53 protein-coding genes (1 of these 53 running past the window's edge) are annotated in these 57,671 nt (G+C 59.5%); 37 read left to right on the top strand and 16 right to left on the bottom strand.

Features of this window, described 5'->3' with window-relative positions:
• The first annotated feature begins 263 nt into the window (after positions 1-263).
• The 4 genes from M516_RS0121160 (at position 264) to M516_RS25045 (ending at position 4,200) form a co-directional block, all read left to right on the top strand.
• Complete coding sequence (locus M516_RS0121160; RefSeq protein WP_238551025.1) at positions 264-1,172, top strand: hypothetical protein; 909 nt, start codon at positions 264-266, stop codon at positions 1,170-1,172.
• Positions 1,173-1,504: 332 nt separating this feature from the next.
• On the top strand, positions 1,505-2,200 hold the full coding sequence (locus M516_RS0121165) for a response regulator transcription factor (RefSeq protein WP_029100883.1): 696 nt from the start codon (positions 1,505-1,507) through the stop codon (positions 2,198-2,200).
• A complete protein-coding gene (locus tag M516_RS0121170) occupies positions 2,200-3,651 on the top strand; it encodes a sensor histidine kinase (protein ID WP_029100884.1) in 1,452 nt (483 codons plus the stop codon). The genes M516_RS0121165 and M516_RS0121170 overlap by 1 nt, the downstream gene beginning before the upstream one ends.
• Before the next feature lie 153 nt (positions 3,652-3,804).
• Positions 3,805-4,200: a hypothetical protein gene (locus tag M516_RS25045; protein WP_081656638.1), complete on the top strand. Its 396-nt coding sequence runs from the start codon at positions 3,805-3,807 to the stop codon at positions 4,198-4,200.
• 198 nt (positions 4,201-4,398) lie between these two features.
• On the opposite strand, the gene M516_RS0121180 is transcribed toward M516_RS25045, so the two are convergent.
• On the bottom strand, positions 4,399-5,601 hold the full coding sequence (locus M516_RS0121180; RefSeq protein ID WP_029100885.1) for a hypothetical protein: 1,203 nt from the start codon (positions 5,599-5,601) through the stop codon (positions 4,399-4,401).
• A gap of 156 nt (positions 5,602-5,757) precedes the next feature.
• On the opposite strand from M516_RS0121180, the gene M516_RS24145 reads away from it, so the two are divergent.
• The 3 genes from M516_RS24145 (at position 5,758) to M516_RS0121195 (ending at position 9,854) form a co-directional block, all read left to right on the top strand.
• Positions 5,758-7,230, top strand: a complete 1,473-nt coding sequence (locus M516_RS24145; RefSeq protein WP_152523458.1) for an alanine/glycine:cation symporter family protein — start codon at positions 5,758-5,760, stop codon at positions 7,228-7,230.
• Positions 7,231-7,397: 167 nt separating this feature from the next.
• On the top strand, positions 7,398-8,069 hold the full coding sequence (locus M516_RS0121190) for a LytTR family DNA-binding domain-containing protein (RefSeq protein ID WP_029100886.1): 672 nt from the start codon (positions 7,398-7,400) through the stop codon (positions 8,067-8,069).
• A gap of 267 nt (positions 8,070-8,336) precedes the next feature.
• Positions 8,337-9,854 (top strand): acetyl-CoA hydrolase/transferase family protein, encoded by a 1,518-nt coding sequence (locus M516_RS0121195; protein ID WP_029100887.1) that lies wholly within the window; start codon positions 8,337-8,339, stop codon positions 9,852-9,854.
• A gap of 505 nt (positions 9,855-10,359) precedes the next feature.
• Here the strand turns inward: M516_RS0121195 and M516_RS0121205 are convergent.
• From M516_RS0121205 to M516_RS24150, 6 genes are all read right to left on the bottom strand, one after another.
• Positions 10,360-11,142: a pirin family protein gene (locus M516_RS0121205; protein WP_029100888.1), complete on the bottom strand. Its 783-nt coding sequence runs from the start codon at positions 11,140-11,142 to the stop codon at positions 10,360-10,362.
• A gap of 57 nt (positions 11,143-11,199) precedes the next feature.
• Positions 11,200-11,586 (bottom strand): DoxX family protein, encoded by a 387-nt coding sequence (locus M516_RS0121210; protein WP_029100889.1) that lies wholly within the window; start codon positions 11,584-11,586, stop codon positions 11,200-11,202.
• 78 nt (positions 11,587-11,664) lie between these two features.
• Positions 11,665-12,291 carry an FMN-dependent NADH-azoreductase gene (locus M516_RS0121215; RefSeq protein ID WP_029100890.1) on the bottom strand — a complete coding sequence of 209 codons (627 nt, stop codon included), beginning with the start codon at positions 12,289-12,291 and terminating at the stop codon, positions 11,665-11,667.
• Positions 12,292-12,414: 123 nt separating this feature from the next.
• Positions 12,415-12,861: a MarR family winged helix-turn-helix transcriptional regulator gene (locus tag M516_RS0121220; RefSeq protein WP_029100891.1), complete on the bottom strand. Its 447-nt coding sequence runs from the start codon at positions 12,859-12,861 to the stop codon at positions 12,415-12,417.
• Between the two features lie 174 nt (positions 12,862-13,035).
• Entirely contained in the window at positions 13,036-13,191 is a 156-nt protein-coding gene (locus M516_RS25785) for a hypothetical protein (protein ID WP_156110488.1), read from the bottom strand.
• A 75-nt stretch (positions 13,192-13,266) separates the two neighbouring features.
• A complete protein-coding gene (locus M516_RS24150) occupies positions 13,267-13,614 on the bottom strand; it encodes a GNAT family N-acetyltransferase (RefSeq protein ID WP_051188330.1) in 348 nt (115 codons plus the stop codon).
• Between the two features lie 190 nt (positions 13,615-13,804).
• Between M516_RS24150 and M516_RS0121235 the strand changes: the two genes are divergently transcribed.
• The 15 genes from M516_RS0121235 to M516_RS0121300 all read left to right on the top strand — a co-directional run bounded on the left by M516_RS0121235 (position 13,805) and on the right by M516_RS0121300 (position 30,793).
• A complete protein-coding gene (locus M516_RS0121235) occupies positions 13,805-14,929 on the top strand; it encodes a carbohydrate kinase (protein WP_420796333.1) in 1,125 nt (374 codons plus the stop codon).
• Positions 14,930-14,932: 3 nt separating this feature from the next.
• On the top strand, positions 14,933-15,850 hold the full coding sequence (locus tag M516_RS0121240; protein WP_029100893.1) for a pseudouridine-5'-phosphate glycosidase: 918 nt from the start codon (positions 14,933-14,935) through the stop codon (positions 15,848-15,850).
• A 204-nt stretch (positions 15,851-16,054) separates the two neighbouring features.
• Positions 16,055-18,499 (top strand): heavy metal translocating P-type ATPase, encoded by a 2,445-nt coding sequence (locus M516_RS0121245; protein ID WP_029100894.1) that lies wholly within the window; start codon positions 16,055-16,057, stop codon positions 18,497-18,499.
• A gap of 1 nt (position 18,500) precedes the next feature.
• Positions 18,501-18,662 (top strand): hypothetical protein, encoded by a 162-nt coding sequence (locus M516_RS25790; RefSeq protein WP_193747013.1) that lies wholly within the window; start codon positions 18,501-18,503, stop codon positions 18,660-18,662.
• A 168-nt stretch (positions 18,663-18,830) separates the two neighbouring features.
• Positions 18,831-19,031: a copper chaperone CopZ gene (gene copZ, locus M516_RS0121255; protein WP_029100895.1), complete on the top strand. Its 201-nt coding sequence runs from the start codon at positions 18,831-18,833 to the stop codon at positions 19,029-19,031.
• A 12-nt stretch (positions 19,032-19,043) separates the two neighbouring features.
• Complete coding sequence (locus M516_RS26205) at positions 19,044-19,178, top strand: hypothetical protein (protein ID WP_271140305.1); 135 nt, start codon at positions 19,044-19,046, stop codon at positions 19,176-19,178.
• Positions 19,179-19,212: 34 nt separating this feature from the next.
• Entirely contained in the window at positions 19,213-20,097 is an 885-nt protein-coding gene (locus tag M516_RS24155; protein WP_035290524.1) for an arginase family protein, read from the top strand.
• A 30-nt stretch (positions 20,098-20,127) separates the two neighbouring features.
• Positions 20,128-21,093 carry a sporulation protein gene (locus M516_RS0121265; protein ID WP_029100896.1) on the top strand — a complete coding sequence of 322 codons (966 nt, stop codon included), beginning with the start codon at positions 20,128-20,130 and terminating at the stop codon, positions 21,091-21,093.
• 241 nt (positions 21,094-21,334) lie between these two features.
• The gene (locus tag M516_RS0121270; protein ID WP_029100897.1) at positions 21,335-22,990 is read left to right on the top strand and encodes a response regulator; all 1,656 of its coding nucleotides are present in this window, start codon (positions 21,335-21,337) and stop codon (positions 22,988-22,990) included.
• On the top strand, positions 22,987-24,744 hold the full coding sequence (locus tag M516_RS0121275) for a cache domain-containing sensor histidine kinase (protein WP_029100898.1): 1,758 nt from the start codon (positions 22,987-22,989) through the stop codon (positions 24,742-24,744). Before M516_RS0121270 ends, M516_RS0121275 begins: the two co-directional genes overlap by 4 nt.
• Before the next feature lie 6 nt (positions 24,745-24,750).
• Positions 24,751-25,713, top strand: a complete 963-nt coding sequence (locus tag M516_RS0121280) for a substrate-binding domain-containing protein (RefSeq protein ID WP_029100899.1) — start codon at positions 24,751-24,753, stop codon at positions 25,711-25,713.
• A gap of 160 nt (positions 25,714-25,873) precedes the next feature.
• Positions 25,874-26,584, top strand: coding sequence for a trehalose operon repressor (gene treR / locus M516_RS0121285; RefSeq protein WP_029100900.1), 711 nt, complete (start codon positions 25,874-25,876; stop codon positions 26,582-26,584).
• Positions 26,585-26,688: 104 nt separating this feature from the next.
• On the top strand, positions 26,689-28,101 hold the full coding sequence (treP, locus tag M516_RS0121290) for a PTS system trehalose-specific EIIBC component (RefSeq protein ID WP_029100901.1): 1,413 nt from the start codon (positions 26,689-26,691) through the stop codon (positions 28,099-28,101).
• 90 nt (positions 28,102-28,191) lie between these two features.
• Positions 28,192-29,874 carry an alpha,alpha-phosphotrehalase gene (gene treC, locus M516_RS0121295; RefSeq protein ID WP_029100902.1) on the top strand — a complete coding sequence of 561 codons (1,683 nt, stop codon included), beginning with the start codon at positions 28,192-28,194 and terminating at the stop codon, positions 29,872-29,874.
• Positions 29,875-29,887: 13 nt separating this feature from the next.
• On the top strand, positions 29,888-30,793 hold the full coding sequence (locus M516_RS0121300) for a Cof-type HAD-IIB family hydrolase (RefSeq protein WP_029100903.1): 906 nt from the start codon (positions 29,888-29,890) through the stop codon (positions 30,791-30,793).
• A 561-nt stretch (positions 30,794-31,354) separates the two neighbouring features.
• Here the strand turns inward: M516_RS0121300 and M516_RS0121310 are convergent.
• On the bottom strand, positions 31,355-31,687 hold the full coding sequence (locus M516_RS0121310; protein ID WP_029100904.1) for a hypothetical protein: 333 nt from the start codon (positions 31,685-31,687) through the stop codon (positions 31,355-31,357).
• Between the two features lie 450 nt (positions 31,688-32,137).
• Between M516_RS0121310 and M516_RS0121315 the strand changes: the two genes are divergently transcribed.
• The 13 genes from M516_RS0121315 (at position 32,138) to M516_RS0121375 (ending at position 47,249) form a co-directional block, all read left to right on the top strand.
• Entirely contained in the window at positions 32,138-33,187 is a 1,050-nt protein-coding gene (locus M516_RS0121315) for a galactose ABC transporter substrate-binding protein (protein ID WP_029100905.1), read from the top strand.
• Positions 33,188-33,269: 82 nt separating this feature from the next.
• On the top strand, positions 33,270-34,790 hold the full coding sequence (locus tag M516_RS0121320; RefSeq protein WP_029100906.1) for a sugar ABC transporter ATP-binding protein: 1,521 nt from the start codon (positions 33,270-33,272) through the stop codon (positions 34,788-34,790).
• 13 nt (positions 34,791-34,803) lie between these two features.
• A complete protein-coding gene (gene mglC / locus M516_RS0121325; protein ID WP_029100907.1) occupies positions 34,804-35,823 on the top strand; it encodes a galactose/methyl galactoside ABC transporter permease MglC in 1,020 nt (339 codons plus the stop codon).
• A 100-nt stretch (positions 35,824-35,923) separates the two neighbouring features.
• Positions 35,924-36,586 carry a sporulation membrane protein YtaF gene (gene ytaF, locus M516_RS0121330; protein ID WP_029100908.1) on the top strand — a complete coding sequence of 221 codons (663 nt, stop codon included), beginning with the start codon at positions 35,924-35,926 and terminating at the stop codon, positions 36,584-36,586.
• A 214-nt stretch (positions 36,587-36,800) separates the two neighbouring features.
• Positions 36,801-39,599 carry a calcium-translocating P-type ATPase, SERCA-type gene (locus tag M516_RS0121335; protein ID WP_029100909.1) on the top strand — a complete coding sequence of 933 codons (2,799 nt, stop codon included), beginning with the start codon at positions 36,801-36,803 and terminating at the stop codon, positions 39,597-39,599.
• A 30-nt stretch (positions 39,600-39,629) separates the two neighbouring features.
• Positions 39,630-40,334: a sporulation protein YunB gene (gene yunB / locus M516_RS0121340; protein WP_029100910.1), complete on the top strand. Its 705-nt coding sequence runs from the start codon at positions 39,630-39,632 to the stop codon at positions 40,332-40,334.
• Between the two features lie 69 nt (positions 40,335-40,403).
• Entirely contained in the window at positions 40,404-41,396 is a 993-nt protein-coding gene (locus tag M516_RS0121345; protein WP_029100911.1) for a copper amine oxidase N-terminal domain-containing protein, read from the top strand.
• A 209-nt stretch (positions 41,397-41,605) separates the two neighbouring features.
• Positions 41,606-42,883: an outer membrane protein assembly factor BamB family protein gene (locus M516_RS0121350; RefSeq protein ID WP_029100912.1), complete on the top strand. Its 1,278-nt coding sequence runs from the start codon at positions 41,606-41,608 to the stop codon at positions 42,881-42,883.
• 132 nt (positions 42,884-43,015) lie between these two features.
• Positions 43,016-44,107: a PAS domain-containing sensor histidine kinase gene (locus M516_RS0121355; protein WP_029100913.1), complete on the top strand. Its 1,092-nt coding sequence runs from the start codon at positions 43,016-43,018 to the stop codon at positions 44,105-44,107.
• Positions 44,082-44,738: a response regulator gene (locus M516_RS0121360; protein ID WP_029100914.1), complete on the top strand. Its 657-nt coding sequence runs from the start codon at positions 44,082-44,084 to the stop codon at positions 44,736-44,738. The genes M516_RS0121355 and M516_RS0121360 overlap by 26 nt, the downstream gene beginning before the upstream one ends.
• A 185-nt stretch (positions 44,739-44,923) precedes the next feature.
• Positions 44,924-45,076, top strand: a complete 153-nt coding sequence (locus M516_RS0121365; protein WP_029100915.1) for a cytochrome c oxidase subunit 2A — start codon at positions 44,924-44,926, stop codon at positions 45,074-45,076.
• 30 nt (positions 45,077-45,106) lie between these two features.
• On the top strand, positions 45,107-45,574 hold the full coding sequence (locus M516_RS0121370; RefSeq protein ID WP_029100916.1) for a cytochrome c oxidase subunit II: 468 nt from the start codon (positions 45,107-45,109) through the stop codon (positions 45,572-45,574).
• Positions 45,575-45,590: 16 nt separating this feature from the next.
• Positions 45,591-47,249, top strand: coding sequence for a b(o/a)3-type cytochrome-c oxidase subunit 1 (locus M516_RS0121375; protein WP_029100917.1), 1,659 nt, complete (start codon positions 45,591-45,593; stop codon positions 47,247-47,249).
• Between the two features lie 106 nt (positions 47,250-47,355).
• Here M516_RS0121375 and M516_RS0121380 read toward each other — a convergent pair whose 3' ends face one another.
• Positions 47,356-48,102, bottom strand: coding sequence for an SDR family NAD(P)-dependent oxidoreductase (locus tag M516_RS0121380; RefSeq protein WP_029100918.1), 747 nt, complete (start codon positions 48,100-48,102; stop codon positions 47,356-47,358).
• A 175-nt stretch (positions 48,103-48,277) separates the two neighbouring features.
• Here M516_RS0121380 and M516_RS0121385 point away from each other — a divergent pair, with 175 nt between their 5' ends.
• Positions 48,278-48,910 (top strand): nitroreductase family protein, encoded by a 633-nt coding sequence (locus tag M516_RS0121385; protein WP_029100919.1) that lies wholly within the window; start codon positions 48,278-48,280, stop codon positions 48,908-48,910.
• A 122-nt stretch (positions 48,911-49,032) separates the two neighbouring features.
• Here M516_RS0121385 and M516_RS0121390 read toward each other — a convergent pair whose 3' ends face one another.
• From M516_RS0121390 to M516_RS0121400, 3 genes are read right to left on the bottom strand one after another with little or no spacing between them, the layout of a single operon-like run.
• Positions 49,033-50,424 (bottom strand): sensor histidine kinase, encoded by a 1,392-nt coding sequence (locus M516_RS0121390; protein ID WP_029100920.1) that lies wholly within the window; start codon positions 50,422-50,424, stop codon positions 49,033-49,035.
• Entirely contained in the window at positions 50,411-51,121 is a 711-nt protein-coding gene (locus M516_RS0121395) for a response regulator transcription factor (RefSeq protein WP_029100921.1), read from the bottom strand. The genes M516_RS0121390 and M516_RS0121395 overlap by 14 nt, the downstream gene beginning before the upstream one ends.
• A 36-nt stretch (positions 51,122-51,157) precedes the next feature.
• Complete coding sequence (locus M516_RS0121400; protein WP_029100922.1) at positions 51,158-52,519, bottom strand: hypothetical protein; 1,362 nt, start codon at positions 52,517-52,519, stop codon at positions 51,158-51,160.
• Positions 52,520-52,801: 282 nt separating this feature from the next.
• Between M516_RS0121400 and M516_RS0121405 the strand changes: the two genes are divergently transcribed.
• Complete coding sequence (locus M516_RS0121405; RefSeq protein ID WP_029100923.1) at positions 52,802-53,770, top strand: hypothetical protein; 969 nt, start codon at positions 52,802-52,804, stop codon at positions 53,768-53,770.
• 85 nt (positions 53,771-53,855) lie between these two features.
• Here the strand turns inward: M516_RS0121405 and M516_RS0121410 are convergent, their stop codons facing one another.
• The 4 genes from M516_RS0121410 to M516_RS0121425 form a co-directional block, all read right to left on the bottom strand.
• The gene (locus M516_RS0121410; RefSeq protein ID WP_197058247.1) at positions 53,856-55,283 is read right to left on the bottom strand and encodes a GntP family permease; all 1,428 of its coding nucleotides are present in this window, start codon (positions 55,281-55,283) and stop codon (positions 53,856-53,858) included.
• 26 nt (positions 55,284-55,309) lie between these two features.
• Entirely contained in the window at positions 55,310-56,452 is a 1,143-nt protein-coding gene (locus M516_RS0121415) for a glycerate kinase (protein ID WP_029100925.1), read from the bottom strand.
• Positions 56,449-57,312, bottom strand: a complete 864-nt coding sequence (locus tag M516_RS26210; RefSeq protein WP_051188331.1) for a sugar diacid recognition domain-containing protein — start codon at positions 57,310-57,312, stop codon at positions 56,449-56,451. Before M516_RS26210 ends, M516_RS0121415 begins: the two co-directional genes overlap by 4 nt.
• A 116-nt stretch (positions 57,313-57,428) precedes the next feature.
• A protein-coding gene (locus M516_RS0121425; RefSeq protein ID WP_029100926.1) for a CdaR family transcriptional regulator crosses the window boundary here: on the bottom strand, positions 57,429-57,671 show its 3' end. The gene runs 918 nt beyond the window's last position; 243 of the gene's 1,161 nt are visible here — the last part of the coding sequence; its start codon lies beyond the right edge, outside the window — the gene reads right to left on this strand; the stop codon is at positions 57,429-57,431.

The following is a 57,671-nucleotide window of genomic DNA, read 5'->3' on the forward strand; positions in this document are numbered from 1 at the left end:
GAAGCGCGGCAACGCGTGGAGCTGACGAATACTAATCGGTCGAGGACTTATCCACTCCATAATCCTTTGCCCACCATGCGTATCCAGTTTTCAGGGAATGAATGTAAAAGAGGACCTCGTTTCTTTTCCATAGCGGGAAAGAGGCGGGGTTTTTTATTTGATCGGGAAAATAGCATGGGCGCGGTCGTGTAAGGTATTCATTTTTATACTTTAAAAACTAAAAAGTTTATAATATAATGAATCCAATAACAGGAAAATGGGGGATGAATATGCGGTTGTTGGATTCGTATGTGGAGCTGGGGGTTGCAGGCATGGCCCGTGCCGGGAAAACGTCATGGTTTTACGGTCACGTTGGCGCCGCGCTGCTGGCCGGGTACTTCATGAATCAGGAGCACGACCTGCCGGAGCATGTGAAAGAGGGGATCGAGCGGACGTGTGAATCGTTTCGCCGCCAGCATCCGGAGTGGTTTGCGCCGCCGGAGCCGGAAGAAGCCGATCCGGTACTGCTGAAGCGGGTCATCAAAGGCCTTGAGAACAATGTGAAACAGCTTCGAACCTCCGGCCACGGCCTGGCCTTGGGCGTGCTGGCGCTGAAGGCGCTGCGCCAGCGGCCGGATCTGATCACGCCTCAAATTGTGGACGGGCTGGCCGCAATGTTGGAGGGAACGACACAAGACAGACCGAACCGGTACTGGGGAATCGACAATTATTTTGAAGTGACGGCAGCAGACGTCCCGGACATTCCGGCATACCAGGACACGCTGGACATGACGAGGCGGACGTACGGCGAGCTGCATACGGTGGTACCGGGGCGCGTCATCGACGGAGTCATGTACCATCTGGCCGGCGAGACCATTCACAGCATCACCCACGCGCAGGCATTGACCGATCTGGAGCGCTTCGGATACGACGATCTGGTTTCAGCCGGCATGGCCAACCATCGCATCCAGATGCACCTGAACCGCCAAATCCCAGACTTCGTGCTGGAGGATGAGGTGAAGGAGCCGGCCTTCGTCTCCCTCTACGATCCGCAGTATTGGGCGAAAACGTATTCTGACCCGCATGCGCTGAAATTTCCCTACGCTGCGCTCGACCTCCTGAAACGTCTCCCGGAAGCGGAACGGGCTGAAGCGGAGCGGAATGCCTGCAAACTGCTGACGATCATACCATAACGGGAATGGCTGTCTCTCGGTACAGGGAGGCAGCTTTCTTTTGCCCCTTAACGGTGAAACGACAGAGACACGGCAAGAGCGCCGCCTCAAGGCGCGGCCCCGCAAATGACAATGATTCCCCCGTCTTTACAGGTCCACATTCATCCCCATCTGTGTTACCATAAGAAAAGCTTTTACTGCAGGCTTCTCGAAGAAGCAGGTTCTTCTGCAGCGGAAGCTTGTTCTTGTTGTTTCCGATTATGATCACCACACGGTTATGTTCGCTGAAACACATGTGACACCTTGGGGCTGCCTCCAAAAAAGTACCGATGAGAGAAGGGGGGTTGTTGGCTATGAGCCATACAAAGGTTTTGGTAGCCGATGACGATCCAAACGTATGCGAAATCATTCGCCTGTACTTTGCGAAGCAGCAGATTGACCTGGTGGTCGCCAGCGACGGCAGGCAAGCGCTGGAGCTGGTGGAAAAAGAATCTCCGGACATGATTATTCTCGACGTGATGATGCCGCAGATGGACGGCTTTGAGGCGTGCCGCGAAATCCGCAAAAGATGGGACACGCCGATCATCATGCTTACGGCGAAGGACGAAGAGTTTGACCGCGTGCTCGGTTTGGAGCTTGGGGCCGACGATTATGTGACGAAACCGTTCAGTCCGCGTGAACTGGTGGCCCGGATTCGGGCCATCCTCAGGAGAATGCAGCCAAGGGAAAAGGCGGAGGAGGACGCGGCGCGCCTGCTCACGTTTGATCAGCTGTCCATCGATTTGGACAAACGGGAAGTGATCGCAGCCGGCGAAAAAATCAGCTTTCGCCCGAAGGAGTTTGACCTGCTTGTCCATCTGGCGAAATCGCCGGGCAGCGTCTTTTCGCGTGAGCAATTGCTGGAACAAATCTGGGGTTTTGACTATTTTGGCGACATCCGCACGATCGACGTGCACATCAAGAAGATCAGGCAGCGGCTGAACAAGCTCCCCTACGAGTGCATTCACACGGTGTGGGGAATCGGCTACAAATTCGAGGTGGGCGAGTAATGCTGGGGATGTCGAAAAGCATCTTCCGCCGCCTGTTGTTCAGCTTTCTGGCCACCGTGCTGATCGGATTGGGCATCTCCGGTCTGCTGATCTCCTTTTTCGCCAAGGAATACTTTTACGATGCCAAGGAACAGGAACTGCTGCGCCAGGCGAAAAAAGTAAACGCGCAGATTCACGACAGCAGCCGGATCAATGGACGTCTGCTGGAAAAGCTGCGCAATCTGGACGAAACGTACGACGTGCGCATCTGGCTGTTTGACCGCGACGGCAAGATTGTCGCCACCTCGATGAAAGACGAAGTGTTTACCGGAAAATCGGTGGCGATGTCGATCGCCAACAAGGTGCTGAACGGGCAGAACGCGGTGACGGAGTTGAAGATCGATGGCATGGAGGACCCAATGCTCTCCGTCGCCATTCCCTGGGGAGAGGGAGAGGAGATCTACGGGGGAATCATTCTGCACGCCCCGATCGAAGGCATCGAGCGCACCTTTGCCCAGATGCGGGAAACCATCCTCTGGGCCACCCTGTTCGGCGTCGTGCTGTCCACAGCGATGGTCTCCTATCTCTCGTGGTCGATCTCCCGGCCGCTGCAAAAAATCGAGCGCACGGCGACGGAAATTGGCCGGGGCAACTACGCCGAGCGGGTCAAGGTGGACACGGCAGACGAAATCAGCGACCTCGCGCAGACGATTAACACGCTGGCGGAAAAACTGGAGCGGGTGGAGCAGGAACGGCACCACCTGGAGCAGGTGCGCAACGATTTTCTCGCCAACGTGTCGCATGAGCTGCGGACGCCGCTGACGGCGATCCAGGGCTTTTTGGAAGCGCTGCAGGACGGCCTGGTGGAAGAGGAGGAAGCGCGGCAAAAGTACTACGCCGTGATGTACTCGGAGACGATGCAGATCAACCGCCTGGTGGACGACCTGATGGATTTGATGAAGCTGGAGAACAACGAGGTGACCCTGGCCAGATTCCCGGTGGACGTCGCCGAGGTGATCAACAAGACGGCGTTCGCCTTCCGCCCCGAAGCGGCGGAGAAAGGGCTGGAGATCGTGGTGGAACTGGCGGACGCCCTGCCGAAGATTTACGCCGATAAGGACCGTGTCGCCCAAATCGTCAAAAACCTGGTCAAAAACGCAGTGAAGTTTACCGACGAGGGGACCATCCGCATCACGGCGGAAGCGGAGGGAGAGTGGGTGAGGATGTCCGTCGCGGACACGGGCATCGGCATCGCCGCTGACGACCTCCCGCGCATTTGGGAACGGTTTTTCAAGGTGGATCGCGGACGTTCCAAGAAAAACAAAGGAACGGGGTTGGGGCTGGCGATCGTCAAAGAGCTGGTCGAACTGCACGACGGAAACATCACCGTGGAAAGCGAGCCGGGCTTGGGTACCACGTTTACCGTCTGGCTGCCGACCGTGGAAAAGTACCGTCAGGCACAAGCGCAGTAACGGCGTCGAAGCGGTTCGGGACGGTCATCATTTTTTCATAGTTTGTTCATGGTTTTTTCCCACTTCGCTCACGGAATGGCTATCTTTTCCCGTTACGCTATGAGTGTGACGGCGAGATCGTCATGAACCTTGAAACGAAAGGGGAGAATGAACATGAAGAAAACATGGGTATCCCTGGCCGCTGTTGCCGTACTGCTGTCCGGCAGCCTGGTAGCATGCTCCAACGGATCGGGCACGCCGGAACCGGCAACGCAGCAGGACGGCGGAAGCGCCACGACTCCGGGGACCTCTACACCGACGGAAAACCAATCGACCGACAGCTCGGTTTCTCAAGATCAATCGAACGCGAATGCAGGTGCAGCTGACTCGAATGCCGGTACGTCCGACGCCTCGACGGGTGCTTCTGACTCTACCGGCAAGGCAGGTCAAAGCACGGACGCCTCTTCCGGCAGCGGAAGCACCGGCTCCACCGATTCGAGTTCGACAGGTTCCGCCGGAACGAACAACGGCGGCACCGATCAATCTACTTCCGATTCCGCCAAGAACTAACGGCGAGACATTCGGTCATAGGCGAGCAACACCACTCTTTCCCCGCATCCCTCCATGTATCAATAAATTTCAGGACGGTTTTTACCGTCCTTTTTTGTTTTGGTGTCGAAACGCATCCCCTTCCGGCCCGGGACAACGGCCGGAACGCGGCTGAACAGCGAATGGGAGCGAGCGGCTGGGCAGGCTGGAGCCGATGGTTTACTTGACGTGATCCAGCACGCTTTTGATCACGGCCGGGGAGTCCTGCCGCACATTCAGGTTGTAATGCGTGCGGACGGCTTGATAAACGGCGTTGACCGCCCGGCTGCTGCGCGTTTTCCGGTAATCGGCCACAAGTTGGGCGAATCGGGGGTGGTGGATCAGGTCGCGGCTCCAGTCCCACACCCGGGGCTTCAGGGCGTCCGCGCGAGCGGCTTTCAACATCTGTTCAAAGCGCGGCGTGACGTACCGGGCAATCTTTATACTGGCGTCGTAATAGGCGGGATGGTCGTACACCGTGTACGGGGACATCGGCTGGCCGTTGACGTACATCAAATCGCTCATGCGAACCGGCACCATGCCGGGCTTCAGCTTCACCTGGTAATACTCCCAGCCGTTCGCCGTCTTTTTGCCCGGCAGGATCAGCGTCAGAAAATCAAACAAACGCTTGTACGGATACTCTTCAAACACGTCTTTCGGCCCCGGCGTCATCTGCAGGCGGTTCTGGGGGTAGACGTATCCATCGGGGGCAACGTCAAAACCAGGCAGTCCGATCTCGACGGCCCAGCGAACGGGGATGTCCTGGGAATCCTTCAGATCGATGCCTCCGTGATACGGCCGAACGTCCTTGAACATCCGGTACAAGACCGTCGCCACAAAATACTTGCTGGCGGCGCCGTCGTCGATTTCCTCCGGTTTGACGTACCCGGCGTTGATCAGGGCCTGCAGCCGTGCCTGCAGGTTGATTTCCCCGCGCTCCCTGTGTAGACGCATGCCTTCTTCCGTAAACAGTTCCGTGGCGGCGACGCGCCGGTCCATCTCGGCCGGGTCGTATCCTGCGGGGTAGACGGGCGGGAGAACGCCGATCCAGTTGTACACATCCAGGAGAAAGCCCTTTTTGGACGTGAGGAACGTGAGGTTTTCCCAATAGATCGCCTTTTCGCTGATGTAGCCGCCCGCCTGATCGGACAGGTAGCTGTCCAGCCGGTGTTTGGCCACCAGTTCCGCAGGCTGCGGATTTTCGATCGTCACCATCTCCGTATTGAGAAACAGCACCTTCTCCGGATGGGGCGGCAGTTGGTAGGTAAGCCGGAAGCCGGCCGATTGGGAGGCCGCCTTCGCTTCGCCCGGGGCGATTCCCTGGACGGCGCCGAACACGAGGCTGCATGCGAGGAGAGCGGTTGAGAGGGAGGATCTGTTCATCCGATATTCAGTCCTTTCGTCATCGTCGTATCCGTTATGACGATTCAGTGGCTGGAAAGGTTTCGGATGGCGCCGCAAAGGATTCCGAGTTGTATGAACAGACAAAATATTTTATAATTGCACAAAATTGGATGATTCCGGAAGGGGGGCATTTTGTTGGAAGCATTCATCCGTTGGGTAAACGACATCATTTGGAGTCCTGCGCTGATTTACCTGTGTCTGGGGACAGGGTTGTTTTACTCGTTGGCGACCCGGTTCCTGCAGGTGAGGCACCTGAAAGACATGGTCAAGCACATGTTTGAAGGGAAGCGTTCCGAGGCAGGGGTATCTTCTTTCCAAGCCTTGTCGCTCGCGCTGTCCGGCCGTGTCGGGACGGGCAACATCGCCGGCGTGGCGACCGCGATCGCCGCAGGAGGACCGGGTTCGGTCTTCTGGATGTGGCTGATCGCCTTTTTGGGGGCCGGTTCGGCGTTCGTCGAAGCAGCCTTGGGGCAGGTGTACAAAACCAAACAAGACGGCCAGTTTCGCGGCGGCCCTGCCTATTACATCGAAAAAGGGCTGAAGCTGAAATGGTACGCCGTCTTGTTTGCGGTTGTGACCGTCATTGCGACGGGAGTGCTGCTACCGGGCGTACAGGCCAACAGCATCGCGGCGGGGATCGAAAACGCCTTTGGAATCCATCCCGCCATTACCGGAATTGCCTTGGCGGTGATTTTGGCCTCGATCATCTTCGGCGGTGTCAAGCGGATTGCCAATGTTGCGCAGGTGGTCGTGCCGTTCATGGCGCTGGGCTATATTTTGGTGGCCCTGATTATCGTCTTTTTGAACATTTCCCAGTTGCCCGGCGTACTGGCGCTGATTTTTACAAGCGCATTTGGTCTGGACGCAGCCTTCGGGGGCATTCTCGGCGCCGCCATCTCCTGGGGCGTGAAGCGGGGGATTTATTCCAACGAAGCGGGGCAGGGGACCGCGCCGCATGCCGCCTCCGCGGCGGAAGTGTCCCATCCCGCCAAGCAGGGGCTGGTTCAGGCGTTCTCCATCTACGTGGATACCTTGTTTGTCTGTTCCGCGACCGCTTTCATGATTTTGATCACCGGCATGTACAACGTAAAGCCGGACGGAGCGGCCCCCATTGTGAACAACCTGGGCGACGTCGAACCGGGGCCGATTTTTACCCAGCAGGCCGTCGAGTCGGTGTTTCCCGGCTTTGGCGCTCCGTTTGTCGCCATCGCGCTCCTGTTCTTCGCCTTTACCACGATCATGGCCTACTACTACATGGCGGAGACCAATCTGGCCTATCTGAATCGCTACGTGAAGCGGCCCTGGTCGGAGTATGCCTTGAAGATCGTCATCCTGGGGGTGGTCTTCTACGGGAGCGTGAGGACGGCAAGTCTGGCCTGGACCTTGGGGGACATCGGCGTCGGCAGCATGGCGTGGCTCAACATCATCGCCATGTTGCTGCTCACCAAGCCGGCGTTGGCCGTGTTAAAGGACTATGAACGCCAGAAGAAAGAGGGAAAAGACCCGGTATTCGATCCGGTCAAGCTGGGCATAGCCGACGCCGATTTCTGGGAGAAGGAATACCAGTACCCGGGCGTGCCGGAACCGTCCAGAAGAAAAACGTCGTAATCGCGGAAAGACCTCGGACTGCACAAGCAACGCCGAGGTCTTTTTCCGTTGTCTCCCCAACGCGGGATCGGCGCCGCAGGTGGAAAAGAGCGGGGATTTGTCCGAAGCGGGCGAAAATGTGTTTTAATAAAAGTGTACTTCCATTTTTCATGGCAGAGGGATGAAACATGGAGAAAACACTGGTTCCCGAAGTGCTGCAGATGATCGGTGAAGTGATCCCGGAGGGCGTGTCGATCGCCATTTCGGATGATTCCCGCTACATTTACTATCAGCCCAGCGCCAGCATCGACCTGAAAATCAAACCGGGCGACGCGGTGCGGGAAGGATCGGCGACGTACAGAGCGCTGACCGCTCGCCGGAAGGTAGCGCAATACGTGGAAAGCCGGGTGTTCGGCGTCCCCTATTACGGGGTCTCCCTGCCGCTTGTGCGCGGCGGCCGGCTCGAGGGCTGCGTCACCGCGATATACCCCCGGGTGTTGATGCCGCATATGGCTCCGCAGCCGGCGCCGACCGTGCTGACCGGCAAGACGGAAGACGGCTGGCTGCCTGTCCACGTGTCCGAGATCGTGTTTATTCGTTCACACGAGGGTAAAACGCTGCTGCACACGGCAAACGGCTCGTACGTCAACCGGTACAGCCTGACCGAGCTGGAGCGGATGCTGCCGCCCGAGCGGTTCGTGCGCTGCCATCGGGCCTATCTGGTCAATATCGAAGCGGTTGGCTTCATCCACCCGCATTTTCATTCCACGTTTATGCTGGAGATGAAAGACAAGCAGCGGACCCGCGTCCCGGTCAGCCAGTCGTACGCCAGCCATTTCCGTCAAAGGCTCGGTTTTTGAGGGACGTGCGGTCCCGTCTGTGCGGCTGCTGGCCGAGCGGTCTCGCGTCTTTGCCTGTTTTCGGTTTTGGCCCGGCGTCGTCGCGTCCCTGCCTGCCCGGCTTCTGATCGGTTGAGCCTTGGGCCCGGTTTTGGCGGCTCCGACGTTCAGGGGTGGTTTTTCTGGCCTGCCGCCAAATTTTCTGGCTTGTGGGAAATCGAGTGCTCGCTCAGTTTGAATGTGCTACTGTGGTACCAAACAGACGAACGAAAATGGCAGGTGGGTAACATGGTATGGGAGCGCTTACGCGACAATCGCCTTCGGGGCAAAATCGTGCAGGCAGAGGAAGCGGCAAGCTGGATTGAGGACGGCATGACCCTCGGGCTGAGCGGGTTTACGCGGGCCGGCGACGCCAAAGTCGTTCCGGTCGCCTTGGCAGAACGGGCCAAGCGGGATGGACGGCCGTTTACCGTCAACGTCTACACGGGGGCATCCCTGGGCTCCGGCGTGGACGCGGTGATGGCGGAAGCGGGAATTGTTGGCAAGCGGCTGCCGTTTCAGGTGGATCCGGTGATGCGCCAAAAGATCAACGAGGGAGAACTGCTGTTTGTCGATCAGCATTTGTCCCATACGGCGGAATTGATACGCGCGGGAGTGCTGGACCCGATTGACTACGCGATTGTGGAAGCGGTTGCAGTGACGGAAGACGGGATGATCATTCCGTCGACCTCTGTGGGCAACTCCAACGTCTTCGTGGAGCATGCCAAGCACGTCATCATCGAGCTGAACATGGCACAGCCGCTCGCGCTGGAAGGCATCCACGACATCTACACGCCAGGCCGGCAGGGGGAACGCTCGCCGATCCCGCTGACCTCGGTCGAACAGCGGATCGGGCAAAAGGGCATTCCGGTCGACCCGGACAAAGTGAAGGGCATCGTCATCACCGAACAGTGGGATTCCCCGTCCACGATCGTCGAGCCGGATGAGGAAACGGCGGTGATGGCCGGCCACTTGATCGAGTTTTTGCGTCATGAAGTGAAAAAAGGGCGGATGCCGCGAAACCTGATGCCGCTGCAGTCCGGCATCGGCTCGGTCGCCAACGCGGTGTTCAACGGATTTTTAGAGTCGGAGTTTTCCGATTTGACTGTGTATTCCGAGGTGCTGCAGGACGCTGTGTTTGATCTGATCGACGCGGGCAAGGTGTCGTTTGCGTCCGGCTGTTCGATCACCCTGACGGCGGAGAAAATGAAGCAGGTGGTGGCCAACTTCCCCGCATACCGCGACAAGCTGGTGCTGCGGCCGCAGGAGATCAGCAACCATCCCGAGGTGATCCGCCGTCTGGGGCTCATTTCCATCAACACCGCCCTGGAGTTTGACATCTACGGCAACGTCAACTCGACCAACGTCCTGGGGACGCGCATGATGAACGGCATCGGCGGTTCCGGCGACTTTGCCCGCAATGCCCGCCTGGGGATTTTCGTCACCAAGTCGGTGGCCAAGGGCGGCAAGATCTCCAGCATCGTCCCGTTTGTGTCCCACGTGGACCACACAGAGCACGACGTCGATATCGTCGTCACGGAGCAGGGCTTGGCCGACCTGCGCGGTCTGGCGCCGCGCGAACGGGCCCGGCTGATCATCGAGAACTGCGCTCACCCGCTCTATCGCGACCAACTGCGCGACTACTTCCGGGAAGCGCTGACGCGCGGCGGCCATACGCCGCATGTGCTGGAAAAAGCGTTCTCCTGGCACACGCGGCTCGCCCAGGAAGGCACGATGCTCGAAAAGAAAACGGTCTCCTCCCGCTGACGGGAGAGACCGTTTTTTCGTTTCGAGCTTGGCCCATTCAGCAGGGCCCAAGCGGTGGTTACGCCCGTTTGGCCGCTGCCACGGCGCGGTCGCTGAACGCTTTCAGGTAATCGAGTATGTTCTTTCGCGGGAAAACGGGGAAATTCCTGCCGGACAACCGGGATGAATGAGGGGGAAAACCGTAAAGAGGAGGAGGAAACGCGTCACTTTTTCTTATCAAACAAACGTTTAACGAGGATGGGGGCAAACATGAGAAGAACCGGAACCCAAACCAGGACGTTGTCGAAGATGACCTTCCATACGTTCAGCAAGCTGCGGCCCCTTTCTGCGGTCGGTGATTTCCGAAGAGACGGCGACAGCACAGAAGTGTCGGCACCCATTTCTTCATTCGAGCCCCTTCTGGAAAATCCTTCTGAAACGACGGCCGATCAGCCAGCGGAGGAGGCGCGGACATGAAAACGAGGCCGTCACTTTCTGCGTGACGGCCTCGCTTTTGCCGCTGCGATTATTTGCGATACAGCGGGTACTCCACCTCGGCAGGGACGCGGATGGCGACGAGGCGCAGCGATTCACCCGGATCGGCATGGAATTCGACCGATTCCGTCCCGTCCGTCGTGACGACAGCGAAGTCGCCTGTCTCCAGGGAGGCGTTGGACAACGGGCCGCCGTCCACCTGCCGCTGCGGCCGGGCGGTACCCCGGCCGCTCACCACCACGGCCGCCAGAGCGTATCCGTCCGGAAGCGGCTGCGTCCAGGATTGACCTTCTGCGATGACAATGTCGCTCATCTCCGCGTCGGTCACGAGGCGGATGGGCGCTTGCGGGCCGACCACCCGTTTGACCTGGGCGCCGCCCGCCTCCTCCACGGGAAACTGTTCATGGTCGTACTGGTTGTAAGTGGGCGCTTCCTTGACGGCGCGGGCCAGGTGGGGTTCAAACCAGATCTGAAACATCTCGGTGCCCGCCGCCAGCTCTTCCGCGTGATAGACACCCGATCCGGTCTGCATCACCTGTGCGCCCCCGGTCGAGACCTGCTGCAGGTTGCCGAGCGTATCGCGATGCCCCACCGTGCCCGTCAAGACGTACGAGATGATTTCAAAACCGGAGTGGGGGTGCAGCGGAATCTCAAAGGTGGTCAGCGATTTGGCCCAGGCCCAGTAAAAGAGCGGTCCGACGCGTTTGACGGCCGAGTGCTCGTGCGGAAAGGCGATCGGTTTGTTCTCCACGATCTCGCCGCTGCCGAAATGGCCTTTGCCTTGTTCGTTCTGCGTATAAACAGCGATGTGCATGTGCGATTCCTCCTTCAACTCAGGGAAGCTGTCCGGGCGCGCCCATTCTCCGTGCGATCAGAACAGGACGTAAGCGCCGGGGCCGATCAGGGCCACGCCGATTGCCACCGCAATCAGCACCAGGTTGTATTCGAAGCCGTTTTGCGTCGCCCAGTAGCCGTTGGCGCCGTGGACTTTGACGATCGCCACCAGCATGGTCAGGGCGATCAACAGCGCGCCGACCCACGTGCCGACACCGGCGGCAAACAGCAGGCCGCCCACCAGCTCACCCAGGCCGGCCAACAGCGCCATGGTAACGCCCGGCTTCAAGCCGATGGACTCCAACCATCCGCCGGTTCCTTTCAAGCCGTAGCCCCCGAACCAGCCAAACAGTTTTTGGGCGCCGTGCCCCACGAACGTCAATCCCACGACCAGGCGAATGATCAACAAACCAAGATCCATCATGATGTTCATCTCTCCTTCATATATTTTTAATTTTAGTTTCTTAAAGTTAAGATATTTGTCCAAAAAGGCCGGCGGGCCTTAGAAGGTCTCCGCCAGTTTTGCAGCCTTTTCCAAGCCTTCCTGCACGATCGCTTCGGCTTTGTCCGGGAATTGGTTATGCCCTTCCACGATCACGGTGGAGATGTCTTTCACGCCGAGGAAGCCGAGGACGTTTTGCACGTAGTTTACGGCCATTTCCACTGCAGCGGCCGGACCTTCGGAATAGATGCCGCCGCGCGCGTTCAGCAGGGCCACTTTTTTGTTGTTCAGCAGGCCGATCGGACCTTCCGGGGTGTATTTGAACGTTTTGCCGGCCTGGCACAGGTAATCAATGTAGGTGTGCAGCACGGCAGGCACGGTGAAGTTCCACAGCGGGAAGGCGAACACCACTTTGTCGGCCTCCAGGAACTGGTTCAGATACTTGTTCACCAGATCGGCCGCCTTTTGCTCTTCCGCGGTCAGCTCGATGCCTTGGCCGGATTTGTACATGGCGTTGATTTTCGTCACGTCGTAGTAGGGCAGGTTTTCCGCAAACAGGTCCAGTTCCACTACCTCGTCGTTCGGGTGGGATTCTTTGTAGCTATCCAGAAACGCGTGATACAGCTTCACGCTGACGGATTGTTCGATGGGACGGTTGTTGGCTTTCACAAACAGAACCTTGCTCATGTGGTTTCATTCCCCTTTCCTTTCGTAAGCTAATAACTTTTATTTTTTAAATCTTGATTTCAAGATTATTACGCGTGAGCTGTTTTGTCAAGGTCTTTTTTGGCCGGGGGCAGCAGGTGTTTTCTAGAAACTCTCCTGCGCGGCCCGCCCCAGCTTTTTCAACAGCGCGATCGCCTGCCGTTTTTCTTCGGCAGTAAGGCCGCTCACTGCCTTTTCGACCGCTTCCTTGTGGGATGGAAAAATATCGGCCAGAAACTGTCTGCCCTGGTCGGTCAGCTCCGCGTAAATGACGCGCCGATCCTCGGCACAGGGCTTGCGCACCAGCAGCTGCTTCTTTTCTAGTTTATCCACGACGTAGGTAATGTTTCCGCTGGAGATCAGGATTTTTTCGCCAATCTGCTGCAGCGGTTGGGGGCCTTTGTGGTACAGGACTTCCAGGACGCCAAATTCCGTCGGGTTCAATCCATGGCGGCGGATGTCGCGGTTGGTATGGGCCGTGACCCAGTTGTAGGAACGGGACAGCACAATCAGAAGCTCAAGTGACTCGTTTCGCTGCTGCGTATCTGCCATGAAGGATGCCCCTCCTTTGCTTCGCTGTTTAATATCTCTAATTTGAGATAATGGTACACGAGAAGGCAGGTCTTGTCAAATGGAAGGGCCGGCAGGAGGAATCGGCATGAATGGATCGGCGAACCCCCGGCGCTTGTGATGTGAGCGGGCAGGGGGTTGCCGGCAATCTGCGTCCTAGTACTCCACTTTGGTGACTTCCTCCAGCGGGCCCAGCGGATTTTCCTTCGCTTCCCGCAGCTCTTTCTCCAATATTTTTTCGTGGCTCTCGTCGGACAGGTCAAAGAAAAAATACTCGTCTTCGTCGTTTCGCTTTTCCCGTTGGTCAGCCATCTGAGATCCCACCTGTTTTTGCTTAGTGTGCGCGAAAGAGGGGCGGCTCATCCCCGGAAGCGTTACAGCAATCGTTCAAACACGACCATGTCCAGCTCGCGGATGCCGTTTTCCACGGATGATCTCCTTGCCCAGCCCTTTGCCCCGGTATTCCGGCAGGACGGCGATGTTTTTGATCTCCGCTTCGTCGGGAGAGGCAGGGATCATCAGGCAGGCGCCGAGGACTCGCTGCCCGTCCGCTGCGATATACAGTTCTCCTTCCCGGATGTACCGCTCGACTTCTTCTTCCCAGTCGTCGGCAAGCAGCAGAATGTCGCGGTAGGCCATGCGCTCGTGGGGCAGCACAACTTCGATCAGTTCGATCGTGTTCACGTCGGTGACCTCGCTCTCGCAGATGTTTTCGCTTGTATTGTACCGCAGCATGCGAGATCGCGCCGGTCCCCATCGTCGATTACCGGGGACAATCCCGACGCGCTCCGACGGCCCGTTGCGGGGCCGCAGGTGCGCGTTTCTCGTTTGGGGGGATCGGGAGCATGTGATTTTTTCTTCTCAAACATTTGTTTATGTGATAAACTTTTGTTTGAAAAGAGAATGCGAAAGAAAAAGGGGAATGATGGCGGAAGAAAGGAGGAGAGCCGTGGACAAGGAACAGCAAATCCTGCGCTACATTCGTGAAAATCCGTTTATCAGCCAGCAGGAGCTGGCCGACAAGATGGGCATTTCCCGCTCGGCGGTGGCCGGGTACATCGCCCAGCTTACCAAACGGGGCGAGATCAAGGGACGTGCCTATGTGCTGCGCGACGAAGGGCGGATCGTCTGCATCGGCGGAGCCAACCTGGACCGGAAGGCGCGCGGGAAGCAAAAAGTGCGGCTGCATTCGTCCAATCCGGTGACCATCACCGAGTCGTGCGGCGGCGTGGCGCGCAACATCGCCGAAAACCTGGGGCGGCTGGGCAGCAGCGTCACGCTGATCAGCTGCGTCGGCGAAGACAAAGAGGGCGAGTGGATTTTGCAGGAGACGAAAAGGCACGGCGTGGACGTCAGCCAGGTGTGGCGGCTGCCCGCCCGGCGTACGGGCACGTACACCGCGCTTTTGGACATCGACGGGGAGATGGTGGTCTCGCTGGCCAACATGGACATCTACGACGCGCTCACCCCGGAGATGTTCGCGGACAAGTGGTCCCACATCGCGGCGGCGCGGGCCGTTTTTCTCGATACCAACCTGCCGGCGGATTGCCTGGCGTACATCATCGAGCGCTGCCGCACGGAAAACATCCCGCTGTTTGTCGATCCGGTCTCTTCCGCCAAAGCGAAGAAACTGCCGGAGAGGCTGGACGGCGTGGACGCGATCCTGCCCAACCGGGAAGAGGCGGAACTGCTGGCCGGCATGCCGATCGCGTCGGTCGAAGCGTGCGCCGAGGCGTGCCGCCGGATACGGGAGCGGGGCGTTAAGCGGGTGGTCGTCACGATGGGCGAGCAGGGCGTGTACTATCAATCGGCGGAACAGGCGGAACACCTGGCCCCGTATCCGACGGACGTGGTGGATGTCACCGGTGCGGGCGACGCGTTTGCCTCCGGGCTTTTGTACGGCATCGTCAACGGTGAATCGTTCGGACAAGCCTGCCGCCTCGGATTGGCCGCATCCGCCCTGACCCTGCAGACGGAGCAGTCGGTCTCGCCGCTGCTGCAGCCGGAACAGCTCGCACAAACAGTAAGGCAGTACGAAAAGGAGCGATAACGAATGAAAGAATACCTCACCTATACGGAAGAAGTGCGTCACGCGCTGGAGAACAACCAGCCGGTCGTGGCGCTGGAGACGACGATCATCTCCCACGGCATGCCGTACCCGCAAAACCTCGAAATGGCCAAAGAAGTGGAGCGGATCATCCGCGACAACGGCGCCGTGCCGGCCACCATCGGGATCATGAACGGAAAAATCAAGATCGGGTTGACGGAGAGCGAGCTGGAGGAATTCGCCACCAACAAGTCGGTGGAAAAAGTGAGCCGCCGCGACTTTCCGTACATCCTGGCGAGCGGCAAAATCGGCGCCACGACTGTAGCCGCCACGATGATCGCCGCGCAGTTGGCCGGCATCCGCGTCTTCGCCACCGGCGGCATCGGCGGGGTGCACCGCGAAGGGGAGATCACCTGGGACGTGTCCGCTGACCTGACCGAACTGGCGCAAACCAACGTGGCCGTCGTCTGCTCCGGGGCCAAGTCGATTCTCGACCTGGGGCGCACGCTGGAATACCTGGAGACTCACGGTGTGCCGGTTGTCGGCTACCGCACGGACGAGTTCCCGTCCTTCTTTGCCCGCGAGAGCGGCTTTGGCGTCGATTTCCGCCTGGACACGCCGGAGGAAGTGGCGGCGCTGATGGACACCAAGTGGCAGTTGGGGCTGAACGGCGGTCTGGTCATCGCCAATCCGGTGCCGGAAGCGGACGCGCTGAATCACCGCGAGATCGAAGCCGTCATCCAGCAAGCGCTGGCGGAAGCGAAGGAAAAGGGCATCACCGGAAAACAAGTGACACCGTTCCTGCTCGACCGGGTCAAACAGTTGACGGCCGGCAAGAGCCTGCAGACCAACATCGCCCTGGTGAAGCACAACGCGGAGGTGGCGGCCCGAATCGCCGCAGCCTATCACGTCAAGAAAAACTGACACGGCCCGCGAAAACAACGGCCGCCATCGCGCGCTGTCCGGAGACGGACGGCGCTTTTTGCCGTTGGCAGAACATGTTTGCCCAACCGCTTGATATACCCTCCTGGGGTATTGTATAATGGGGCGTGTAATAAACAGGAGCCCTTGAGGGAATACTACCAAAAATATACCCCACATGGGTATTTTGATGCGGAGGAATACGCGATGAGCGCCAAAATAAAAGAAGCGACGGTTCCGATTTCCGGCATGACCTGCGCGGCATGCGCCATTCGCATCGAGAAAGGGCTGAAAAAGCTGGAGGGCGTGGAGTCGGCCAGCGTCAACCTGGCGCTGGAAACGTCGACGGTCGTCTACGATCCCGAGAAAATCAGCCTGGGCGACATCCGCAGCAGGATCGAATCGCTCGGGTACGGCGTCGTGAGCGACAAGGAGGAGCTGAGCATTACCGGCATGACCTGCGCCGCATGCGCGGCCCGGATCGAAAAGGGGCTGCGCAAATTGCCCGGGGTGCTGGAGGCAAACGTCAACCTGGCGTTGGAGACAGCCACCGTGGAATACGACGCGGGGCAGGTCGGCGTGAACGACCTGATCCGGCAGGTGGAAAAGCTGGGTTATCAAGCGGCTGCCAAGGGCGATCAGACGGACGCGGAAACGGTTGACCGCCGGGCGGAGGAAATCGACCGGCAAACCGGGAAGTTTCTCTTTTCCCTGATCCTCTCCCTGCCCCTCTTGTGGGCGATGGTCGGCCATTTTTCCTTCACTTCGTTCATCTGGCTGCCGGAGATGTTCATGAATCCGTGGGTGCAGTTGGCCCTGGCGACGCCGGTGCAGTTCGTCGTCGGCCGGCAGTTTTACGTCGGCGCCTACAAGGCCCTGCGCAACGGAAGCGCCAACATGGATGTGCTGGTCGCCTTGGGCACATCGGCCGCCTACTTTTACAGTCTCTACCTGGCGGTCCGCTCCATCGGGTCGGGGGCGCACATGACGGAGCTCTATTTTGAGACGAGCGCCGTGCTGATTACGCTGATTCTGCTCGGCAAGCTGTTTGAGGCGAAGGCCAAGGGCCGTTCGTCCCAGGCGATCCGCAAGCTGATGGGACTGAAGGCGAAGACGGCCGTGGTGGTCCGCGACGGCGAGGAGCTGACGATCCCGGTGGAAGACGTGCGTCCCGGCGACATCGTCCACGTGAAGCCGGGGGAAAAGGTGCCCGTTGACGGCATCGTCCTGGAAGGGCAGTCGGCTGTGGACGAATCGATGCTGACCGGCGAAAGCGTTCCCGTCGACAAGGCGGCGGGCGACGCGGTCATTGGCGCCACGCTGAACAAAAACGGTTTTCTTAAAGTGCGGGCGACCAAAGTGGGCAAGGAGACGGCCTTGGCCCAGATCATCCGGGTCGTGGAAGAGGCGCAGGGCTCCAAAGCGCCCATTCAGCGGCTGGCGGACAGCATCTCCGGTATCTTCGTGCCGGTCGTCGTCGGCATCGCGCTCGTCACCTTTGCCGTCTGGTACCTGCTGGTGACGCCGGGGGACTTCGCCTCCGCGCTGGAAAAAGGCATCGCCGTGCTGGTGATCGCCTGCCCGTGCGCGTTGGGGCTGGCAACGCCCACCTCGATCATGGCCGGCTCCGGCAGGGCCGCCGAACTGGGGATTCTGTTCAAGGGCGGTGAACACCTGGAGACGGCCCATAAGCTGGACACGATCGTACTGGACAAGACGGGCACGGTGACCAAAGGGGAGCCGGAGCTGACCGACGTGCTGGCGTACGGGATGGAGGAAGCGGAGCTGCTGGTGCTGGTGGGGGCGGCGGAGAAACACTCCGAGCATCCGCTGGCCCAGGCGATCGTCAAGGGCATTGCCGACAGGGGCGTCACATTGACCGGGGCCGACTCGTTTGAGGCGATCCCCGGGTTTGGCATCCGCGCCGCGGTGGACGGCAGGGAGGTGCTGGTGGGGACACGACGTCTGCTGGACCGGCATCAGATCCCGTTTGACCAGGCGGCGGAAGCGATGTCGCAGCTCGAGCGGGAGGGCAAAACGGCGATGCTGGTGGCCGTGGACGGCCGGCTGGCCGGGCTGGTGGCGGTGGCGGACACGATCAGGCCGACGTCCCGCGAGGCGGTGCAGCGCTTGAAGGCGATGGGACTGGAGGTCGTCATGATGACCGGCGACAACCGGCAGACGGCGGAGGCGATCGCCCGCCAGGCGGGGATCGATCGGGTGATCGCGGAAGTGCTGCCGGAAGGAAAGGCGGACGAAGTGAAAAAACTGCAGCAGCAGGGTCGCAGGGTAGCGATGGTGGGCGACGGGATCAACGACGCGCCCGCGCTGGCCACCGCCGACATCGGGATGGCGATCGGCACCGGCACGGACGTGGCCATGGAGGCGGCTGACATCACCCTGATGCGCGGCGATCTGACCGGCGTGGCCGACGCGATCGTGATGAGCCGCAAAACCATCCGCAACATCAAGCAGAACCTGTTCTGGGCCTTTGCCTACAACGCGCTGGGCATCCCTGTGGCGGCGCTGGGCTTCCTCGCGCCCTGGCTGGCCGGGGCGGCGATGGCCTTCAGTTCGGTGTCGGTCGTGCTGAACGCCCTGCGCCTGCAGCACGTCAAACTGGAAAAACGCTCAACGGAAAGAGGGCGATGAGATGAGCCGCACAGCAACATGGGCGCTTTCCGGCGCCGTGTACCTCCTCCTGGTCATCGGCGGCTACCTGCTGTACGAAGCGGCTGCCGCTCCAGGAGAATCCCCGCATCAACAGCCGGAGAGCCACTCCCTTTATCAGCCGGCAGCCCCTGCCGCGCATTAAGCCGCAGGTGAGGCCGGCCAGCGGCGGCGGATCATGCCGCCTTACCAGCCGGCCGGTAAAACGCAGCAGCGGCCCGCCTGCCTGCGGCCCGACCGGCAATCGCCAGCCCGCCTGCGGCGGCAGGCGGACAGAAAGCATACAGGAAAACAGGAAAAAGGAGCGATCATCATGCAAAACGTAACCCTGCGCGTGGAAGGAATGTCCTGCAATCACTGCGTCAACGCGATTGAAAAGGCGCTGAAGGAATTGGGCGCGTCCGGAAAAGTGGATCTGGCCGCCAAAACGGTGGAGGTCAGCTATGACGAGAACGCCCTGACGCTGGAGGCGATCAAGGAAGCGATCGAAGACCAGGGATACGATGTGGTGTGACACCCACTCCTCATGGCAGATAGCTGTCCTCCTGTACAGACGCTGTTGGACAAGCAGTTCCTGACCGGTGACGGCGGCCCCCTGCCGGAACGGTGGCTGTGCCCCTCGGCCAGCGAACTGATCCGGTATGGGAAAAGCGAGCTGTGATACAATGAAAGCAGCTTGAAAGGAGGGGGTCGCGGTGAACGTAACGGTAACAGGTATTCCCGTCTTCTCCGGCGCCTATGTCTCCGGTACGGAACTGGCGCCGGCCGCTTTGCGGGCGGCAGGATTGACGGCCGTCCTGCAGGAGCACGGTCTGTCGGCAAGCGACCGGGGGGATCTCGCCCTTCCCGCTTATCTGCCGCGCCACAACGTTCCGCCTGTTCGCAACTGGCCGGCGCCGCGCATGGTCTGGGACCTGCTGCGCGAAGAGGCGCGCGGCTGTTTTCGACGCGACGAATTTTCCCTGTTTCTCGGCGGCGACTGCAGCGTGATCGTCGGGACGGCCCAAGGGTTTCGCGACGTCTATGGAGACAAGGCGTACCTCCTGGTGCTGGACGGCCACTTTGACGCAATGACGCCCTCCGCCTCCCGCTGTCTCGGGGCAGCCGGCATGGGCCTGTGGTTTTTGCTGCAGGGAGGCGGCGTCTGGACGGAGGCGGCCGGGTGGACAGCGGACAGCATCGTTGTGCTGGGGTGCCAGCGGATGCCGGACGAGACCTACGGAGTAGAGATCGTCACGCTTGATCAGTTGTGTGAACGAGGACCGGGCATGCAGGCGGCCGACGTCTTGCGGGCGATTCCTGCCGACGCCTATATCCTCGTCCACTTTGACGTCGACGTGATGCACAAGGAGGCAATGGCGGCCGCCTATTCGCCGAGTGAAACCGGCCTGTCGCTGGCGCAGACGGAGGAACTGCTGACCGCTGTCCTGGCCGATCCACGCGTCGTCGGGGCGAACGTGACGGAATTTTCCGCATTGCGGGACGTGACAGGCGAGCAGGCCAGCCGACTGGTTCGGCTGCTCGGCCGCGCACTGGCCGCTCGCACAACCCCCTCTGGATCTGATACAATACGGATATAAACGTTTGCTTATATGAAGGAGGAGAGGGTCTTGCTGAAAAAGTGGATGGCCAAACTGGGAGTGGGAGCGGCGACGGTCGATCTGCGGCTGGATCGCCCTGCGTACCGGTTGGGAGAGACGATCACGGGCGCGATCCGCATCGAAGGGGGCAGCGTGGAACAGCGCATCTCCGAGCTGAGTGTCCTGCTGATGATGAAGGTGTACGTGCAGGGGCAGGAGGTAACGCGTCCGGTGCAAACGTACCCGGTCAGCCGCAATTTCACCGTGCAGCCGAAACCGTTTGTGCAGGAGATTCCGTTTGCCTTTGAACTGCCGGCAGGGCTGGCCGTGTCGACGCCGTCCGTTCAGTACTACCTGCACACCAAGCTGGATGTGGAAAGGGCGCTCGACCCGACCGACCTGGATGCGGTGCAGGTGCTTCCGCCGGAACCGGTGGAACGGGTGCTGGACGCACTGGCCCGCCTCGATCTGCGGCAAAAGCCCGACTCCGGCAAGCTCACGCCGTACGGTCAGGAGTTTTCGTTCTTCATGGGACGGCCGCTGGGCATTCCGCTCAAGGAACTGGAGGTCATCTTCTTCTCCATGCCGGGCGAGCTGCGTATGCTGACGGAACTGGATTTGGCCGTACCCGGCATGTTTGGCGGCGAGATGGAACGCAAGGCGGAGATCGTCGTGCCGCAGGACCTGCTGGCCGCCGGCCGGGAAGAGGAGCTTTCCCGTTTCCTGCTGGATACCCTTCGCACCTACGCGGAAAATCCGCAGGCGATCCCGTACGTGTCGATGGCGTCCTACGGCCAGCCGCTGCACGGTCATCAGGGCCACTACGGTCACCGCGGCCACGGCATGGGCGGCATGATCGGTGGCATGGCGGCCGGCTTCCTGGGCGGCATGCTGCTGGGCGAGGTCATGTCGGAAATCGGAGAGTCGGCCGAGGACCTGTTCGAAGAAGCGGGCGGCGGATTGGATTTCGATGTTGACGGCTTTGACGAACTGTAATCACAGGCGCGGATACGGCCACCGTTCCCCTTCCCGGGGGAGGCGGTGGCTTTTTCGTGTTGGCGTGCGTGGTGGCCATCCAGTACCACCCCCACCCGATTCCCCCGGCGGCGAGCGGAATCACGGACGGCGCGGACGACGCGCATAACGGTTCAGGCGAAAGCCCCGGTTTCTTGTGCGCGTGCCCGCCCGGAAGGAGTCCGGGCCCGCCTGGAGTAATATGTAACCGGGGGGAAGATGCATGTACACACTGCTGCTGATTGACGACGAAGAAGACGTAAGGGAAGGCGTTGTCCGCGAGATTGACTGGCAGGCGTACGGGTTCGCGGTCGTCGGGACGGCGGAAAACGGCCAGGAGGCGCTGGAGAAGATGGAACGAAGCGTACCGGACATCGTCGTCACCGACATCAAGATGCCGTTTATGGACGGGCTGGAGCTGGCCGCCGTCGTCAAAGAGCGGTATCCCACCGTCAAAATCGTGATTCTGACGGGCTTCGACGAGTTTGAATACGCGCGGAAAGCGGTCAAGCTGCAGATCGACGAATACGTGCTCAAGCCGTTTTCTGCGGGTGAACTGATCGACGCCCTCTTGAAAGTGCGGGCGCGGCTTGACGAAGAAGCCGCCGAGAAGAAAAACATCCGCCTGTTGAAGGAGCACTATCAAAAAAGTTTGCCCGTGCTGCGGGAAGTGTTCCTCACGTCGCTGATTACCCGCAGGCTGCCCGAGGCCGACATCCGGGAAAAGGCGCACGCGTACCAGATCGATTTGGAGGGAAACGGCTTTGTGGTCGGCGCCGTCAGCATCGACCGCCCCTGCGTCGGAGAAGATCCGGCGAATCGCTCTGCGCCGCCGCCCATCCGTCAGGCGTGGGGAGAGGATCGGGAACTGCTGCTGTTTGCCGTCCGCAACATCGTGCAGGAAGTGGTCGACAAGCACCGTCTGGGTATCGTCTTCACCAACAACGACCACGTGGTGCTGATTGCCGTCCACCAGGACCGGGAGCGGGAGGCGGTCCTCCGGAAAACGGCGGCCGTGCTGGAAGAAGCACGGCAATTCGTTGAAAAATTTTGCGAATTCACCGTGACGGCGGGGATCGGGACGGTCACCGGCGATCTGGCGGACCTTTCCTTTTCCTACGAGGATGCGGTCGCCGCGCTCGACTACAGGGTGGTGCTCGGAAACAACCGGGTGATCTGCGTCGATGACGTGGAAAAGCGCTGCGTGGAAAAGGTCCGCTTCGACGAGCGAAAAGAACATGCGCTGATCCGCTGTCTGAAGGTGGGAACGCCGCAGGAACTGAAGGACATCGTGGACGAGCTGTTTGCCGAAATCGCCGATGCCCGCGTGTCCATCAAGGATTATCACATCTACCTGCTGGAGATCCTGACCGCCATCCTGAAGGCGGCCAAGGGGGCCAATCTGGATCCGGAACGCGTCTTTGGCGAAAACCTTCACTGGTTTACGGACATCCATAAGTCCCAAACGCTGCAGGAGACGAAGGACAGGCTCATGCACATCTGCTCGGGCATGATGAACAGCATCGCCAGCGACAGACAATCTTCCTACAAACGGCTCGTCGCCCAAGCCGTCGAATACGTCAAAAACCACTACCACGAAAGCGACATCTCGATCCACAAAGTGTGCAGGCAGCTCCACATCAGCGCGGGGTATTTCAGCAGCATTTTCAAAAAGGAGATGAATACGACGTTCGTCAACTTTCTGCTGCAGGTCAGGATGGAGGCGGCCCAGGAACTGCTGCTGACGACCGACCTGAAAACCTTTGAGATCGCGGAACGGGTCGGGTATGCCGACCCCAACTACTTCAGCTTTTGCTTCCGCAAGAAGTGGGGCATGTCTCCCAAGGAGTACAAAAACATGGCCAGAGGGGTACGATGAGAAATCCGGTTATCGCGCTGGTTCACACGTTGAAGATGAAGAGCATCCAGTTTATCATCACGGCCTCGTTTACGCTGGTGACCGTCGCGGTCATGCTCTTTGTCGGCGTCATGCTGTACAGCAAGTTTTCCGAGACGGCGGAACAAAACGCCTTTCTGCACACCCAGCAAATCATCGACCAGGTCAGCTTCAACCTGAAAAGCTACCTCGACGGCATGACGGACATCTTTGAACTGGCCGCAGAGAAAATCCGCCGAAGCGAGAACGTGCCGGACGACAAGCTGACGGAACAGTTGGGGACGATTCTGGAAACCCGGGAGGATCTCGTCTCGGTGGCTGTTTTTTCGCGGGAGGGCGAACTGATCGCCGGGTTTCCGCAGACGGCGATGCGAAAAAACACGAGACTGCGGGAACAGAGCTGGTTCCAGGCGGCGTTGAACAACCCCAACCACATCTCCTTTTCGCTTCCGCACATCCAGAACCTGTTTCAAGGCGAGTACAAGTGGGTGGTCTCCATGAGCAGAGGCATCTCGGTCGCCCAGAACGGCGAAAGAGAAGACGCGATCCTGCTCGTGGACGTCAATTTCAAGACCATCGACGACCTCTGCCAGCGGGTGGGCCTGGGCAAAAAGGGGTATGTGTACATCATCGACCTGGCCGGCAACATCGTCTATCATCCGCAGCAGCAGTTGATCTATGTCGGATTGAAAAACGAGAATCGGGCGATTGCCCTGAAAAACTCGTACGGAAGCTACGTGGACGAGTCCGGCGGGGAACGGCGGCTGGTCACGATCAAGACGTTGGAAGACATCGGCTGGAAAATTGTCGGCGTCTCGTACATGGATGAGATCGCCACCACGAAAAAGGAGATCAGCGGGTTTATCTTCTGGCTGCTGTTTTTCGTCATCGCCGTGGTGCTGTTTGTCCTGACCTATATCTCCGCCGCAATCTCCCGGCCGATCCGCAATCTGGAACGCTCCATGGAGCAGGTGGAGAAGGGAGACTTTACGGTCAACCTGGCCGTTCAGGGAAGCCACGAAGTGGAGCAGCTCTCGCGCCGTTTCAATCACATGGTAATCCGCATCAGGCAGCTCATGGATCAAATCATCCGGGAGCAGGAAGCCAAGCGGAAAAGCGAGCTGGAAGTGCTGCAGGCGCAGATCAACCCGCATTTTTTGTACAACACGCTCAATTCGGTCGTGCGCATGGTGGGAAACGGCAAAAACGAAGACGTCATCACCACCATTACCGCTCTCTCCAAACTGTTCCGGATCAGCCTCAGCAAGGGAAAAAACATCATCACCGTACAGGAAGAACTGGAGCACGTGAGGAACTATCTGGTCATCCAGAAAATGCGGTACAAAAACAAATTCACCTACGAAATCACAGCCCAGGAAGAGGTGCTTCCCTGCAAGACGCTGAAGCTCCTGCTGCAGCCGATCGTGGAAAACGCGATTTACCACGGCATCGAGCCGATGGCGCAGCAGGGGAAGATCACCGTGACGGCGGAGATGGCGGACGGCAGCGTGCTGTTCCGGGTGCGCGACAACGGGCTGGGCATCCCGCCCCACGTGCTGGAGCAGATTGGTTCTGGCCAAATCAAAAGCAAGGACGGGTCGGGTGTCGGCATCAAAAATGTGCATGAGCGCATCCGGCTGTTTTTTGGAGAAGCGTACGGTCTTTCCATCGAAAGCGACGAAGAGACCGGCACCACCGTGACCATACGAATACCGATGATGACGGAAGAGACGTGAAGAGGAATGCACCAGTCAAGCAAACAGGCATGGCGAACACTCGTGTATCTGCTGCTGGCGGCGGCTGCCGTCCTGGGTGCCTGCGCCGATCCTGCCGCCGACCAAGTCAAACAGAAGAACGTGGCGCTCATCGTCAGAATGAAGCACGGGGATTACTGGCGGACGGTAAAATGGGGGGCGGAGATGGCCGCCAGAGAGTTTGGCGTCAACGTCAATTTCTACGCCCCCGACTACGAAGAAGACGTGAAGGGGCAGTTGGCGCAGGTCCGGCAGGCGTTTGCGGACGGAACAGCTGCCGTGGTCATCGCACCCGACAGCCAACAGGTCCTGGACGAAGCCACGGCGCGGGCAAAGGAACAGCGCATCCCCGTGTTGATCATCGATTCCGAACTGACGGGGCCGGGAGTGGTCAGCTGGATTGGCACCGATCATGTTGACTCGGGCAAACGCGCGGGAGAGAAGCTGATTGAACTGGTCGGGGCGCATGGCAGGATTGCCGTCCTGGGCGGAGGTAACACCGACCAGCGGGAAAAGGGACTGCTGGAGGCGATCTCCCACTATCCGGGGGTAACGATCGTGGCAAGGGAGGACGCTTCTGATCAAAACCAGGCCAGCGAGCTGGCAGCAGGGATCATCGACTCCCATTCGCTCGACGGCATCGTGGCGCTTAACGCCGTCGCCGCGCTCGGCGCCGCCCAGGCGATTGAAAGTAAAGGGCTGGCGGAAAAGGTGAAAGTGGTAGCGATCGACAGCCCGCCTGACGTGCTGGCGTACATACAGGAAGGTGTGATCCAGGCCACGATCATGCAGAAGCCGTTCAGCATGGGCTACCTGGGCGTCAAGCACGCGGTGGAGGCGATGAATGGCTTGCACGTCCCGGCCCGTGTCGATACGGGAACGAAAATCATCGACATGGACAACATGTTCTGGTCGGAAAACCAAAAGCTGCTGTTTCCGTTTGTCAAGTGAGGGACCGCGATCCGCTGGCGGGAAGATGACGAGCCTGGACCGATCCTCGCGCAGGACAAGCGCAATCAGGGGAGACGGGAAAGCAGGGCTTTGCGTCGGCGGGCGAAATCAGATGTAATAGAGAGAGAAAAGGTCACCGCAAGAGCATAGGAGGCAGCAGATGATCAAGAGGTACACGGAAATTTACGAAGACATCAAAAAACAGATACTGGATGGGACCTACCCGCCCGGGGAAAAGCTGCCTTCGGAAAACGAGTTTTGCCGGATGTATCGGACAAGCCGGGGCACCGTAAGGCGGGCGCTCGATCTGCTGGCGAAGGAAGGATTCGTCAACAGCGTCCACGGCAAGGGCGTGTTTGTACTGGATGCGAATTTGATCACGTTCTCGTTTGGCGGTCTGGTCAGCTTCAAGGAGGCCAGTGAAACCAGCGGACAAGCCTTTGTCACGACGGTTCCGCTGTTTGAGGTCATCACCATTGACAAGCCGCTGCAGGCGAAAACCAAACTGCCCCTTGGACAGGAAGCGTACCGATTGTTTCGCGTGCGCAGCTTGAAAGGCGAGCGCATTATTTTTGACATCAACTACTTCCGGAAAGATATCGTCCGCGATCTGACACGGGAGATCGCGGAACAGTCCATTTACGAATACCTGGAAGACACGCTGGGAGCAAAGATCGGGTTTGCCAGGCGGATCATTCACGTGGAGCCGGTGACCGCCCTGGACAAAGCCCATTTGGATGTAAAAGCGTACAACCTGGTGGCGGTGGTCAAAAACTTTGTCCATCTGCACGACGGTACGCTGTTTGAATACACCGAGTCCCGGCACAGGCCGGACCGGTTTGAATTCACGGATTTTGCCCGACGCCGATAAGGCGTTGTTTTTTTTGCTCACACTTACTTGTTTAAACAAGTATTGACTTACTTGTCTAAACAAGTGTATGATTCTGAATGAAAACGATTACAGGAGGGGAAACCATGGAGCTCAACAAGCGGGAAGTAGAGCAGATACTCCAAGCCGTAGGCGGCCGGGACAACATCGCGGCCGTATCCCACTGCGTCACCCGGCTGCGGTTTGCCTTGAAGGATGAGCGTCAAGTCGACAAGACGCTGCTGGAATCGATCGGGATCGTCAAAGGTTCGTTTTCTTCGAACGGTGAATTCCAGGTGGTCATCGGCCAGGGATTGGTCAACAAGGTGTACGACGCGCTGCTTAACATCGCCGACATCACAGGCGCCACCAGGCAGGAGACCAAGGAAGCGGCCGTGAAAAATCTCAATCCGTTCCAGCGCGCCGTGAAAACGCTGGGAGACATCTTCATTCCCCTCCTGCCCGCCATTGTCACGGCGGGTCTGCTCATGGGGATCAACAACGTGCTGACCGGGAAGGGAATCTTCTACCCCGACGCGTCCCTCGTGGACGTTCACCAGCAGTGGAAAGACTTTGCGGGCATCATCAATCTTATTGCCAATACGGCGTTTGTATTCCTGCCGGGCCTCATCGGCTGGTCTGCCGTCAAGCGCTTCGGCGGAAGCGAACTGCTGGGAATGGTCCTCGGCCTGATGCTGATTCATCCCGATCTGTTGAACGCGTGGGGCTACGCCCAGGCTGTCGCGGAAGGAAAAGTGCCGTACTGGCATTTGTTTGGCTGGGATATCGCCAAAATCGGCTACCAGGGACAGGTGCTGCCGGTGCTGATCTCATCCTACGTGCTGGCCAAAGTGGAAACGTATTTGGCCAAGCGGATTCCCGACATGTTTCGCCTGCTGCTGGTTGCCCCCATCAGCCTGCTCGTGACCGGCTTCCTGTCCTTCACCGTGATCGGGCCGCTGACGTTTGGGGTGGCCAATGCGCTCACATCGGGGTTCGTCACTTTGTTTGACACATTCAGCATCCTCGGTGGACTGCTTTACGGCGGGCTCTATGCGCTGCTGGTCGTAACCGGCATGCACCATACCTTCCTGGCCGTGGATCTGCAGCTCATCGCCAGCACCGGCGGCACCTTCCTGTGGCCGATGCTCGCGCTGTCCAACATCTCCCAAGGGTCTGCGGCCCTGGCGATGATGTTCGTCACCCGGGAGGAAAAGCTGAGAGGCATGTCGCTGACCTCCGCCGTCTCCGCCTTCCTGGGCATTACGGAACCGGCCATGTTTGGCGTCAACATTCGATATCGCTACCCCTTTGTGTCCGCGATGATCGGATCGGCCATCGGGGCGGTCATTCTCACGATGAGCAAGGTAAAAGCCGCGTCGATCGGCGTGGGCGGGCTTCCCGGTTTTCTCTCCATCTTTCCCGAACACTGGGGGCCGTTCTTCATCGGCATGGCAGTCGCGCTGCTGGTGCCCTTCCTGCTGACGTTCCTGTTGGGGAAAACGAGGAAAGCACAATAAAAAGAGAGACAGTGAGCATAGCAACCGATCATCGGGCGGTTTCCGCGGATTGGTTGCTATTGTCCATTATGGAAAAGGAGTGGATCAACAATGGAGAAACCATGGTGGAAAAAGGCGGTCGTGTATCAGATCTACCCGAAGAGTTTCAAGGATACCACCGGCAGCGGAACCGGCGATCTTAAGGGAGTCATGGAAAAACTGGATTACCTGCGGGAACTGGGCGTCGACGTGATCTGGCTGACCCCTATCTACCCGTCGCCGCAACGAGACAACGGGTACGACATCAGCGATTACTGCGGGATTGATCCCGCGTACGGTACGATGGAAACGTTCGAGAAGCTGCTGCAGGAGGCCCATGCCCGGGGCATCCGGGTCATCATGGACATCGTCGTGAACCACACCTCGACCGAACACCCGTGGTTTCGCGAAGCGTCCCGCTCCAAACAGAGCCCGTACCGCGACTTCTACATCTGGAAGGACGGGAAAAACGGCGGTGCGCCCAACAACTGGCGCTCCAAGTTCGGCGGCAGCGCCTGGCAGTACGACGAGACCACGGGGCAGTACTATCTGCATCTGTTCGACGTCACCCAGGCGGATTTGAACTGGGAGAACCCGGAACTGCGCCAGCGGATCTACGATATGATGAACTTCTGGCTGGACAAAGGGGTGGACGGGTTTCGCCTGGATGTGATCAACCTGATCTCCAAAGACCAGCGCTTTCCCGACGACACGCTGGAGACGCCGACGGACGACGGGCGCAGGTATTACACGGACGGCCCGCGGATTCACGAGTTTTTGCAAGAGATGAATCGCCGCGTGTTCGCCAGGAATCCTGACCTCCTCACCGTGGGCGAGATGTCGTCCACCTCGATCGAAAACTGCGTGAAGTATACCCGGCCGGAAGAACACGAGCTGAACATGACCTTCAGCTTTCACCACCTCAAGGTGGATTATCCCAACGGAGAGAAGTGGGCTCTGGCCAACTTCGATTTTCTCCAACTGAAAAAAATCCTCAGCGAGTGGCAGTACGGCATGCAGAGCGGCGGTGGCTGGAATGCGCTGTTCTGGTGCAATCACGACCAGCCGCGGGCGGTCTCCCGTTTTGGAAACGACCGGGAGTATCACCGGGAATCGGCGAAAATGCTGGCGACCACGATTCACCTCATGCAGGGCACCCCGTACATCTACCAGGGGGAGGAAATCGGCATGACCAACCCCTATTTTGACGAGATTGCCGCGTACCGGGACGTCGAGTCGCTCAACGCCTACCGCCTGCTTCGGGCGCAGGGGAAACCGGAGCAGGAGATCCTGGCCATTCTGCAGCAAAAATCGCGGGACAACGGGCGCACGCCCATGCAGTGGGACGACAGTCCGCACGCCGGTTTCACAACGGGAACCCCCTGGATCAACGTGGCGCCGAACTACAAGGAAATCAACGTGAAGCGCGCGCTCGAAGACGAGGACTCCATTTTTTACCACTACAAAAAACTGATCCAACTGCGGAAGGCATACGATGTCATCGCCTACGGCGACTTTCGGTTGATTCTGGACGATCATCCGCAGATCTTTGCGTATCTGCGGACGTACGGGAACGAAACCCTCCTGGTGGTGAACAATTTCTACGGCAGCGAAACGTTCTTCGCGCTTCCCGGCGATATTCGCCTGGCGGGGGCGCCGAACCTGCTTTTGTCCAACTACCGGGACACGGGGCTTGACGTCCGTTCCCTGCCCCTGCGTCCGTACGAATCGGCTGTCTTTTACTTCGCCGGTTGAGGGGGGACGACTCGTGACGAATACGGAGAAACGCTGCCGGGTAAAGATGATCGCGATCGACATGGACGGGACTCTGCTGAACCGGCATGGCCAAGTCAGTGCGGAAAACGCCCGGGCGGTTACGGAAGCCCAGGCGAGCGGCATAACGGTGGTCGTAGCGACCGGCCGATCGTACAAAGAAGCCCTGCCGCCGCTTATGGCCGCCGGCATCACCTGTCCGCTCATCTGCGTGAACGGGGCGGAGGTACGCGCGGAAACCGGGGAGATCGTCCGGAGTGTGCCCATCCCCCCGCAGACGTATGAGGAAGCGGAGGCCATCCTGCGGCAGGAAGACCTGTATTACGAACTGTACACGAATCGGGGGACGTTTACGAACGACCGCGAAAAGGCGTTTGGCGTCCTGCGGGATTTTATCCAAAGCGCTTTTCCCGGCACGGATGATCAGGCGATCCGGGAAGCGGATGAGCGCCGTTTTTCCACCGGGGAAATCTCCCCTGTGGACACGTATGCGGCAGTGCTCGGCCGCTCCGGCGAACATCTCTATAAATTGCTGGTCTTCTCCAGGGACGGGCAAAAGCTGGCCCGCGCGTCCCGCAGGCTGGCGGCCGTAAACGAGCTGTCCGTCAGTTCGTCGGCGAATCACAATCTGGAAGTCACGCACAGGCTTGCGCAGAAAGGAATCGCGCTGTGGGAACTGGCGGACGGACTCGGCGTCGCCCTCGAGGAGACGATGGCCATCGGCGACAGCTTCAACGACTTGTCGATGCTGCGCATCGTCGGCCTCGGCGTCGCGATGGGAAATGCCGAAGACGAGATCAAGCGGGTCTGCGCCGTTGTGACCGGCAGCAACGATCAGCACGGGGTCGCTCGTGCGATTCGGGAATGGGCGCTTTCGCAGAACTGTTCCAAACTACAATGACATACCAGTACAGTGGAAAGCTGGCGCCGAGAATAGATGGTGTTGTTGGCTATACCCCAGATTCAGCCTAAAACAACGAAAGTCTTTTTACAAATTAGCAGCAGCGTGTCAGGGGCGGTGAGGAATAGCGGAGCGCGGAGCGTGAGTATATGCCGCAACCGGCGAAGCGCACCCTTGACCTCGCGGATCCCGCTCCGTACCCTCTGGTTCCCCTGGCAACCTAGTTGCCGGGGGTGCAACGCGGATTTACAACGCTAAAGGATGTCCAATGTCAAAAAGCCGATTTTCTCATTTTGACATCTGTCCATTCCTTAATGCGCCTTATGACACGGCTATTCCAAATGCTTAACGTGGATTTTTTGCGTTTCGCTGGTGCTACCCCAAATAAAGGTTAATTAAGTTTAGACAAACTTGTTGACAGACCCGCGCGATGCCGTTTTCGATCAGATGTTGCTCGAACATCTTGGTTTGCTCCATGTTTTCCCTCCCTTCCGAACACAATGCAAAAATGCCCTCCATCCATTCAGGGACGAGGGCTGCGTGTTTTAACCGCGTAGGTAATCAAGAGTCTAAAGCGTTATTCACCCTATCAATAAATTCTTGTCCTCTTTTGAATTCGAGATCTCTCATGCTTAGCTCATATATGTATTTCTGAACTTCAACCCATCGTTTTTGGTCACCATTGTTGATTAACTCTTGTAATTTACTTAGCGACCGTTTTAATTGAATCGTATATTCTGGTTTTTCATCGTCACGAAATGCAATCGTTCTTTCTTCAAGCTCGCTCCAAGAGTAACCCGTATTAAAATACCCTGTAACGAAATACTTGAGCATCTCAAATTCTTTTAATTTGGTATCTTCCGGTTTCAGAGCATTCGTCCATTTTTTCAACACATTAATCCCTCCATCTCAGTGCAGGATATGATGTTAATATGCGAAAACCTTCAGGAGCATTACGATCTCTCATTAGTATGGTAATAGCCATATTGACATTTTTTTCTACCGACGTTTTTCCCTTGTATACTCCTTTTCCTAAACTATATCGGAATCATATCTGATTGCAAAAATATCACTGCTATCTCCTAGTAACCACTCTGCAATCTCATCAGAGTGTTGCCGAAGTGATTTTTGAATCGTATTAATAGCCGTACTTTTATTTGTGTATGACGTTATATCTGTATTTTCCTTGATCGCTCTTGGAGGAGCGGCTCCTCCTTTTTTCTTTGGAACGATTGCTGAGAATTTTGATAGAAAATCATATGATTTTTCATTAATTTTTGGGTTGGAATCGCTTACATTGGAATGGTGAGCACCACCATACAGATCGAAAAGGGGGATTTCAGGGTGAACAAGCTTGTTTCCACAGCGACAGCGGCCGTACTGGCCCTTTCCATTGCCGGATGTTCGGGATCGGGCGGCTCCCAGCCGACAGCGGGCGAGGGAGGAGGCGGAGGTGCTTCCACCACTCCCAAAATCGGTGTCGCCATCTACAAATTTGACGACACGTTCATGACGGGCGTGCGCAACGCCATCTCCCAAAGCGCGGAGGGGAAGGCCGAGGTTGACATCGTCGACAGCCAAAACTCCCAGCCGACGCAAAACGACAAGGTGGATCTGTTCATCACGAAAAAGGTCAACGCGCTGGCCATCAACCCGGTTGACCGCACCGCGGCCGGCGTCATCATCGACAAAGCGAAGCAGGCCAACATCCCGGTGGTCTTTTTCAACCGGGAGCCGATGCCGGAGGACATGCAGAAATGGGATAAGGTGTACTACGTCGGGGCCAAGGCGGAAGAGTCCGGCACCATCTCCGGCCAGTTGATCGCCGACTACTGGAAAGCCCATCCCGAGGCGGACAAGAACAAGGACGGTGTCCTGCAGTACGTCATGCTGAAGGGGGAACCGGGTCACCAGGACGCCGAACTGCGCACCAAGTACTCGGTGAAGGCGATCGAGGACGCCGGGATCAAAGTGGAGAAAGTGGCGGAAGACACGGCGATGTGGGACCGGGTGAAAGGGCAGGAAAAAATGGCGGCGTTCCTCGCTTCCGCGGGGGACAAGATTGAAGCCGTGCTGGCGAACAACGACGACATGGCGCTCGGCGCGATCGAGGCGTTGAAGGCGGCCGGGTACTTCAAGGACAACAAGTACATCCCCGTCGTGGGCGTGGATGCGACGGCACCGGCCTTAAAGGAGCTGGAAAACGGCACGCTGCTGGGCACCGTCCTGAACGACGCCAAAAACCAGGGGAAAGCCACCCTCAATATCGCCGCCGTGCTGGCACAAGGACAAACGCCGACCAAGGAAAACACCGGGTACGAGATCACCGACGGCAAGTACGTCTGGATTCCGTACAAGAAAATCACCAAGGAAAACATGAACGAGGCGAAATAAGGCTCTCTGCCGGCGCCCGAAGGCTTGGCAATCGCCAAGTCTTCTTTACATTCCATGCAGACAAGCGGGGGAGGGGTTTGCCATGACTGATAACGGTTTTGTACTGGAAATGAGGAACATCTCCAAGGAATTCCCCGGTGTCAAGGCGCTCGACGGCGTCACGCTGAAGGTGAGGCCCGGCACCGTTCACGCGCTGATGGGGGAAAACGGTGCGGGAAAATCGACGCTGATGAAGTGCTTGTTCGGCATCTACAAGCCGGACGCGGGCGAGATTCTGCTCGACGGCCAAAAGAAGGTGATCAACCACGCCAAGGACGCGCTGGCGAACGGCATCGCGATGATTCATCAGGAGCTTCACCCCGTTCCGTTTCGCAGCGTGATGGAAAACATCTGGCTCGGTCGGTTTCCGGTCAAACAATTCGGCCCGTTCGCGTTTGTCGATGAAAAAAAGATGTACCGGGACACACAGGCGCTGTTTGCCGATCTGGGCCTGGAACTGGATCCCCGCGAGATTGTGAAAAACCTGTCCGTCTCCAAGGTGCAGTCCCTGGAGATTGCCAAAGCGGTCTCCTACCGCTCCCGCGTGATCGTGATGGATGAGCCGACCTCATCGCTCACGGGCAACGAAGTGGAGCAATTGTTCCGGATCATCGCCGAACTGAAGAGCCGGGGCGTGGCGATCATCTACATCTCCCACAAGATGGAGGAAATCCTGCGCATCTCCGACGAGGTGACGATCATGCGGGACGGCAGGCTCGTCGGCACATGGCCGGCTGCGGAGCTGACCACCGACCTGATCATTTCGCGCATGGTCGGCCGCGACCTCACCCAGCGTTTTCCCAAGCGGGAGAATGTGCCGGGAGAAGTGGTGCTGAAGGTGGAGGGGCTGACATCGCCGCATTCCCATTCCTTCCAGAACGTTTCCTTTGAGCTGCGGCAAGGGGAGATTTTGGGCATCGGCGGGCTGGTCGGCTCCCAGCGGACGGAGCTGGTCGAGGCGCTGTTCGGGCTGCGGGCGGTGGCGTCGGGACGGATGTTCATCCACGGCAAAGAGGTGAAAATCAAATCGCCGATCGATGCCAAAAAACACAAGATGGCGCTGCTGACGGAGGAGCGGCGCGTCACCGGCATTTTTCCGGTGCTGTCCATCCTGGAAAACACGCTGATCGCCAACCTGTCCCGTTATGAGAAGCCCTATCTGCTGCTCGACGAGAAAAAGCGGAAGGAGGAAGCGGGCAGAAGCATCGACCTGCTCCGGGTAAAAACGCCCTCCCTGAAGACGCTGATCAAGAATCTGTCCGGCGGGAACCAGCAAAAGGTGCTGCTGGCCCGCTGGCTGCTGACCGAGCCGGACATTCTGCTGCTCGACGAACCGACGCGGGGGATCGACGTCGGAGCCAAATACGAAATCTACTCCATTATTGCGGATTTGGCCAAAGCAGGAAAAAGCATCATCATGATCTCTTCCGAAATGCCCGAACTCCTGGGCATGTCGGATCGGATCATGGTCATGTGCGAAGGGCGCCTCTCCGGCTTTCTCGACGGGAAAGAGGCGTCGGAGGAACAGGTGATGCGCCTCGCCACAGCGTACGCGGCGGGGTAGAGGAGGAGAAACCATGAGAAACCTGAATGCGACATCCATACGTGAATTTTGCGCGCAAAACGCCATCTACATCGTGCTGGTGGCGCTAATCGTGGGCATTGCCGTCTACGACAGCCAATTTTTATCGGTGACCACCATTCGCGACATTTTGCTGCAGTCCTCCACCCGGGCGATCATCGCCCTTGGCGCGGCGTTCGTGCTGATCACGGGGGGCGTCGATCTCTCGGCGGGCCGCGTGGTGGGACTGACGGCGGTGCTGTCGGCCTCCATGCTGCAAATGCAGGATTATCCGCGCCGCTTCTTTCCGGATCTGCCTGATCTGCCGCTGCTGGTGCCTGTGCTCCTGGCCATTTTGGCGGGTCTTATCGTGGGGCTAATCAACGGGGTGATCGTCGCCAAGTTCAGCGTCCCGCCGTTTATCGCCACCTTGGGCACCATGGTCATCGTCTATGGGGCAAACTCCATCTACTTTGACATGGAGCCGAACGAATCGCAGCCGATTGGCGGCCTGCGGCAGGATTTCAGCCATCTGGGCACCGGGTACATCGGTCCCGGCGGCCCCTACTCGATTCCCTACATCGTCATTATCGCGATCGTCGTGTCCGTCGTGGTGTGGGTGATTTTCAACAAGACCCGGCTGGGCAAAAACATGTACGCGATCGGCGGCAACATGCAGGCGGCCGCCGTATCGGGGATCAACGTGGGGCTGAACCTGATCGTCATCTACGCCATCGCCGGGGCGCTGTACGGTCTGGCGGGGGTGCTGGAAGCGGCGAGAACAGGCGGGGCCACCAACAACTACGGCAACATGTACGAGCTGGACGCGATTGCCGCCTGCGTCGTCGGGGGCGTCTCCACGTCGGGCGGCATCGGGACCGTGCCGGGCATTCTGGCCGGGGTGCTCATCTTCGGGGTGATCAACTACGGCCTCACCTTCATCGGCGTCAATCCGTACTGGCAGTTGATCATCAAGGGATTAATCATCGTGGCCGCCGTCGCCGTTGACATCCGCAAGTACCTGGCGAAACGGTGACCGGTCGTACGGAATCGGAAGGGGGAACAGGGCGGAGCCGCGCACAATGGATAAGCCTTCGGCGTATATCTAGAAGGCAACGGGAAAAGAGGTGACTCCATTGAGCGGCTGGTTTTCGCTCCTTCTCGTCTCCCTGGCGATCAGCATGGACAGCGTCAGCGTCGGGTTGACGTACGGGCTCAGGAACATGCGGATGCCGTTTCTCTCGCTTGCCGTCGTGGCAGGCTGCTCGTTTTCCGTGGTCTACGCGGTGATGGCGGTCGGTTCCACCCTCACGTTCTGGCTGTCTCCGGAGTGGGGCAAACGGGTGGGGGCGGCCGTGTTGGTGGGGCTGGGGCTGTTCACGCTGTGGCGGCTGTTTTCTCCACGTGCCGACAGCGGCGGTCGGGACGAAGACGGCCATCGCCCGGAGGAAGCCGGAGAGGCGCTGGTTTCCCAGTTTCGCGCGTTTGGGCTGATCGTCCAGATCCTGCGGGATCCGTCCCGGGCGGACGCAGACCGCTCCGGCCACATCATGGGCTGGGAGGCGGTCATGCTGGGACTGGCGCTGTCGCTGGACGCCTTTGGCGCCGGCATCAGCCTGACGTTTTTCGGCTATCCGCCGCTGTCGGTCGCCTTGTGCATCGCCGTCATGAGCGCCGTGCTGCTCACCTTGGGCATCGCCCTGGGCCGCCGCGCTGGTCAATCCCGCTGGCTGTCCCGCCTGACCTGGCTGCCGCCGATCCTTTTGATTTGTATCGGACTGGCCAAGAGCATCACGTAGTCCGGGGAGATACGCCCCGTCCTTCGCAAGCGGAGGACGGGGATTTTTTTTCGGCGAAAACGGGGTCGGAATTCGGGGACCGGCCGAGGCGGGGCGCCTGCCGTCAGAACATCCGCCTGCGGGGCGCGATCAGGCCGGCGATGGACGAGTGGGTTATTTTGAGGCTCGTCAGCATACATATGAGATGAAAGCGAAGGGGATGGAGGAGATTCAGGTGGACACACAGCCGAATCAAAAGTGGTACATGCTGGCGTCAGCGGACGTGGCAGATGTGCTCGACAGCGACGCGGACCGCGGGCTGTCGCAGGAGGAGGCGGAGCGGCGGCTGTCCCGCTTTGGCCCCAACCAGTTGGCGGAAACCAAGCGAAAGCCGCTGTTCACCGTCCTGATCGACCAGTTCAAAGACTTCATGGTGCTGATCCTGTTCGTCGCCACGCTGATTTCGTACGCGCTGGGCGAGTACCTCGACGCCATCACGATCATCGCCATCATCTTCATCAACGGGGTGCTGGGCTTCATCCAGGAAGCCAAGGCGGAGCGCTCGCTGCAGGCGCTCAAAGAGCTGGCCTCCCCGATGGCGCGGGTGGTGCGCGACGGCCAGGTGCACATGATTCCCGCGTCCCGGCTGGTTCCGGGCGACCTGGTGATGCTGGAGGCGGGGGATCGCGTGCCGGCAGACATGCGTCTGTTTGCCGCCAGCCGACTGGAGATCGAAGAGTCCGCGCTGACCGGGGAATCGGTGCCGGCCGGCAAGACGGCGAAAACGCTGTCCCCGGCGGGCGGGGAGAACATTCCGCTGGGCGACCAGAAAAACCTGGCGTTCATGGGCACGATGGTGACGGGAGGGACCGGACGGGGACTGGTCGTCTCCACCGGGATGGGAACGGAAATCGGCAAGATCGCCCATCTGATGAACGCGGCGGAGGAGATGGCGACCCCGCTGCAGCACCGCCTGGAACAAATGGGAAAAATCCTCGTGGTCGTCGCCGTCCTGCTGACGCTGGTCGTCATCGGTGCAGGCGTATGGCACGGGCACGAACTGTTTACCATGTTTCTCGCCGGGGTCAGCCTGGCGGTCGCGGCGATTCCCGAAGGACTGCCGGCCATCGTCACGATCGCGCTGGCGTTGGGCGTACAGCGGATGATCAGGCGCAATGCCATCGTCCGCAAGCTGCCGTCGGTGGAAACGCTGGGCTGCGCCTCCGTCATCTGCTCCGACAAAACCGGGACGCTAACGCAGAATAAAATGACCGTCACCCGGGTGTGGCACAGCAATACGGCCTACGAGGTGACAGGCAGCGGCTACGAACCGGAGGGAGCGTTTCTCCTGGGGGGGCGTCAGGTGTCTCCTGCCCGCGACGGGGGGCTGTCCCAAATCCTGCGCATCGCCGAGCGCTGCAACAACGCCCGGCTGTCCTGCGAGGAAGAGACCGCGCGCAAACTGCTCGGCATCGGCAAAACGGTGCGCCGGTGGCAGGTCGTGGGGGATCCCACGGAGGGAGCGCTCAAGGTGCTGGCCGCCAAAGGGCAGGGAGACGGCGCGGAGCGCGTGAAAGGCGGACAGCAGGAGACGCGCGTGGAGGAGCTGCCGTTTGACTCCGAGCGCAAAATGATGTCGGTGGTGGAAAAAGGCGCGGACGGCGGATACTCGCTTTTGACCAAGGGAGCGGCGGAAGCGGTGCTGGCCCGCTGCAGCCACATCCTCTGGAACGGAGAGGTGCAGCCGCTGAGCGCGTCGCTCCGCCATCAGGTGCTGAACCAGACGGAAGAGATGGCGTCGCAGGCGCTGCGCGTGCTGGCCTTCGCCTACAAAACACTGCAGGGGTACCGGCCCGGCCATCCGTCGGGGGCGTTGGAGAGCGGGCTCGTCTTTGTCGGGCTGGCGGGCATGATCGACCCGCCGCGCGAAGAGGTGAAGCCGGCCATCGACCTGTGCCATCAGGCTGGAATCAAGACGGTGATGATCACCGGCGACCACAAGGTGACGGCGGAAGCGATCGCCCGGCAGATCGGTCTCATGCGCGGGTACGGCCAGGTGATGGAAGGGCGCGAACTGGACGGCATGAGCGACGAGGAACTGGCCGAGATCGTGGAACGGGTCGCCGTGTACGCGCGCGTCTCGCCGGAGCACAAGCTGCGGATCGTCCGCGCCCTGCAGAGCAAAGGCCACGTCGTCGCGATGACCGGGGACGGGGTAAACGACGCGCCGGCCGTCAAAACGGCCGACATCGGCATCGCCATGGGCCTCACCGGCACGGATGTGACCAAGGAAGCGGCCGATCTGGTGCTGCGAGACGACAATTTTGCCACCATCGTCGCCGCCGTGGAGGAAGGGCGCAACATCTACGACAACATCCGTAAATTTATCCGCTATCTGCTGGCCTCCAACGTCGGGGAGATCCTCGTCATGTTCTTTGCCATGCTGCTCGGACTGCCCCTGCCGCTGGTGCCGATTCAGATATTGTGGGTCAACCTCGTCACGGACGGTCTGCCGGCCATGGCGCTGGGCGTCGATCCGCCGGAAGCGGACACGATGTACCAGCGGCCGCGCCACAAGCAGGAGAACATTTTCGGCCGGGGACTCGGGTGGAAGATCATCAGCCGCGGTTTCCTGATCGGGGGGATGACGCTGCTGTCCTTCTGGCTGACGCTCCGGGAAAACGCCAACGATCTGGCGCACGCGCAGACGGTCGCGTTCGTCACCCTGGTGATGGCCCAACTGATTCACGTGTTTGACTGCCGCAGCCAATACAGCGTGTTTCACCGCAACATCTTTGAAAACAAGTACCTCGTCTGGGCGGTCCTTTCATCCGTGCTGCTGGTGTTGGGCGTGGTCTACATCGATGCGCTCCAGCCGGTCTTTAAAACCACGGACCTGTCCTTCCGCGATTGGGCGCTGATCCTCGTGGCCGCAGGGGTGCCGACGTTTGTCGCGGGCATTGGCGGGGCGCTGCGGAGCGGACGGCCGCGGGGCACGGCAGAGCGGTCGTCGATGAGGGCGGTCCGTTCCTGAGGAGCATGTCGGATAGCGGGAGAGAACGACGTGTGGGGCTACAGGAGAGGCGGTTGGCGCCGGCGGGGCCGGCGTCTGCTCGCGCTGCTTTTGGCCGTGATGGCCGGACTGCTGGCGCTGTTTGTGATCGTCGAGCGGCGGATTGAGCCGACCCTGATGCTGATTGCCGCGCAAAAAACGGATCAGATGGCGAAGCTGGCCATAAGCGATGCGGTCACCAAGCGGCTGACACAGCAAGGGGTCGATTTCAACGACATTGTCGTTCTGGAAAAGGACCAGGACGGCAACATCATGGCCGTCAATTTCAACTTCAAGCAGTATGCGCGGATTGTGGGGGAGACCACCTCCCGGATTCAAACCCGGTTGAAAGAGTTTGAGGAAGAGAACGTCGTGGTGACGGTGCCGCTGGGACTGGCCACGAAAAACGTTTTTTTGGAGCACTACGGACCGGAGATCCCCGTCTCGTTCGTGCCGGTCGGATCGGTCAAAACCCGGCTGGAGACCGGGCTGAAACAGGCGGGGATCAACATGGTGCTGGTCACCGTCTACATTTGGGTGGAGGTGGACCTACGGATCGTCATCCCGTTTGCCACGGAGCAGCGGACCGTGACCACGCAAATCCCGATTACGGAAGCGCTGATAGTCGGCAAGGTGCCGGATTACCTCTACAACAATCCCGCCGGCAAACCGGACGTTCCGCTGCCGCGAAACGCCCCCAACGTCACCCAGCCGTGAAACGTTTGGCGGATGCCGTCGTCCCATAAACAGGAAAGACAACACCACATCATCAGAAGGATGGGAGACATGAACAAGATCCAAACCCTGACCATGACGTTTTTGGCCGCGGCTGTCCTGACGGCGAACGGAGCGGGCGCAGCGGCAGCACCGGAACCGGTCCGCGCACTGTCCGTCCAGGTAAACGGCAAGGCGATTCAGCAGCAGGCGATGTTTGATCACCAGCAGCAAACCGTGCTCGTCCCGCTTCGCCCGGTGGCGGAATCGCTGGGCTTTGCGGTGACGTGGAACGAATCGCGAAACGTGGCGGAAATCCAAAAAGGGACGATCTGGAGCTATGCCAAGGCAGGCGAAGACGGCTATCCCGATGCCAATGTGATGAAGAAACTGGGGGCGAAACCGCGCCTGTTGAACGGAAGCACCTATGTGCCACTCACCTTTGTGCGGGACATCATGAAAACGCCGGTCGCCGTCTCGGGCGATGACGTAACCGTAGGCGGTGCAGCGGCGGACGATCCCCTGAAAAAAGCGGGGACGATCACCGGGGTGCGCAGCGACAACGGGAACGTGGCCATCCACGTGAACGGGATTTGGCGCGGCGTGGTGCTGTATGTTTCGGCTGACACCGAGATTGTGACGGAGGACGGCAAGGTGCTGAAACCGGAGGACTTGAAGCTGGGCATGGAGGTGGAGGCCACCCATGCCGAGGTGATGACGATGAGCCTCCCGCCGCAGACGGCGGCGAAGCGCATCGTGGTCAAAAACAGCCTGCCGGATCGCGTGCTGGGTACGGCGGGCGAACTGCAAAGCGTCACGGCCGATTCCGACGGCACACTGCGCGTCGAGCTGAAGGGAGAGCGGCTTTCGGAACACGCGTTTGACACCGTCGTGCTGAGGGTCACCGACCAGACCGAAATCGTCAGCACCGACGGCAACACGCTGCTCTCGCCCAAAGACCTGAAACAGGGGGCGCGGGTATACGCGTTCTACAGCCCCATGCTGACAAAAAGCCTCCCGCCGATCGGCGCGGCGGAAAAAATCGTGGTGGAACCGAGCGAATAGGGAGGTTGTCCCGAGGAACATCTCTGCCGAAGCGGAGCGTACAGCAGAGACGGTGCGGCGAAGGCCGCCCCGTCTCGTTTTGTTTGCCGGGCAGGGCCGAAAAAAACTCCACCGAAAAGACCAGGGAAAACATTACCTTTCACACATTCACACCATTTTGGAAATGATGTAAAAATAAGGGGAATGTTCGGTGATGGAGAGTGAATCGAATGGGACTGGTACGGCAAGGCAGACAGGTGGGCCGGGCGTGGAAATGGACGAGCCTGCTGGCGCTTGCCCTGGTTGGCGCGGGTCCGCTGGCGTGGAGCGGTCAGGCGTCGGCCGGCGAAGCGAACGAAGGACCGGTGGTGAAGTGGGAAAAAACCCATCCGTACACGTACGGCGACTTTTACGGAAACGTGCAGCGCGGCCCGGATGGCGGGATATTCTTCTCGCGCCAAGCGGCTGACGACCGTGCGCACGAAATCGTCCTGGTGGAGCATTCGGGAACGCTAAAGGTGGCACAGACGGTGACCGACGAGGAATTGGGCCGTCTGTCCCACTTTATTCATACGAAAGACGGCGGCTTTCTCTTGGCCGGGCCAACCAGGTCGAATGGACCGGAGGGGAACCTCCGCCTGATCAAGGTGAACGACGACGGCGAAATCGTGTGGGCGAAAACCTTCCGCAAGAACGTCGGCCTGGACACCCGCCTCCTACAGACGGACGACGGCGGCTATGTGCTGGCTGCGGTGCTCAATCGGCCGGACCGCAGCACCGAGCTGTATCTCGCCAAACTGGAACCGGACGGGAATCCGGAATGGGAGACGACGTTTGAAGGAGCGGAGTACGATGCGGTCACTGCGGTGCGCCAGACCGTAGACGGCGGCATCGTGCTGCTCGGGGCGGTCGGTCAGGAAGACGCCTCGTACCGCCTCAACCGGGATCTCTTCCTCGCGAAAGTGGACAAGTCCGGAGAGACCGTCTGGGAACGCAGGCATGAGACCGGCCGGGACACCGTTCCCCGCGCCTTTGCGGAAACGCCGGACGGCGGTCTGGTCATCGCCGGGACGGACCGGACGATCAGCGACTACCGGGCCGGCTCCGGTCTGGGGTATCTGCTCAAGGTGGACAAAGACGGAAAAAACGTGTGGGAGAAGAGGTTTGCGGAGAGGACCGAGACCAGCGCACTCAACGATATCCAGGTGACGGACGACGGTGACCTGCTCGTCAGCGGCTGCGTGAAGTACGAAGAGCTCAACATGAACGACGCCAGCTCGGACGGATACACCGCCAAGCTGGGCGAAGACGGCGAAACGGTATGGGAAAAGGTGTTTCCCAACAGCACCGAGCAGCGGGAACAGCATCTGCTGCTGCCGATCTCCGACGAGGCGTTCCTCACGATTGGAACGGGGAAAAAGTACGAAGGCGGCGATTACGTGTTCTACGTCACCCAGCTGCAGGCCGAACGAGACCGCCACGGCGGACAGGCCGGCCGCCGGCCATGAACAGGCAGATCGCCCTGCGGGAAAGTGCTCCTTTGAGGGAGAAGAGCAGGGAGGTAGGGGAATTCCCCGATACACTTTCCCCCGTCCGCGTTCTACAATAACGGTAAGGATGTTTGTCTTGAGGAGGAGCGCATGAACGCGTGGATGGAAGAACTGGGCTCGTCGGAGGAAGCCTTCACCCTGCTTTCGTCCGTCTTTACCAACGTCAGCGACGCGATTCTGGTGGTGGACAAAGAGGGCGTGATCGTGACGGCCAACCCCGCGCTGGAGAAGATGTCCGGCTGGGCAACCGAAGAACTGATCGGGAAGCGGCACATTTGCGAACTTTGCCTGGGCATGGCCACCTGCCGGGAGGAAGCGACCTGTGCCGATTGCTTTTTCAAGCAGGAACAGATGCCCTCGTTTGAGATGCGGCTGAAAACAAAGGACGGGCGGGACTACCCCGTGGCCGCCAGCTCGGCCCGGCTGCCGGAGAGGGACGGCGGCAAGCTGGTGCTGATCCTGCGGGACATGTCGGACCAGCAGCGGGCTGAAAAGGAGCGGTATCAGCACAAGCTGACGAACTACGTCATCCAGGCCCAGGAGGAGGAGCGCAAGCGCATCTCCCGCGAGCTGCACGACGGCGTGGGACAGGCGCTGTACAGCATCCTCGTCGGTCTCAACGTCGTCGGCCAGAGCACGCTGAGCGAACCGCTGCGGCAGCACGTGACCGACATTCAGCAGATGACGGCCAAGGCGATGGAGGAAGTAAAGCGCATGGCGCTGGAGCTTCGCCCGTCCGCCCTGGACGATTTGGGACTGCTGCCCGCCCTCCGCTCGCTGATCAAGCGATTTGAAAAGAGCTTCGGCCTCTTGATCGACCTGCACGTGCAGGGGGAGCGCCGCCGCTATCCCGCCGCGGTGGAGACCGCCCTCTACCGGATCGTGCAGGAGGCGATGACCAATGCGGCCAAATACGCCCAGGCGGCCAAGCTGGGGATCGTGTTTGAGGACCGGGACAAAGAGCTGGTGGTGACGGTTGTGGATGACGGGATCGGATTTGACGTGGAACGGGCGCAGACCAAGGGCACCGGGCTGGGGCTGTTCGGCATGAAGGAGCGGGCCCAACTGCTGGGAGGAACGGTCGACATCCGCTCGGCCCCCGGCGAGGGGACGACGGTGATCGTGCGCATACCGCTCTCAAAGGAGGAAACGGAAGATGGCCATTCGCGTCCTGATCGCTGACGACCACGCCATTGTCCGCTCCGGGTTGGGCATGCTGCTCAACGCCCACGCGGACATCGAAGTGGTCGGCTACGCCGCCGACGGAAAAGAAGCGGTTGAAAAAGCGCTGGAGATACGGCCCGACGTCGTGCTGATGGACCTGAGCATGCCGCCGGGGGAAAACGGCCTGTCGGCCACCGCCCGGTTGAAAGAAGCGGCTCCCGACATCCAGGTGCTGGTCTTGACCATGCACGACGACGAGGAGTACCTGTTTCGCGTGCTGCAGGCGGGGGCGTCCGGCTACATTTTGAAAAGCGCGCCCGACCTGGACCTGATCGCCGCCATCCGGACCGTGCACCAGGGCATGGCCTACCTCTACCCGTCCGCGACCAAGTCCTTGATCGAGGAGTTTTTGCAGATGGTGAAAAACGGCGAGGAGCAGGCCAAATACGAGATACTGACGGATCGGGAAAAGGAAGTGCTCATCCTGATCGCCAAGGGATTCAGCAACAAGGAGATCGCGGAACAGCTCACCGTTTCGGTCAAGACGGTCGAGTCGCACAAGGCGCACATCATGGAAAAGCTCCATCTCCGCACCCGGCCGGATCTGGTCCGCTACGCGATCAAAAAAGGATGGCTCGATTTTGAATAGGAGAACGGCACAGACGGCGATAACCAGCCGTCTTTCTTTTTGGCCAAAATGTGACAAAAATCGGGGAAAATCGGGAGGTTCCTGGATCATTTTAGGGGTTTTCCCTGACTTACTTCCCACATGCCGGGGGATAGAATGAAAGCGTAAAAAGCAGCCGGTACGGCATGGGAAAGGAGGAGCGAGCCGTGGAGACGCGTACGGAATCGCAGCACCAGGCCAAGCAGACGCAGCCGGAGCAGGAAAACCTGAAGGGCACGTTTGCCGCCGTGCTGTTGGTGGGGGCGTTCATTCTCCTCAGTTGGTTTGGCGTATTTGGCCTGTTTTTGAATCGGGCGTAGCAAGGCGAAAGGCAGGAGGGAGAGGATACGATGCATCTGCACCGTTACGAGAAAATCTGGCTCATGCTGGGAGCGGGAGGGTTGGCGCTGTTTATCGCGCTCTTGTGCGTCAACGCGTTCGCCATGGGGATGGCTCCGCCGAGCAGCATGGACATGATCGATCCGGCCCAGGTGACCAAAACGCCTCCGTTTGACAAACCGGGGCTGAAAAAGGTGGGAGAGAATGAATACGACGCGTACATGACGGCGTTTGCCTTCGGGTTTGCGCCGGGCAACATGGAGGTGCCGCTGGGCGCCACGGTCAACTTCCACGTCACCAGCCCGGACGTGGTGCACGGTTTCCAGATTCCCGGGACCAACGTCAACTTCATGGTGATGCCGGGACACATCAACTCCGCGTCGTACACCTTTGACAAACCGGGCGAATACCTGATTCTGTGCAACGAATACTGCGGCGCCGGCCATCAGGTCATGGCGACCACAATCACGGTGAAGTAAAGGCAGGTGACGGAACATGAAAATCGCTTCATTCAGTCAGACGCCGGTAGACCGCTCGACGGCCCGCCTCAGTCTGGCGTACATCTGGGTGGCGTATGCCGCGTTTGGACTGGCGGCGCTGGCCGGAATGCTGCAGGGGATGGTGCGCGGCGGCCTCATCGAGCTGCCGAGCTGGACCAACTACTATCAGATTCTGACCGCGCACGGCGTGTTGATGGCACTCATCTTTACCACGTACTTCATCATCGGCTTTCTGCTTTCGGGGGTAGCGCGTACCACCGGCGGGGCCCTGCACGCCGCCGCCTTGAGATGGGGCTGGGCCGGCTGGGTGCTGATGACGGTCGGAACGGTCATGGCGCTCGTGACGATCATCACCAACGACGCGTCCGTTCTCTACACCTTTTACGCGCCGCTGAAGGCATCGCCGTACTTTTACATCGGGACGGCCCTGCTGGTGGTCGGGAGCTGGCTGGGCGGATTCGCGATCTTCAGCCGCTATCGCAGATGGAAACGGGAAAACGGCGGAAGCATGTCGCCCCTGTTCGTGTTCATGTCGGTCACGACCTTCGTGCTGTGGATCATCGCCACGCTGCCCGTGGCGGTGGAGGTGCTGTTCCAACTGATTCCCTGGTCGTTCGGCTGGACCTCGACAATCAACATCATGCTCAGCCGGACCCTGTTCTGGTTCTTCGGCCACCCGCTGGTCTACTTCTGGCTGATGCCGGCTTACATTGCTTGGTACGTCTGCGTGCCGCGGTTCATCGGCGGCCACGTGTTCAGCGACTCGCTGGCCCGGCTCGCGTTCATCTGCCTGCTGCTGTTCTCCATCCCCGTCGGCTTCCACCACCAACTGATGGAGCCGGGCATTTCGCCGGGCTGGAAGATGATCCACGTCATCCTGACGCTGATCGTCGTGATTCCGTCGCTGATGACCGCGTTCTCCATGTTTGCTACGTTTGAAACGACCGGACGGAAAAAAGGGGGAACAGGGCTGTTTGGCTGGCTGAAAAAAATGCCGTGGTCGGACGTTCGCTTCTTCGCGCCCTTTGTGGGCATGCTGTTCTTCATTCCGGCCGGCGCCGGAGGGATTATCAACGCCAGCAACCAGATGAACGCCGTCGTCCACAACACCGTCTGGGTAACCGGCCACTTCCACATCACCGTGGGAACGGCGGTCGCGCTCACCTTCTTCGGCGTCAGCTACTGGCTGATTCCGGCGCTGACGGGACGCACGCTCACCCGTACGGCCAACCGCATGGGAATGGTGCAGACGGTCTTCTGGGCAGTCGGCATGTTCCTGATGTCGTTTGCGATGCACTACCTGGGCCTGCAGGGGACGCCCCGGCGCACCGCCTACACCACCTACATGGATCACCCGGTCGCGCTCGGCTGGATGGATTTTCAGCGCGTCATGGCCTTTGGCGGGGGCCTGCTGTTTACGGCGGCGGTTCTGCTGCTGCTGATTCTCGGTTATCTGGCGTTCTTTGCGCCCAAAGGAAAAACGGAGTATCCGATTGCGGAAACGGAGACGGAACAACAGACACCGCGCATTCTGGAGCGCTGGCCGGTCTGGGTGGGCGTGCTGGCCTTCCTGATCGTGATGGCGTACGGCTACCCGATCATGGAGCAGCTTCATCACCATCCGCCCGGCTCGCCGCCGATCCGCACCTGGTAACAACGGAACAGTGGCAATACGGAAGAGGGACGGTTCCACGCAGCATGATCTGCTCGGAACCGTCCCTTTTTTTGCCCGACGAGCCTTTCGCGGGCGGCGGTGCGGCTTAGGGAACGTAAATCATCTTCCGCGTCATGCCGCCGTCGATCACCAGCTCCGCACCTGTGACGAAATCGCTGCCGTCACCGGTCAAAAACAGGCAGGCGCGGGCGATGTCTTCCGGTTTGCCGACGCGTCCGGCCGGGTGCTGGTGGTGGTCCTCCGGCCGCAGCGCGGCATAATCGCCCGTCTCGATCCAGCCGGGCGAGATGGCGTTGACGCGGATGCCGTCCGGTCCCAAGGAAACCGCCAGGGCGTGCGTCAGGGCGAGAATGCCCCCTTTGGAGGCGGCGTATGCCTCCGAGTGCGGTTCGGACATGTGCGCCCGCGTGGAGGCGATGTTGATGATCGAGCCGCCCCCGGATTGGCGCATCAGCTTGGCCGCTTCCCGGGAGCAGAGGAAGACGCTGCGCAGATTCGTGTTCAGAATGCGGTCCCACTCCTCGACCGAAAGCTCGTACGGCGAGGCCCACTGCGAGATGCCGGCGTTGTTCACGAGAATATCCAGCCTGTTCCAGCGGGACTGAACCATGCGCATCAGATCCTCGATCTCGGCCGGGACGCTGACGTCGACCGGGTGGAAAACCGCGGTTCCGCCCGCGGCGGCGATGGCTCGAACGGCCGCTTCTCCCGCTTCCCGGTTTTGTTCGGCGACAACGACGTGGGCGCCGTGGGCGGCGTACAGGGAGGCGACGGCAAAGCCGATCCCCCGCCCGGCTCCGGTGACGACGACAATTTTGTTGGCAAACGACATGACCAATTCCTCCTGTCAACGAAAATGGGCCGGCCCGGCGAATGAAATCAGACCGGGTATTGAACACTGGAAAAGGAGCAAAACTGGTGTCTCGGCATATTGTATTGTTGCAATACGTAAGCGACTAATATAAAGTAAGAGTGTTACCATATGAGTGACAGAGGAGGCTTCCCGTATGCAAGCAGACGTAAAACTGACGGCTGAACAAGTCATGGAAGCACGCCACAGCGTGCGCAAATACGATCCCAACGCAGAGATTCCGCGCGAGGAATTAAACGAAATTCTGCGCTTGGCCGCGACTGCCCCGTCTTCTTGGAACCTGCAGCACTGGCGTTTTATCGTGGTGACGGACAAAGCCAAAAAAGAGCAGCTTCTGCCGATCGCCTATGGGCAGCAGCAGGTGGTAGACGCCTTTGCCACTATTATTGTACTCGGCGATTTGGAGGCGGACAAATCGGCACGGCCGGTCTATGACGATGCGCTGGCCAAGGGATACGTCACCGAACAAGTGCGGGATACGATGATCAGCCAGATCGAAGGGACGTATCGCAACAATCCGCAAATTGCCCGCGACGAGGCCATCCGCAACGCTTCGCTCGCATCCATGCAATTGATGCTGGCCGCCAAAGCAAAAGGATACGACACTTGCCCGATGCTCGGCTTTGACAGTGCCGCGCTTGTCCAGGCGCTCAACATCCCGCCGCGCTACATTCCAGTGATGATGATTACGGTGGGCAAGGCCAGTGTGCCCGCACGTCCGACCGCCCGCTTTGGCCTGGATCAACTGGTGATCGAAAACAGCTTCTAAACAGCTTCTATACCATTAGGCGAAAACAAACAAAGCCGGCAGCCCGTCCGCGTGGAGCGGGTTGCCGGCTATTTGCCGTTCGTCTTCTGTTTTTGCAGTGGTCACCCCGAGGGAGCTGGCCGTCATTCCGTTGTCAGCGGCAGTTCGACTGTTACCGTGGTTCCGCTGCCGAGCTGGCTGTCGACGTGGAAACGGCCGCCGTGGAGCTGGACGATCTCCCGGCAGATGGCGAGGCCCAAGCCGCTGCCGGCCTGTTTGGACCGCCCCTTGAAAAACTTTTGCGTGATGTGCGGCAGGTCTTCCGGGTCGATGCCTTCGCCTGTGTCCGCTACGGCGACGGCCGCCCATCCCCCGGTCTCCTCCGCCGTTACGGTGATCGCCCCGCCCCTGGGGGTAAACTTGAAGGCGTTGTCCAGCAAATTGACAAAGATCTGCTTCAGCCGGTTGGCGTCACCCGCGACCGGCAGGGGAGCATCCGGCACGACAACCTGAAGCGCCACGCCCTTGTCGTGCGAGCGGACGGCGAACTGCACCCGGACGTCTTCCAGCACGTCGCGCAGATCCAGCCGCTCCCGCGACAGCTTCATCTCGCCGGACTGAAACTTCGAGAAATCCAGCAGTTCTTCCACCAGGCCGATCAGCCGATCCGTTTCCTTGGCGATCACTTCCAGGCCGAGCCTTGTCTCTTCTGGATCGTTCAGCCCGCCGGAAAGGAGCGTCTCTCCCCAGCCCTTGATCGAGGTGAGCGGCGTCCGCAGTTCGTGGGAAACGGAGGAGATGAAGTCGTTTTTCAGTTTTTCGTTTTTGCCGATCTCCTCGGCCATGTAGTTAAACGTCTCCGCCAGCGTGCCCACCTCGTCGTCGTAGCGCTTGGCCGCCCGGACGGAGAAATTGCCCGTCGCCATCTGTGTGGCCGCTCTGGTCAGCTCCAGTATCGGGTCGACCATGCGCTTGGCAGTCACCAGGCTCAAGCCAAAGGCAAACAGTACGACGACGGCCCCGACGCCTGCGCCGTACATCGCAATCTTGTAGACGGCTGCGTACAGCGGTTCAGCGGAAATGGTGTAGCGCAAGACACCGACCGTTTCGCCCAGGTAGGTAAGCCGGTTGGAGACGGCGATGACCCGCTCCGGTGTCTGCGGCGACTTGCCGACGTAGATGCCTGTCGTGTTTGTCAGGGCTTCCTTCACGTCGGGCGTGTCAATCACCTCGGCGGTTTGAAATCCGTAGGAGTTGAGCAGCACTTTTCCCTCGGTGTCCAGTACTTCCACCTTGGCGGTTTCCCCGTTTGAAACGTTCTCCAAAATATAGCGGGCCTTGTCTTTCAGCCCGTACGTGCCTGCGTACTTGTTAATAAAGGTGGTGAACGTGGTGGCCCGCGTGACCAGCGTTTCGGTGGCGGTGCCAAAGTAATAGGTATGCACCGCCCAGTAGAATAGCCCTTCCAACACCAGCACGATCAACAACAGGATGAAACCAAAGTGGATGATCAGTCTGGCCCTAATCCCTCTCATTGTTCGTTTCCTTTCGCCATAAATAACCATAGCCCCAAACCGTTTCCACGTATTTGGGGTGGGCGGGGTCTTCTTCTATCTTTTGGCGGATGCGGCGAATGTTCACGTCGACCACTTTCAGGTCGCCGACGAAAAACTGACCCCAGACCTTGGTGAGAATCTCGTCGCGGCTGATCGCCTTGTTCGCGTTTTCCGCGAGCAGCTTGATAATGGCAAATTCTTTCGGGGTCAGCACGATCTCCTGCCTGCCTTTCAAGAGCTTCCGCTCGTCCAAGAGCAGCGTGAACGGATGGATGTCGATGAGGCGTTTTGCCTCGTCGGGAGCGGGGAGGGAGGAGAGCCGGCGGTGCAGCGCCTTGACGCGCGCCAGCAGCTCCGCCGGACTGAACGGTTTCACCACGTAATCGTCCGCCCCAAACTCCAGGCCCATCACCTTGTCCCGTTCCTGGCTCTTGGCCGTCAGCATGATGATGCCGAGCCGGGGGAACTTCTGGCGCAGGCGTCCGCATACCGCAAAACCGTCGATCCCCGGCAGCATCACGTCGAGGATCGCGATCTCGATGTCCGGCTGGCTTTCGGCGATGTCCAGCGCTTCCTCCCCGCTGGCCGCTTCCACCACCTCGCAGCCTTCCCGCTTCAGGTTAATGCGGACAAAGTCGCGAATCGACTTTTCGTCTTCCAGCAACAACACTTTCATCGTCTCTTCTCCTTGCTCCTGCGGTAAGATGATCGGTCACACCGGCATTTTCAGCGGACGGAACAACTGGCGGATTTCGTCCGCCGTCAGCAGCATGGCATTGTACTCACGCAGGGCGCCGCCGCTCAACCCGTTGGCTTCCTGCGGCTGGATCGCCACCACCACCTGTTTTCCCTGCTCCGTCAGCACGATATAGGGCGTCTGCTTCTCCTTCAGGGACGCTTCGACCTTTGTCCAATCCTTCTGCGGAACAGCCTGCAGGGTGAGCAGCGTCGCCTTTTCTTTGCCCCCCTGGCCGTAATAGAGCAGGCGGACGGAGGGAGAGGCGGGGTCGCGGTCTTCCTCAATGGTGTACTTGTCGTTCCACTTGGCGGGAATGCGAAAATCGGTGCCCATGTGGTACGCCTGATAGTGGTCCTCGACGTGGCGCAGGCCGGCCGCTCCGTCCCACTGGTAATAGGATGCGATCCACGGGATTTCCGCCATGGTCAGCTCGTCGGTGCCCGGCGGCTGGGCATGGATGCCGATTTCGACGATGCCGTCGTCGTTGATGTCTTCGCTGGGCAGGACATAGGGTTTAAAGGTCAGGTCGATGTCACCGTTCGCCTTGGCCAGCGGACGGACCAGCTTGCCGTTTTGCCAGACCAAAAACTCGGTCATGCCGGAATGCGCCCCCATGCCTGCCTCGACAAAGATCGCGGATTGGGTGGGCGTCGCCCTGCCAATCGTCGCCTGTTCGTACCCGTTTACGGCCCCCTCCAGGGGCAGCTCGGTCAGCTTGCCCAACTGTCCGTCCTTCAGACCGTACACCTCCGCTTTGGACGTCAGCGCGTTGTGGTCGTGAGAGACCAGCGCCAGCTCCACCTGGTTGTCACCGGTGAGATCGCCGACCGCCATGACCGCGTACGGCTGCTTCAGCAGCTCACGCATCTGTTCCTGCTGCCAGGAGTAGACGGACAGTTCCTTGTTCAATCCTTCGCCGCCGCCCCAGCCGATCAGCATCTCGGGGACGCTGTCGCCCGTCACGTCGACGAACTGGACGTAGTCCAATTCGCTGCCGATTCCGGTGAAGGACGCGGTTTTCTTCCACTTTCCCCCCTTTTGGCTGAGGACTAGCACGCCAATTTCGTAATCGGTTTTTTCCGTTTTGTAAAACGCGACCACCTCGGGAGTGCCGTCTCCGGTCAGATCCTGCAGGCTGACCGCGCTGGCCTCTTCGGGGTGAAGCGGCACCGTCAACTGCGAGCCGGGCGGCAGAAACTGCATGACCGCCTGGTTGATCGATTGCTGGTTGGCATCGGCCAACGGTGCCCGCATCAATTCGTTGGGAGTGTCGTACAGGCCGCAGCCGCTGGTGAAAACGGCGAGAGCGGCCGGCAACAGCCACGTTTTTTTCATGGTGGTTCCGTTCCTTTCTGTGTGGTGCTCAAAAATCTGACTCTATTGTAGCCGGACTGGAAGGAAAAAGGGTTGCAAACCGGTGACATCGATCCGCTGCCGAGGGCGAAAAAAGGGAAAAGCCGTTTTGCAACAATTTGGTACGTTCCACCGTTTATGTAAACAGAGTCACAGCGTATTGACAGAATATAGAAATGAACGGCTGGCCGTTCTGCAACCTGTTTCCTGAGACTGCAGGATGTGCAAACACGAGATCAGGGAAAACAAAGGGAGGAAGAAACGATGAAAGCGTGGTGCAAGACCGTATCGGCCGTGCTGTGCGGCGGCGCGATTCTCTTGACGGCGGGACCGAATGTGGAGCCGGTCCATGCGAAGACGGTGAATCCGCAAGCGTTTGCCACCGTGGTGCGCATTCAGCCCCAGCAATCGATTACGTTCCAGATAACATTTGTAGATGGATTTCGGGCACAGGTGACCAGCAGCCACTTCAAGGGGGTCACCACCGTTGACGTGAGTCCCAACAAGGACGGATACGTGAAGTACGGCGTCTACCAGGCCAACGGCAAGCTGCGCAAACCGATCAAAGGCTTTGCCGAAAAGCTGGTCCAACTGGTCCCGTACTACGAAGCGGACGGGAGCATCCGGTACCTCGGCCGCCAGACCCTGTGGGGCGTGGACGGGTACGACCGGATCGCCGTGGCCACCAGCGTCTGGACACTGGTCAACCAAAAGCCGCAGCTCGTCGGGCTTACCATCGACAAAGGCGATTGGGACAACATGCCGTCCCCCGACGTGGACGTCAACACCGGGTTCAGCATGGACAAAGACAGCACCTTTGTGCTGGACACCAAGTACGCCGACGTGACGGGGGACGGGGTGCGCGACCATGTGCTGCTGGTGGGCCACAAAATGGGCGCGTCCATGAACCTGCTGGCCGACGATCTGCGCCTTGTCGTCCGCGAGGGAAAAACCAACCAGCAGACGTATGCCTCGGTGGGCCAATGGGATCAGGCTTATCTGCCGAAACTGCACATCGGCCGCTATAACCAGGACAGCGTAAACGACATTTTGATCACCATGCCCACGGAAACCGGAAAGGTCTACAGCCTGATGACGTGGAAAGGCAACCGCCCGGCGGCGCTGATCGACCAGAAGACGGTGAACAACCCGGCCGTCTACCAGCCGGTCATCGGCCGACACGGAGAAGCGGTCGGCCTCCACAAGGTGACGCCGAAGCCGAAACAGAAATGACAGCAGGCGCGCCCTGATGCGTGCCCGCAAACGAACATCCCTCTCTTCGCAGCGGAGAAGAGAGGGATGTTTGTCTTGGCGAGGGTTACAGGAATAGGAATCCCAGGATGGACACCACTACGATGCCGACCAAGCCTTGAACCAGCGTGGCCAGCGTTTGGGCGCGGTAGGCGGTGGGCAGGCTCATTTTGGAGAACTGGGTGACGACCCAGAAATAGGAGTCGTTCACGTGGCTGACCACCATGGCGCCGCAGCCGATGGCCATGACCGTCAGCATCTGTCCGATGGGAACGGTGCCCAGCATCGCATCCAGGCCGAGGGACGGCAGGAGCGGCATCATGATCGTTGAGGTGATGACCAACGAAGCGGTGGAGCTGCCCTGAGCCGTTTTGAGGACGGCAGCGATCAGGAAGGTGATGATCAGCGCGCCCACGCCGACAAAGGCGACATTGCCGTCGATCAGCGTCTTCACGTAATCGGAGATGGGGCTGGCCTTGATGACCGCGCCGAGCGAGCCGCCCGCACCGGTAATCATGATGATGACGGCAGCGTCCAGTAGGCCTTCGCTCATCCACTTGGTCAGCGTTTCCTCATTACGCTGCCGCAATAATCCGAAAATGGCGAAGAGCAAACCGATAAACAGCGCGTTCACGGGCGTCCCCAGGAAGGTGAAGAGCGTGTTGGCAAAGCCGGTCATCAGCACTTCCTTGTTGCCCTGCGCATCGACCCCTACCGGGAAGTTGGCGAACGAACCGAGGGCCAGCAGGATAATCGGGACCACGATCGGCGCAAACGAGGCGAAGGCGGACGGCAGTTGTCCGAAACGGGCCTTGAACTCCTCAAAGGTTTCCACCGCCTCATCCAGTTCCACCGGGAGCTTGTCCGCCACTTTGCGGGCCCAGACGTGTCCGGCCAGCGCGACCGGGATGGAAACGACGAGACCGATGACGATCACCCAGAACAGGCCGTCCGGTCCAATGCCGACGTTGGACGCGGCGGCGATGGGACCCGGCGTCGGCGGCACCAGTGTATGGGTGGCGTACAGGCCGGTGGAGAGAGCGACTGCCAGGGTGACGACGCTGACGCCGGTCTTTTTCGCCAGCGATTTTTTCAGGGAAGACAAAATGACGTAGCCGGAATCGCAAAAGACCGGGATGGAGACGATCCAGCCGATGATCGTCATGGCCAGTGCGGGATGGCGGTCGCCCAGGATGCGCAGCACCACTTCCGCCATTTTGACGGCGGCGCCGGAGTTTTCCAGGATTTTGCCGATCATCGTTCCGAAGATGATGACCAGACCGATGCTGGTGATGATGCCGCCGAATCCGCCGGCAATCTCTTTGCCGATGTCGGCGATGATCGGTTTCTCGACACCGCTGAGGGAGCCGACAAGGTTGGTCGCCAACGCAAATAGATACGTGCTGGAAATGATGGATAAGAACGGGTGGAGCTTCCACTTGGCTGTCGCGTAGATGATGAAGAGAATCGACAGCAGCAGCAGAAGCAAAATGATCGGCCCCAACTGAATCACTGCAGGACTCATGACAATCCTCCCTTGCTTGCGAAAATGCGCGTGAGTTGTTCGGCCGCCTGTTCCAGCAGTCCGGTGGTGTGCGCCATCGCCTGGTCCAGCGTCATCGGCTTGTTGATGATGCTGGCCACCGCAGTGACGCCGTGTTCGTACAGCGCTTCGATGCCGGTGCCGATGGAACCCGCCAGGACGACGACGGGAATCCCGCGCTGCTGCGCCAGCCTTGCCACCCCGCAGGGCGTTTTGCCCTGAGCGGTCTGGTAGTCGACCTGCCCTTCGCCGGTAAACACCAGATCGGCGCCTTCCATCGCTTCGGCCAGCCGGGTGGTTTCGCTGACGATCTGGATGCCGGACTTCAGCTCGCCGTTCAAAAAGGCGAGGAGGGCGCCCGCTACGCCGCCGGCCGCACCGGTCCCCGGCAGGTCGTGGATCGCGATGCCCCTGGTCTGTTCAATCACATCGGCAAAATGGCGCAGATTGTCGTCCAAAAGTTTGACCATCTCGGGCGTGGCCCCCTTTTGCGGGCCGAACACATGGGAAGCGCCGTTCGGACCGACAAACGGGTTGTCCACGTCGCAGGCGATGGTAAACCGGCACTCTGCCAGCCGCGGATCGGCACTGCTCGCATCGATTCGCTCCAGTTTTCCGAGCTCACCTCCTCCAAAAGCGATCGGCTGGCCGGCCGCGTCCAACAGGGCGAACCCGAGCGCCTGAAGCATGCCGGCCCCGCCGTCATTGGTAGCGCTTCCGCCGATCCCCAGAATAAAGCGGCGGCAGCCCAGGTCCAATCCGGCCTTGATCAATTGGCCGAACCCGTAGGTGGTGGTCACGAGCGGATTGCGCTCTGACGCCTCGATCAGGTAGAGGCCCGAAGCGGCTGCCATCTCGATGACGCACGTTTCCCCGTCTCCCAGGATCCCGAACTCCGCCGTGATCTCCCGGCCGAGGGGATTTTTGACGGCTGCCTGCAAAATCTTGCCGCCGGTCGCGTCCACCAGGCACTGGAGGGTGCCTTCACCACCGTCGGCCATCGGCTTGACGACGATTTCGCTGTCCGGCAGCGCTCTGCGCACGCCTGCCGCGATGGCTTCTCCCGCCTGTTTGGCGGTAAGGCTTCCTTTAAACGAATCAGGTGCGATGACAATCTTCATGCTGCCCCTCCCTTGGCCAGGGTTTCCATCATCTGTTCAATGTCGTCCACGTATTTGACCAGCGCCTGCAGCGCGGTGGATTGTTCCTGCGCCTTGTCGTCGTTTGCTTTGGCCTGTTCGCTGATGCTGCCGAACGTGACGTGCACCTGGCGGAGAATCTCCTGAATCTGCTTGATGGTGTTTTGGCAGACGGACGCCAGTTTGCGGACCTCGGAGGCGACGACCTGAAAGCCTCTGCCCGCTTCGCCGGCCCGCGCCGCTTCGATGGCGGCGTTTAAGCCGATCAGGTTGCTGTGGTCGGCGATTTCCTTGATCATCTTGAGCGCGTCCGTGATCTGCTTGATTTGTTCTTCGCCGTTTTTCACGACCTGCAGGGCGTTTCGGCTGGCTGCGGCAAAGTCTTCGGAACTGGCGGAAATCTGTTGAATGGTGGCCGCCATGTTGTGCAGTTGTTCGTACACTTGTTTGGAGGCCTGCTGCTGTTCCATGACCTGTTCGCGGTTTTTCAGCCACAGAACGACGGTACGGACGGCGACACGGACGATCGGCAGCATCTCGTCCGGGTTGCCAGACATGCCGATGACGCCGATGCGCTGGCCGTTGTACACGATCGGCAGGTTGGAGCCCGGACGTACGCCCTCCAGTTCCCGTGCCTGCTCCTCCGTCACCAGGGCTTCGTCAATCAATCCGAGCATGATCTTTTTGGCTGCCTCGTGCACGGTGCCGATGCGTTCCGGGCGGGTGGAGGAGAGGATCACACCGCCCTCGCCCATGATGTTGATGTGCTGACCGGTCTCTTCATGCAAAATTTGTACAATTTCGTCGAAAAAACCATCCTGCAAAAACGAAAGCGTATTCATAGCCATTCCTCTCATGTTCTTCTGTCGTTACCATTAATATACAAGACTTGGATGGCGATTACATTTTGCAAAACCACCAAAAAAGCGTGTCGAATCCTGTCTGGTTTCTGTGAGGATTATCCAGTTTGGGAGAGGCGGTGCAGTTCCAGCGCCAGCTTGATTTTGGCCGCCTCGGCAAAGCAGCGCGGATTGCGCCCCAGCATCTCCTCAATCCGGTCCAGCCTGTACAGGAGCGTGTTGCGATGGATGTTGAGCGCTTGAGCCGCCGCCGTCAGGTTGAGATCGGCGGAAAACAGAGCGTTCAGCGTCTCCAGCAGTTCGTCGTGCTTGACGAGTTCCTTGAGAATGTCGCGGACCAC

The sequence above is a fragment of the Brevibacillus thermoruber 423 genome (assembly GCF_000454065.1).
Classification (GTDB): Bacteria; Bacillota; Bacilli; order Brevibacillales; family Brevibacillaceae; genus Brevibacillus; species Brevibacillus thermoruber.

Bases quoted from the DNA above. Each gene is read 5' to 3' on its own strand.
- treR (WP_029100900.1), top strand. From the start codon at position 25,874: ATGATCAAGAGGTACACGGAAATTTACGAAGACATCAAAAAACAGATA.
- M516_RS0121415 (WP_029100925.1), bottom strand. From the start codon at position 56,452: ATGAAGATTGTCATCGCACCTGATTCGTTTAAAGGAAGCCTTACCGCC.
- mglC (WP_029100907.1), top strand. From the start codon at position 34,804: ATGAGAAACCTGAATGCGACATCCATACGTGAATTTTGCGCGCAAAAC.
- M516_RS0121215 (WP_029100890.1), bottom strand. From the start codon at position 12,291: ATGAGCAAGGTTCTGTTTGTGAAAGCCAACAACCGTCCCATCGAACAA.
- M516_RS0121320 (WP_029100906.1), top strand. From the start codon at position 33,270: ATGACTGATAACGGTTTTGTACTGGAAATGAGGAACATCTCCAAGGAA.
- M516_RS0121210 (WP_029100889.1), bottom strand. From the start codon at position 11,586: ATGATGGATCTTGGTTTGTTGATCATTCGCCTGGTCGTGGGATTGACG.
- M516_RS0121165 (WP_029100883.1), top strand. From the start codon at position 1,505: ATGAGCCATACAAAGGTTTTGGTAGCCGATGACGATCCAAACGTATGC.
- M516_RS0121400 (WP_029100922.1), bottom strand. From the start codon at position 52,519: ATGAAAAAAACGTGGCTGTTGCCGGCCGCTCTCGCCGTTTTCACCAGC.
- M516_RS0121235 (WP_420796333.1), top strand. From the start codon at position 13,805: ATGGCGGAAGAAAGGAGGAGAGCCGTGGACAAGGAACAGCAAATCCTG.
- treC (WP_029100902.1), top strand. From the start codon at position 28,192: ATGGAGAAACCATGGTGGAAAAAGGCGGTCGTGTATCAGATCTACCCG.
- M516_RS0121205 (WP_029100888.1), bottom strand. From the start codon at position 11,142: ATGCACATCGCTGTTTATACGCAGAACGAACAAGGCAAAGGCCATTTC.
- M516_RS0121275 (WP_029100898.1), top strand. From the start codon at position 22,987: ATGAGAAATCCGGTTATCGCGCTGGTTCACACGTTGAAGATGAAGAGC.
- M516_RS0121350 (WP_029100912.1), top strand. From the start codon at position 41,606: ATGGGACTGGTACGGCAAGGCAGACAGGTGGGCCGGGCGTGGAAATGG.
- M516_RS25045 (WP_081656638.1), top strand. From the start codon at position 3,805: ATGAAGAAAACATGGGTATCCCTGGCCGCTGTTGCCGTACTGCTGTCC.
- M516_RS0121220 (WP_029100891.1), bottom strand. From the start codon at position 12,861: ATGGCAGATACGCAGCAGCGAAACGAGTCACTTGAGCTTCTGATTGTG.
- M516_RS0121345 (WP_029100911.1), top strand. From the start codon at position 40,404: ATGAACAAGATCCAAACCCTGACCATGACGTTTTTGGCCGCGGCTGTC.
- M516_RS0121160 (WP_238551025.1), top strand. From the start codon at position 264: ATGAATATGCGGTTGTTGGATTCGTATGTGGAGCTGGGGGTTGCAGGC.
- M516_RS0121180 (WP_029100885.1), bottom strand. From the start codon at position 5,601: ATGAACAGATCCTCCCTCTCAACCGCTCTCCTCGCATGCAGCCTCGTG.
- M516_RS0121170 (WP_029100884.1), top strand. From the start codon at position 2,200: ATGCTGGGGATGTCGAAAAGCATCTTCCGCCGCCTGTTGTTCAGCTTT.
- M516_RS26205 (WP_271140305.1), top strand. From the start codon at position 19,044: ATGGCAGATAGCTGTCCTCCTGTACAGACGCTGTTGGACAAGCAGTTC.
- treP (WP_029100901.1), top strand. From the start codon at position 26,689: ATGGAGCTCAACAAGCGGGAAGTAGAGCAGATACTCCAAGCCGTAGGC.
- M516_RS0121405 (WP_029100923.1), top strand. From the start codon at position 52,802: ATGAAAGCGTGGTGCAAGACCGTATCGGCCGTGCTGTGCGGCGGCGCG.
- M516_RS25785 (WP_156110488.1), bottom strand. From the start codon at position 13,191: ATGGCTGACCAACGGGAAAAGCGAAACGACGAAGACGAGTATTTTTTC.
- M516_RS26210 (WP_051188331.1), bottom strand. From the start codon at position 57,312: ATGAATACGCTTTCGTTTTTGCAGGATGGTTTTTTCGACGAAATTGTA.
- M516_RS0121240 (WP_029100893.1), top strand. From the start codon at position 14,933: ATGAAAGAATACCTCACCTATACGGAAGAAGTGCGTCACGCGCTGGAG.
- M516_RS0121380 (WP_029100918.1), bottom strand. From the start codon at position 48,102: ATGTCGTTTGCCAACAAAATTGTCGTCGTCACCGGAGCCGGGCGGGGG.
- M516_RS24150 (WP_051188330.1), bottom strand. From the start codon at position 13,614: ATGCTGCGGTACAATACAAGCGAAAACATCTGCGAGAGCGAGGTCACC.
- M516_RS0121370 (WP_029100916.1), top strand. From the start codon at position 45,107: ATGCATCTGCACCGTTACGAGAAAATCTGGCTCATGCTGGGAGCGGGA.
- M516_RS0121375 (WP_029100917.1), top strand. From the start codon at position 45,591: ATGAAAATCGCTTCATTCAGTCAGACGCCGGTAGACCGCTCGACGGCC.
- M516_RS0121385 (WP_029100919.1), top strand. From the start codon at position 48,278: ATGCAAGCAGACGTAAAACTGACGGCTGAACAAGTCATGGAAGCACGC.
- M516_RS0121245 (WP_029100894.1), top strand. From the start codon at position 16,055: ATGAGCGCCAAAATAAAAGAAGCGACGGTTCCGATTTCCGGCATGACC.
- M516_RS0121395 (WP_029100921.1), bottom strand. From the start codon at position 51,121: ATGAAAGTGTTGTTGCTGGAAGACGAAAAGTCGATTCGCGACTTTGTC.
- M516_RS0121270 (WP_029100897.1), top strand. From the start codon at position 21,335: ATGTACACACTGCTGCTGATTGACGACGAAGAAGACGTAAGGGAAGGC.
- M516_RS0121280 (WP_029100899.1), top strand. From the start codon at position 24,751: ATGCACCAGTCAAGCAAACAGGCATGGCGAACACTCGTGTATCTGCTG.
- copZ (WP_029100895.1), top strand. From the start codon at position 18,831: ATGCAAAACGTAACCCTGCGCGTGGAAGGAATGTCCTGCAATCACTGC.
- M516_RS0121195 (WP_029100887.1), top strand. From the start codon at position 8,337: ATGGTATGGGAGCGCTTACGCGACAATCGCCTTCGGGGCAAAATCGTG.
- M516_RS0121355 (WP_029100913.1), top strand. From the start codon at position 43,016: ATGAACGCGTGGATGGAAGAACTGGGCTCGTCGGAGGAAGCCTTCACC.
- M516_RS0121360 (WP_029100914.1), top strand. From the start codon at position 44,082: ATGGCCATTCGCGTCCTGATCGCTGACGACCACGCCATTGTCCGCTCC.
- M516_RS0121190 (WP_029100886.1), top strand. From the start codon at position 7,398: ATGGAGAAAACACTGGTTCCCGAAGTGCTGCAGATGATCGGTGAAGTG.
- M516_RS25790 (WP_193747013.1), top strand. From the start codon at position 18,501: ATGAGCCGCACAGCAACATGGGCGCTTTCCGGCGCCGTGTACCTCCTC.
- M516_RS0121390 (WP_029100920.1), bottom strand. From the start codon at position 50,424: ATGAGAGGGATTAGGGCCAGACTGATCATCCACTTTGGTTTCATCCTG.